The 57,671-nt window shown below is 60.0% G+C and carries 45 protein-coding genes (1 of these 45 running past the window's edge); 11 read left to right on the top strand and 34 right to left on the bottom strand.

Annotated elements, in window-relative coordinates:
* From HNP33_RS07510 to HNP33_RS07490, 5 genes are all read right to left on the bottom strand, one after another.
* Positions 1 to 199 carry the 5' end (the start) of a Zn-dependent hydrolase gene (locus tag HNP33_RS07510; RefSeq protein ID WP_184706922.1) on the bottom strand. The gene continues 1,058 nt to the left of window position 1, outside the view, so the window shows 199 of its 1,257 coding nt (coding positions 1-199); the start codon lies at positions 197 to 199; its stop codon lies off the left edge, out of view.
* A 16-nt stretch (positions 200 to 215) separates the two neighbouring features.
* Positions 216 to 1,682, bottom strand: coding sequence for a dihydropyrimidinase (gene hydA / locus HNP33_RS07505; RefSeq protein WP_184706919.1), 1,467 nt, complete (start codon positions 1,680 to 1,682; stop codon positions 216 to 218).
* Between the two features lie 49 nt (positions 1,683 to 1,731).
* Positions 1,732 to 3,237 carry an NCS1 family nucleobase:cation symporter-1 gene (locus HNP33_RS07500; RefSeq protein WP_184706917.1) on the bottom strand — a complete coding sequence of 502 codons (1,506 nt, stop codon included), beginning with the start codon at positions 3,235 to 3,237 and terminating at the stop codon, positions 1,732 to 1,734.
* 395 nt (positions 3,238 to 3,632) lie between these two features.
* Positions 3,633 to 4,955, bottom strand: coding sequence for an NAD-dependent dihydropyrimidine dehydrogenase subunit PreA (gene preA / locus HNP33_RS07495; RefSeq protein ID WP_184706915.1), 1,323 nt, complete (start codon positions 4,953 to 4,955; stop codon positions 3,633 to 3,635).
* A gap of 43 nt (positions 4,956 to 4,998) precedes the next feature.
* Positions 4,999 to 6,360 carry an NAD(P)-dependent oxidoreductase gene (locus tag HNP33_RS07490; protein WP_184706913.1) on the bottom strand — a complete coding sequence of 454 codons (1,362 nt, stop codon included), beginning with the start codon at positions 6,358 to 6,360 and terminating at the stop codon, positions 4,999 to 5,001.
* Between the two features lie 455 nt (positions 6,361 to 6,815).
* On the opposite strand from HNP33_RS07490, the gene HNP33_RS07485 reads away from it, so the two are divergent.
* From HNP33_RS07485 to HNP33_RS07470, 4 genes are all read left to right on the top strand, one after another.
* The gene (locus tag HNP33_RS07485) at positions 6,816 to 7,499 is read left to right on the top strand and encodes a TetR/AcrR family transcriptional regulator (protein WP_184706911.1); all 684 of its coding nucleotides are present in this window, start codon (positions 6,816 to 6,818) and stop codon (positions 7,497 to 7,499) included.
* Positions 7,500 to 7,916: 417 nt separating this feature from the next.
* Entirely contained in the window at positions 7,917 to 8,207 is a 291-nt protein-coding gene (groES, locus tag HNP33_RS07480) for a co-chaperone GroES (RefSeq protein ID WP_184706909.1), read from the top strand.
* Between the two features lie 90 nt (positions 8,208 to 8,297).
* A complete protein-coding gene (groL, locus tag HNP33_RS07475; protein WP_184706907.1) occupies positions 8,298 to 9,941 on the top strand; it encodes a chaperonin GroEL in 1,644 nt (547 codons plus the stop codon).
* A 246-nt stretch (positions 9,942 to 10,187) separates the two neighbouring features.
* Entirely contained in the window at positions 10,188 to 11,660 is a 1,473-nt protein-coding gene (locus HNP33_RS07470) for a hypothetical protein (RefSeq protein WP_184706905.1), read from the top strand.
* 110 nt (positions 11,661 to 11,770) lie between these two features.
* On the opposite strand, the gene HNP33_RS07465 is transcribed toward HNP33_RS07470, so the two are convergent.
* Positions 11,771 to 13,243 (bottom strand): N-acyl-D-amino-acid deacylase family protein, encoded by a 1,473-nt coding sequence (locus HNP33_RS07465; RefSeq protein WP_184706902.1) that lies wholly within the window; start codon positions 13,241 to 13,243, stop codon positions 11,771 to 11,773.
* A 99-nt stretch (positions 13,244 to 13,342) separates the two neighbouring features.
* Positions 13,343 to 14,314, bottom strand: coding sequence for a Bug family tripartite tricarboxylate transporter substrate binding protein (locus tag HNP33_RS07460; protein WP_184706900.1), 972 nt, complete (start codon positions 14,312 to 14,314; stop codon positions 13,343 to 13,345).
* A 201-nt stretch (positions 14,315 to 14,515) separates the two neighbouring features.
* Between HNP33_RS07460 and HNP33_RS07455 the strand changes: the two genes are divergently transcribed.
* On the top strand, positions 14,516 to 15,085 hold the full coding sequence (locus HNP33_RS07455; protein ID WP_184706898.1) for an HD domain-containing protein: 570 nt from the start codon (positions 14,516 to 14,518) through the stop codon (positions 15,083 to 15,085).
* A gap of 116 nt (positions 15,086 to 15,201) precedes the next feature.
* On the opposite strand, the gene HNP33_RS07450 is transcribed toward HNP33_RS07455, so the two are convergent.
* The 17 genes from HNP33_RS07450 to HNP33_RS07370 all read right to left on the bottom strand — a co-directional run bounded on the left by HNP33_RS07450 (position 15,202) and on the right by HNP33_RS07370 (position 37,812).
* Complete coding sequence (locus HNP33_RS07450) at positions 15,202 to 16,422, bottom strand: PLP-dependent aminotransferase family protein (RefSeq protein ID WP_184706896.1); 1,221 nt, start codon at positions 16,420 to 16,422, stop codon at positions 15,202 to 15,204.
* A gap of 208 nt (positions 16,423 to 16,630) precedes the next feature.
* Positions 16,631 to 18,067: an FAD-binding oxidoreductase gene (locus HNP33_RS07445; RefSeq protein WP_184706894.1), complete on the bottom strand. Its 1,437-nt coding sequence runs from the start codon at positions 18,065 to 18,067 to the stop codon at positions 16,631 to 16,633.
* Positions 18,068 to 18,082: 15 nt separating this feature from the next.
* The gene (locus tag HNP33_RS07440) at positions 18,083 to 19,474 is read right to left on the bottom strand and encodes a VOC family protein (RefSeq protein WP_184706892.1); all 1,392 of its coding nucleotides are present in this window, start codon (positions 19,472 to 19,474) and stop codon (positions 18,083 to 18,085) included.
* Positions 19,475 to 19,726: 252 nt separating this feature from the next.
* The gene (xylB, locus tag HNP33_RS07435; protein ID WP_184706890.1) at positions 19,727 to 21,220 is read right to left on the bottom strand and encodes a xylulokinase; all 1,494 of its coding nucleotides are present in this window, start codon (positions 21,218 to 21,220) and stop codon (positions 19,727 to 19,729) included.
* A 108-nt stretch (positions 21,221 to 21,328) separates the two neighbouring features.
* A complete protein-coding gene (locus HNP33_RS07430; RefSeq protein WP_184706888.1) occupies positions 21,329 to 22,270 on the bottom strand; it encodes an AraC family transcriptional regulator in 942 nt (313 codons plus the stop codon).
* 178 nt (positions 22,271 to 22,448) lie between these two features.
* Positions 22,449 to 23,393 carry a carbohydrate kinase family protein gene (locus tag HNP33_RS07425; protein ID WP_184707161.1) on the bottom strand — a complete coding sequence of 315 codons (945 nt, stop codon included), beginning with the start codon at positions 23,391 to 23,393 and terminating at the stop codon, positions 22,449 to 22,451.
* A 46-nt stretch (positions 23,394 to 23,439) separates the two neighbouring features.
* Positions 23,440 to 24,831, bottom strand: coding sequence for a D-arabinitol 4-dehydrogenase (dalD, locus tag HNP33_RS07420; protein ID WP_184707159.1), 1,392 nt, complete (start codon positions 24,829 to 24,831; stop codon positions 23,440 to 23,442).
* A gap of 63 nt (positions 24,832 to 24,894) precedes the next feature.
* Positions 24,895 to 25,929, bottom strand: a complete 1,035-nt coding sequence (locus tag HNP33_RS07415; RefSeq protein WP_184706886.1) for an ABC transporter ATP-binding protein — start codon at positions 25,927 to 25,929, stop codon at positions 24,895 to 24,897.
* A gap of 21 nt (positions 25,930 to 25,950) precedes the next feature.
* On the bottom strand, positions 25,951 to 26,790 hold the full coding sequence (locus HNP33_RS07410; RefSeq protein ID WP_184706884.1) for a carbohydrate ABC transporter permease: 840 nt from the start codon (positions 26,788 to 26,790) through the stop codon (positions 25,951 to 25,953).
* A gap of 11 nt (positions 26,791 to 26,801) precedes the next feature.
* On the bottom strand, positions 26,802 to 27,659 hold the full coding sequence (locus HNP33_RS07405) for a carbohydrate ABC transporter permease (RefSeq protein WP_184706882.1): 858 nt from the start codon (positions 27,657 to 27,659) through the stop codon (positions 26,802 to 26,804).
* A gap of 176 nt (positions 27,660 to 27,835) precedes the next feature.
* Complete coding sequence (locus tag HNP33_RS07400) at positions 27,836 to 29,152, bottom strand: ABC transporter substrate-binding protein (protein WP_184706880.1); 1,317 nt, start codon at positions 29,150 to 29,152, stop codon at positions 27,836 to 27,838.
* Positions 29,153 to 29,467: 315 nt separating this feature from the next.
* A complete protein-coding gene (locus tag HNP33_RS07395; RefSeq protein ID WP_184706878.1) occupies positions 29,468 to 30,358 on the bottom strand; it encodes a transporter substrate-binding domain-containing protein in 891 nt (296 codons plus the stop codon).
* A gap of 262 nt (positions 30,359 to 30,620) precedes the next feature.
* Entirely contained in the window at positions 30,621 to 32,228 is a 1,608-nt protein-coding gene (pgi, locus tag HNP33_RS07390) for a glucose-6-phosphate isomerase (protein ID WP_184706876.1), read from the bottom strand.
* A 134-nt stretch (positions 32,229 to 32,362) separates the two neighbouring features.
* The gene (gene tal / locus HNP33_RS07385) at positions 32,363 to 33,310 is read right to left on the bottom strand and encodes a transaldolase (RefSeq protein ID WP_184706874.1); all 948 of its coding nucleotides are present in this window, start codon (positions 33,308 to 33,310) and stop codon (positions 32,363 to 32,365) included.
* Between the two features lie 145 nt (positions 33,311 to 33,455).
* A complete protein-coding gene (locus HNP33_RS07380) occupies positions 33,456 to 34,499 on the bottom strand; it encodes an ABC transporter ATP-binding protein (protein WP_184706871.1) in 1,044 nt (347 codons plus the stop codon).
* A gap of 1 nt (position 34,500) precedes the next feature.
* On the bottom strand, positions 34,501 to 36,744 hold the full coding sequence (locus tag HNP33_RS07375; protein ID WP_184707157.1) for an ABC transporter permease: 2,244 nt from the start codon (positions 36,742 to 36,744) through the stop codon (positions 34,501 to 34,503).
* A 57-nt stretch (positions 36,745 to 36,801) separates the two neighbouring features.
* Positions 36,802 to 37,812 carry an ABC transporter substrate-binding protein gene (locus HNP33_RS07370; protein ID WP_184706869.1) on the bottom strand — a complete coding sequence of 337 codons (1,011 nt, stop codon included), beginning with the start codon at positions 37,810 to 37,812 and terminating at the stop codon, positions 36,802 to 36,804.
* 165 nt (positions 37,813 to 37,977) lie between these two features.
* Between HNP33_RS07370 and zwf the strand changes: the two genes are divergently transcribed.
* Together zwf and HNP33_RS07360 are read left to right on the top strand one after the other, a co-directional pair.
* The gene (zwf, locus tag HNP33_RS07365; RefSeq protein ID WP_184706867.1) at positions 37,978 to 39,447 is read left to right on the top strand and encodes a glucose-6-phosphate dehydrogenase; all 1,470 of its coding nucleotides are present in this window, start codon (positions 37,978 to 37,980) and stop codon (positions 39,445 to 39,447) included.
* Between the two features lie 2 nt (positions 39,448 to 39,449).
* Positions 39,450 to 40,295, top strand: a complete 846-nt coding sequence (locus HNP33_RS07360; protein ID WP_184706865.1) for a MurR/RpiR family transcriptional regulator — start codon at positions 39,450 to 39,452, stop codon at positions 40,293 to 40,295.
* A 99-nt stretch (positions 40,296 to 40,394) separates the two neighbouring features.
* Here HNP33_RS07360 and HNP33_RS07355 read toward each other — a convergent pair whose 3' ends face one another.
* The 4 genes from HNP33_RS07355 to HNP33_RS07340 all read right to left on the bottom strand — a co-directional run bounded on the left by HNP33_RS07355 (position 40,395) and on the right by HNP33_RS07340 (position 45,506).
* Complete coding sequence (locus HNP33_RS07355; protein ID WP_418903828.1) at positions 40,395 to 42,269, bottom strand: bifunctional metallophosphatase/5'-nucleotidase; 1,875 nt, start codon at positions 42,267 to 42,269, stop codon at positions 40,395 to 40,397.
* Between the two features lie 224 nt (positions 42,270 to 42,493).
* Positions 42,494 to 43,546: an ABC transporter ATP-binding protein gene (locus tag HNP33_RS07350; protein WP_233464436.1), complete on the bottom strand. Its 1,053-nt coding sequence runs from the start codon at positions 43,544 to 43,546 to the stop codon at positions 42,494 to 42,496.
* 14 nt (positions 43,547 to 43,560) lie between these two features.
* Complete coding sequence (locus HNP33_RS07345; protein ID WP_184706860.1) at positions 43,561 to 44,559, bottom strand: ABC transporter ATP-binding protein; 999 nt, start codon at positions 44,557 to 44,559, stop codon at positions 43,561 to 43,563.
* A gap of 35 nt (positions 44,560 to 44,594) precedes the next feature.
* The gene (locus tag HNP33_RS07340) at positions 44,595 to 45,506 is read right to left on the bottom strand and encodes an ABC transporter permease (protein WP_184707152.1); all 912 of its coding nucleotides are present in this window, start codon (positions 45,504 to 45,506) and stop codon (positions 44,595 to 44,597) included.
* Positions 45,507 to 45,514: 8 nt separating this feature from the next.
* Between HNP33_RS07340 and HNP33_RS07335 the strand changes: the two genes are divergently transcribed.
* On the top strand, positions 45,515 to 45,685 hold the full coding sequence (locus HNP33_RS07335; RefSeq protein ID WP_184706857.1) for a hypothetical protein: 171 nt from the start codon (positions 45,515 to 45,517) through the stop codon (positions 45,683 to 45,685).
* Between the two features lie 106 nt (positions 45,686 to 45,791).
* Here HNP33_RS07335 and HNP33_RS07330 read toward each other — a convergent pair whose 3' ends face one another.
* The 4 genes from HNP33_RS07330 to HNP33_RS07315 all read right to left on the bottom strand — a co-directional run bounded on the left by HNP33_RS07330 (position 45,792) and on the right by HNP33_RS07315 (position 51,233).
* On the bottom strand, positions 45,792 to 47,009 hold the full coding sequence (locus tag HNP33_RS07330; protein WP_184706855.1) for a M20 aminoacylase family protein: 1,218 nt from the start codon (positions 47,007 to 47,009) through the stop codon (positions 45,792 to 45,794).
* 1 nt (position 47,010) lies between these two features.
* On the bottom strand, positions 47,011 to 47,991 hold the full coding sequence (locus HNP33_RS07325; RefSeq protein ID WP_184706854.1) for an ABC transporter permease: 981 nt from the start codon (positions 47,989 to 47,991) through the stop codon (positions 47,011 to 47,013).
* A 122-nt stretch (positions 47,992 to 48,113) separates the two neighbouring features.
* Positions 48,114 to 49,646, bottom strand: coding sequence for an ABC transporter substrate-binding protein (locus HNP33_RS07320; RefSeq protein ID WP_233464435.1), 1,533 nt, complete (start codon positions 49,644 to 49,646; stop codon positions 48,114 to 48,116).
* Between the two features lie 543 nt (positions 49,647 to 50,189).
* Positions 50,190 to 51,233, bottom strand: coding sequence for a porin (locus HNP33_RS07315; RefSeq protein ID WP_184706850.1), 1,044 nt, complete (start codon positions 51,231 to 51,233; stop codon positions 50,190 to 50,192).
* A 323-nt stretch (positions 51,234 to 51,556) separates the two neighbouring features.
* On the opposite strand from HNP33_RS07315, the gene coq7 reads away from it, so the two are divergent.
* A complete protein-coding gene (gene coq7 / locus HNP33_RS07310; RefSeq protein WP_184706848.1) occupies positions 51,557 to 52,180 on the top strand; it encodes a 2-polyprenyl-3-methyl-6-methoxy-1,4-benzoquinone monooxygenase in 624 nt (207 codons plus the stop codon).
* Positions 52,181 to 52,369: 189 nt separating this feature from the next.
* Here coq7 and HNP33_RS07305 read toward each other — a convergent pair whose 3' ends face one another.
* Positions 52,370 to 52,819 carry an OsmC family protein gene (locus HNP33_RS07305; protein ID WP_184706846.1) on the bottom strand — a complete coding sequence of 150 codons (450 nt, stop codon included), beginning with the start codon at positions 52,817 to 52,819 and terminating at the stop codon, positions 52,370 to 52,372.
* A gap of 554 nt (positions 52,820 to 53,373) precedes the next feature.
* On the opposite strand from HNP33_RS07305, the gene ilvA reads away from it, so the two are divergent.
* Both ilvA and HNP33_RS07295 read left to right on the top strand, forming a co-directional pair.
* On the top strand, positions 53,374 to 54,948 hold the full coding sequence (gene ilvA, locus HNP33_RS07300) for a threonine ammonia-lyase, biosynthetic (protein ID WP_184706844.1): 1,575 nt from the start codon (positions 53,374 to 53,376) through the stop codon (positions 54,946 to 54,948).
* A 60-nt stretch (positions 54,949 to 55,008) separates the two neighbouring features.
* The gene (locus HNP33_RS07295) at positions 55,009 to 55,821 is read left to right on the top strand and encodes an adenosylcobinamide-GDP ribazoletransferase (protein ID WP_184706842.1); all 813 of its coding nucleotides are present in this window, start codon (positions 55,009 to 55,011) and stop codon (positions 55,819 to 55,821) included.
* Positions 55,822 to 56,056: 235 nt separating this feature from the next.
* Here HNP33_RS07295 and HNP33_RS07290 read toward each other — a convergent pair.
* The coding region (locus tag HNP33_RS07290; RefSeq protein WP_267906708.1) for a pilus assembly protein at positions 56,057 to 57,671 on the bottom strand (1,615 nt) is incomplete at its 5' end.

Here is a 57,671-nt window from a genome sequence, read left to right as displayed (position 1 = left end):
CAATGGTGACGGTCATCCCCGCCTCCTTAGCCCAGCGCGTCACCAGATCACGCCCCTGCCGGTCGAGATCGGTCAGCGCCAGGCGGCACACGCCACCCTTGGCGGTAGCACCAATCTGGGCCAGTTCCATCAGCGAGTTCCAGAGCCGCTCTCCGTTGACGCGCAACTGGCTGGTATCAGTCTTCACTTTCGTGTCCATGTTCGATCTCCTTGTTTCATTGCGCGCGAGCAACGGCAGTGGGCGCCATCTCCTGCGCGCGCTTTTGCACCGCCTGGAAGTTGGGGCCAAACGCCGGCCGCTTGAAATACTGGCCAGCATTTTTTTCGGCCCGCAGATCGCCATTGGCATACACGATCTTGCCGCGGCTGATGGTGTGGCTGGGCAGGCCGGTCACTTGTCGGCCTTCAAAGATGTTGAAGTCGCCCTTGGAGTGCTGGGTCTTCACCGACAGCGTCTTGGTGGCCTTCGGATCCCACAGCACCACATCGGCATCCGCGCCCGCGCCGATGAAACCCTTGCGCGGATAGACATTGAACAATTTGGCCGTATTGGCAGAAGTAATGGCGACGAACTCGCTGGGCGTGAGGCGCCCTGTATTCACACCGGCATCCCACACCACGGCCATGCGCTCTTCAACGCCGCCGGTGCCGTTGGGCGTTTTGGCGAAGTTATCTTTACCCGCCGCTTTCTGCGCAGCGCAGAAGGTGCAGTGGTCCGTTGCCGTCGTGTGCAGGTGGCCGGCTTGCAGGCCACGCCACAGCGCTTCCTGGTGCTCCTTGGGGCGGAACGGTGGGCTCATCACATAGGCGGCGGCGGTGGCGTAGTCGGGATGGCGGTACACGCTGTCGTCAATCGTCAGATGGCCTGCGAGCACTTCTCCGTAGACACGCTGGCCGCGCGCGCGGGCGCGCGCAATGGCGTCCGCCGCCTCGATGCAGCTGACATGCACCACGTAGATGGGCACACCCAGAACGTCGGCAATCGCAATGGCGCGGTTGGCTGCCTCGGCCTCGACCATGGGCGGACGCGACAGCGGATGGCCTTCAGGGCCGGTGATGCCCATGCGCGCCACCTCCTGCTGCAGCAGATAGACCAGCTCGCCGTTCTCGGCGTGCACGGTGGGCATGGCGCCCAGTTCCAGCGCGCGCCGGAAGCTGTTGACCAGCGTTTCATCGTCACACATGATGGCGTTCTTGTAGGCCATGAAGTGCTTGAAGCTGTTGATGCCCTCATCGCGCACCAGCACCCCCATGTCCTCGCGCACCTGATCGCTCCACCAGGTCACAGCTACATGGAAGGAATAATCGGATGCCGCTTTTTCCGCCCAGCCGCGCCACTTGCGGTAGGCATCCATCAGCGGCTCCTGCGGATCAGGAATCACGAAGTCGATGATGCTCGTGGTGCCACCGGCCAGGCCTGCGGCGGTACCAGTGAAGAAATCGTCGGCGGTGACCGTGCCCATGAAGGGCAACTGCATGTGCGTGTGCGGATCGATGCCGCCGGGCATCACATACTGGCCGCTGGCGTCCAGGGTTTCGGCACCGGCAGGCGCCTGCGCCGCAGCCCCCTCGCCCACTGCCACGATCTTGCCGTCTGCCAGCAGCACATCGGCACGCTCCTCACGGTCTGCGTTCACTACGGTGCCACCACGGATCAGAAGGGGGCGGCTGGCTGTGCTCATCATGTCTCTCCTTTGGGTTCAGGTCACAAAAATTCGTGCAGGGCTCCGCTCACGCCCGCCGCAGTGCGGCCTGAGAAGCCACCACATGGCTTGCCATGCCGATGCGGTACACCACGCCTGCAATGAAGAGGCCAATGAACCATGCATACGCATACAAATCCTTGAAGATAGCCCCCACATTCGGGAAACTCGCAGGAAACGCTGCATTCAGAAAGCCTGGAATATTGGGCGCCACGCCACAGGCGAATGCGGCAACCGCCACCCAGTTCCAGCCGCCGGAATAGCTGTACTTGCCGCCTTCACGGTAGAGCTCGGGCACATCGAGCTGCGTGCGGCGGATGAGGAAGTAATCCACCATCAAGATCCCGGCAATGGGGCCCAGCAGTGCGGAATACCCGATCAGCCAGGTAAAGATGTAGCCCTGGGTCGACTCCAGAATCTTCCAGGGCATCATCAAGATGGCAATCGCTACCGTGATGTAGCCACCCGTGCGGTAGCTGATGCGCTTGGGGTCAAGTGCGGAGAAGTCGTAGGCCGGCCCCACCAGGTTGGCTGCGAGGTTGACGCTTACCGTATCCACCAGCAGCACGATGAGTGCAATAAGAACGGCAGCACCAGTCATGCGCGCGGCCACGTCCACCGGATCCCACAGGGCCTTGCCGTAAATGACGACCGTGGCCGAGGTAACGATCACCGCCAGCGCCGCCAACAGGCCCATGGGCACGGGCAGGCCAATGGCCTGGCCCACCACCTGGTCACGCTGCGATCTGGCAAAACGGGTGAAATCAGGAATATTCAGCGCCAGCGTGGCCCAAAAACCGATCATGGCCGTGAGTGACGGCCAGAAAGTACCCCAGAACTGACCCACCTTGGCTTCGCCCGGGGCAAATGCGGACGGTTTGTCCAGAATCGGGCCAAAACCACCGGCCTTTTCATACACCCACCACAGCAGCACAAAGCAGATCAATATCTTGGCCGGCGCCGTATAGGTTTCAAGCTTGCGGATGGATTCGATGCCATGCACTACAAAATAGAACTGTATGGCCCAGAAGACCAGGAAGCAGATAAGTTGCGCGATATTGATGCCAAGGCCAGCAATCTTGTCGCTCTCCAGCGGATGGCCAATGATCACTCCCAGCAGCGTATAGATCATCAGGCCGCCAAACCAGGTCTGGATGCCATACCAGCCGCAGGCCACCAGGGCGCGCAGAACCGCCGGGAGCTTGGCGCCTCGGGTGCCAAACGACGCACGCGCCAGCACTGCATAGGGAATACCGTATTTGGCACCTGCATGCCCGATGAGCAGCATTGGCACGAGCACGATCACATTGGCAATGAAAACGGTCATGACCGCCTGCATGGCCGACATGCCGCCTTCCACCAGGCTGGCTGCCAATGTGTAAGCTGGAATACACATCACCATGCCTATCCACAACGCCGTGAAGTGGTACCACGTCCACGTTCGCTGCGATGCTTGCGTGGGTGCGAGGTCGTGGTTCCAGAGCCCGCCGGCTTCACTGCCAGCCGCGTCTCCTGCTTGCGCGTCATGGGACATTGCTTCACTCCTTGAGAGGTGTTTTCAATAGGTTTGAGAACGTGTTTACGATCTCCTCGCGCCGCGACAGTGGCTTTGCGGGATGGGCTGCTAGGCGCAGCGCGCAGCCAATAGCCAGCTATTGGCAAGCGCTGCAACGACGCAGACCGCCCGCAGGGCCACTGTCCCTCCGGGTTGGAGTGAAATCGGGCGATTTCTGTGCGCTCGCCCTTGCTTGCACCACGGTGCAAGCTGCGGCCCATCGCTTCGAACTCATCCCGATTGCACTCCAACGCGGCTGCGTAGAGATCGTAAATACGTTCTCATCATCCAAATCCAAAATCTTGCGGTCAATCCTGTAGACACTTATGACAAAGCAAAAAGCGCGCCACCAAAGGTGATAGCGCGCTATCCATTCAGGGCCCAACCTGCGCCGCTACCCGCGCCGGGTTGTTGGGGTGTGTCGTCCAGTTGGCATACTCGCCCGTCACGGTTTTGCCAGTACGCACGTCCACCTCGCCGGGCTGGAGGCTGCGCATGGCAATCGTGTCGGGCACCGGGCAGATCGATACGCACAGGTTGCAGCCTACGCATTCGGCCTCGTTCACTTCAAAGCGGCGCTCGCCCGCTTCGCCCTTGGTATAGAAGATGGCCTGGTGTGAGGTGTCTTCGCACACCACATGACAACGGCCGCATTGGATGCAGCTGTCCTGGTTGATCACCGCCTTGTCGATGTGGTTGAGGTTCAGATCCTTCCAGTCCTTGACCGTGGGCACGGCACGGCCGCGGAAGTCGTCAATCGACTTGAAGCCGTGCGAATCCATGTAATTGGACAGGCCATCGCACATGTCCTGCACAATCTTGAAGCCATACACCATCGCCGCGGTGCAGACCTGCACCGTGCCGCAGCCCAGCGCAATGTACTCCGCCGCGTCCTTCCATGTGGTGATACCGCCAATGCCCGAAATGGGCAGGCCTGCAGTCTGCGGGTCACGGGCGATCTCGGCCACCATGTTCTGTGCAATCGGTTTGACGGCCGGTCCGCAATAGCCACCGTGCGAACCCTGCCCATCGGTGCTGGGGTGCATCACCAGGGTATCCAGGTTCACGCCCATCACCGAGTTGATGGTGTTGATCAGCGACACCGCATCAGCGCCCCCCGCCTTCGCTGCCCGCGCCGGAAAGCGCACATCCGTGATGTTGGGCGTGAGCTTTACGATCACTGGCAGGCGGCTGTAGTGCTTGCACCATTCGGTCACCATCTGGATGTACTCGGGCACCTGGCCAACGGCGGCGCCCATGCCGCGCTCACTCATGCCGTGCGGGCAGCCAAAATTCAGCTCAATGCCGTCGGCGCCGGTATCTTCAACCATTGGCAGGATGCGCTTCCAGCTCTCTTCCACGCAAGGCACCATCAAAGATGCAATCAGCGCGCGATCCGGCCAGGCCCGCTTCACCCGGGTCATCTCTTCCAGGTTGATCTTCAAAGGCCGGTCGGTGATCAACTCGATGTTATTGAGGCCCACCACGCGCCGGTCCTGCGACATCAGTGTGGAGTAGCGAGGCCCGTTGACATTGACCACATGCGGGTCTTCCCCCAGGGTCTTCCATACCACACCACCCCAACCGGCTTCGAAGGCACGGGTGACGTTGATTTCCTTGTCGGTGGGGGGCGCAGAGGCGAGCCAGAACGGATTGGGACTGCGGATGCCCAGGAAATTGCTGCGAATATCGGCCATGACGACTCCTTGATTCAGTGGGAACGGGGCGTGTTGCGTGCTGTCATGCGCTGATGCCGACTTCGCGCATCAGCATGCGGTGCATGGCAGCAGCGGCGCGTTTGCCATGCTCCACAGCCTCCACCGTCAGATCGCGGCCGCCCCAACGGCAGTCACCACCGGCCCACACCCGCTCCACGCTGGTCTGGCCATCATCGTCCGTCTCGATCCGCCCCCCTTTGAGGGCGACGCGCGAACCCGCAGGCTCTGCGATGTAGCTCTGCCCGATGGCCTTGAGCACCATGTCGGCAGCCAGCACCATGGTCTCGCCTGTGTTTTGCAGCTTGCCGTTTACCTGCTGCGTGCTTGCGAGGCGAATGCCGGTGACTGCACCGTTTTCCACCAGCACTTCCTGCGGCGTTGCCCATAGGCGGATCGTCACCCCGTGGGTCTGCGCCCATTGCTGCTCCACGGTCGACGCGGACATGGCGTCCTGTCCGCGCCGGTAGACGATGGTGACCTCTTCTGCCCCTAGCAGGCGCGCCTGCACGGCTGCGTCCACCGCCGTCATGCCGCCACCAATCACCACCACACGCCGACCCACCGATACCGTGGATTTGTCGCTCGCCTGGCGGATATCGGCAATGAAATCGACCGCATTGCGCAAGCCCTGGGCCGCTGGCTCGGCAATGCCCAGATCATTGACGCCGGCAAGGCCCAGGCCCAAGAAGACGGCGTCGTGGCTGGCCAGCAGACTGTCGAGGGTAAAGTCGCGGCCCAGCCGCTGGTTATTGCGCGGGGCAATGCCTCCCACCGACAGCAGCCAGTCAATTTCCTTCTGCGCAAAATCATCGGTGGTCTTGTAGCTGGCAAGTCCGTATTCATTCAAGCCGCCGAGCTTGGGCTTGGCGTCCAGCAGGCTCACATCGTGGCCTTGCAGGGCCAGCAGGTGTGCGCACGCAAGCCCGGCAGGGCCAGCGCCCACCACGGCCACTTTCTTGCCCGTAGAGTCGGCCCGCTTGAACAGCGGCGCGCCTCCTGCAGCCATGAACCGGTCGGTTGCGTAGCGCTGCAGTGCACCGATTTCGACCGGCTTGTCCTCGTTGGTGTTGCGCACGCAGGCCTGCTCACACAACACCTCAGTGGGACACACCCGGGCACACATGCCGCCCAGCGGATTCGATTCGAGAATGGTTTTGGCGGCGCCCCGGATGTTGTCCTGCGCGATACGGGCAATGAAGCTAGGCACATCGATGCTGGTGGGACAGGCCGTGGCGCAGGGCGCGTCGTAGCAGTAGTAGCAGCGCTCGGCTTCGATGGATGCCTGCGCCCACGTGAGCGGCGGGTGCGCATCAGAAAAATTGTCGGCGTATTGATCCGCGCCAAGCCGTCCTGCGCGCACGCCGCATCCCTTGGATCCGTCCATGACTCATCCTCCTCGACCGGGTTATCAGCACCAGTTCGAGCGGCGTCGTGACTCTGCCGCCTTCCCAGCGCCATCGCATCCACAACTCACCAGGCGGACCGGAATGCCATGCAATCCATCCGCCTCCAAAGCTGCACCAACCGGGGAGGGTTCATCAGGCCCTCATCGTGGGTGTTTTATCTTTCTGCACTGCTGTTGCCGCAGCGCTGTTGAATCCATTAAAAGCCCTGCCAAAATTTTACGCATTGGTAAAAACACTAGCGTTCAGAGCAACTCGTTACCAATTACATCCATATCCAGCGGTGAGGGCGCGAATGGTGGACACTTCGTACACCTGAAAGCCTGGGTTCAATTTGTTATGCATCAAAGTGCGCAATGAACGCGGCATCTGGCCGCACAATATGCAGGTAGGTTCCCGCCCTCATTTGCGGCGCCATCCGAGCTTGTGAGTTGCCATGTCCAGCGCGTCACCGTCCTCAGCCGCTTCTGCGGATTCTCCTTCTGGCTACAGCCTGCTGCGTGGCCCGTCTGCGGCACGCCTGCGCAAGCAGAACCACATCCTCGCCTGCGCCGAAGAAGTGTTTGCCCGCGATGGCTTCGAGGGCGCCTCGCTTGAGGCCATTGGTGCGGCCTCTGGTTTCAGCCGCCACAACCTGCTGTACTACTACCCCTGCAAAGAGGCGCTGTACCAGGCCGTGCTCGAATCGCTGCTGGACGATTGGCTTGTCCATATGACAAACCTGTCCAAAGACGGGGATCCGCGCCAGCAGATCCGCGAATACATCCGCGCCAAGTTTGCGTTTTCACGCAATCGTCCCTTTGCCAGCCAGCTGTTCACCAAGGAAATGATTGCAGGCGCCCCTTTTGCGGGTGGCGCCGTACGCGAGCGCATTGCCCCGCTGCTGGCGGCCAATGTCGCGGTGTTTGAATACTGGGCCGCGCAAGGCCTGATAGCGCGGGTCGACTTTACCCATCTGATGTTCACCATCTGGGCGCTGACCCAGGGCTATGTGGACCAGCGCACGCAGTTTGCCCTGCTGTTGGGTCAAAACCAGCTCGAAACCGCCGATTACCTGGCGGCTGAAACCCTGCTGGTGCAGATGATTGCTGCCACCTTGAGGATTGATCTCGCAGACTGATGGCTTCCTTCAAAAGATACGAAGGCCCCAATTTGCTCCTATTTTAATAGCTTCTTGCGCTTGTACTGCAAACGCTTATACCCATTTCCGCCTGAAACCCTGCCAGACTACGAGCGGCCAGCACCGATTTTTTAACCCCCCGCTCTTGAACTGTCATCAAACACCCTTATTATTAGCACTCGAAGGGGTGGAGTGCTAAGCGCCGCCAACACAACCTTTGATACGTCGTTGCTCAGCCTTGTCGTACGTCTGTACTGCCTGCTGCCTTGCGCTTCGTCTCAACCGTAAATCTACGATTTGCCGGGCTGTGTTATTGGCTCTAACTCCACATTCCTGACCGTTTTGCACTCAAGGCTTGGCCCTTTGCGCTGGGCCTTTTTCCATCAAAACCCGGTATTTGATATTGAAGGAGTTGTTATGAACCTGCGTCCTCTGCACGATCGCGTGATCGTTAAGCGCCTGGAAAACGAAACCAAGACGGCTTCGGGCATCTACATTCCTGACAACGCAGCCGAGAAGCCTGACCAGGGCGAAGTGCTGGCTGTCGGCCCAGGCAAGAAGAACGACAAGGGCGAAGCCATCGCCATGGGCGTTAAGGTCGGTGACCGCGTGCTGTTCGGCAAGTACTCCGGCCAGACCGTGAAGGTCGACGGCAACGAGCTGCTGGTCATGAAAGAAGAAGACCTGTTCGCAGTCGTCGAAAAGTAATCTTTTCGTTCATTCAATTTTCATAGCTACCAGCGCTTGACATACAAGCCCTGGAAGCATATTTGAACCCAATCTTTGTAGGAGCCAAAAATGGCAGCAAAAGACGTAGTATTCGGCGGTGAAGCACGTGCACGCATGGTTGAAGGCGTGAACATTCTGGCAAACGCCGTCAAGGTAACCCTGGGCCCCAAGGGCCGTAACGTGGTGCTGGAGCGCTCGTTCGGCGCCCCTACCGTGACCAAGGACGGTGTGTCCGTGGCCAAGGAAGTGGAACTCAAGGACAAGCTGCAGAACATGGGCGCCCAGCTCGTGAAGGAAGTGGCCTCCAAGACCAACGACATCGCCGGTGACGGCACCACCACCGCTACCGTGCTGGCCCAGGCCATCGTGCGCGAAGGCTCCAAGTACGTGGCCGCTGGCCTGAACCCGATGGACCTCAAGCGCGGCATCGACAAGGCTGTCGCAGCCCTGGTGGAAGAGCTCAAGAAGCAATCCAAGGCCACCACCACCTCCAAGGAAATCGCCCAGGTTGGCTCGATCTCCGCCAACTCCGACGAATCCGTGGGCAAGATCATTGCTGACGCGATGGACAAGGTCGGCAAGGAAGGCGTGATCACCGTCGAAGAAGGCAAGTCGCTGGACAACGAACTCGACGTCGTTGAAGGCATGCAGTTCGACCGCGGCTACCTGTCGCCCTACTTCATCAACAACCCAGAAAAGCAAGCCGCTGTTCTGGACAACCCCTTCGTGCTGCTGTTCGACAAGAAGATCAGCAACATCCGTGACCTGCTGCCTACGCTGGAAGCCGTGGCCAAGGCCGGCCGTCCTCTGCTGATCATTGCAGAAGACGTCGAAGGCGAAGCCCTGGCAACCCTGGTGGTCAACACCATCCGCGGCATCCTGAAGGTAGTGGCTGTGAAGGCTCCTGGCTTCGGCGACCGCCGCAAGGCCATGCTGGAAGACATCGCCATCCTGACCGGTGGCAAGGTCATCGCTGAAGAAGTCGGCCTGTCGCTGGAAAAGGTGACCCTGGAAGACCTGGGCCAAGCCCAGCGCGTCGAAATCGGCAAGGAAAACACCACCATCATCGACGGTGCTGGCCAAGCTGCTGAAATCGAAGCCCGCGTCAAGCAAATCCGTGCCCAGATCGAAGAAGCGACCAGCGACTACGACCGTGAAAAGCTGCAAGAGCGCGTGGCCAAGCTGGCCGGCGGTGTTGCCGTGATCAAGGTTGGCGCTGCCACCGAAGTCGAAATGAAGGAAAAGAAGGCCCGCGTGGAAGACGCGCTGCACGCTACCCGTGCTGCCGTGGAAGAAGGCATTGTGGCCGGCGGTGGCGTGGCCCTGCTGCGCGCCAAGCAAGCCGTTGGCAGCCTGGCTACCGGCAATGCCGAGCAAGACGCCGGTATCAAGCTGGTGCTCAAGGCCATCGAAGCGCCTCTGCGCGAAATCGTGGCCAACGCTGGTGGCGAGCCATCGGTGGTAGTGGATGCCGTGCTTAAGGGCAATGGCAACTTCGGCTTCAATGCTGCCAACGACACCTACGGCGACATGCTGGAAATGGGTATCCTGGACCCAACGAAGGTGACCCGTACCGCACTGCAGAACGCTGCGTCCGTCGCATCGCTGCTGTTGACCACCGAGTGCATGATCGCAGAAGCCCCCAAGGCTGAAGCAGCCCCTGCAATGCCTGACATGGGCGGCATGGGTGGCATGGGCGGCATGGGCATGTAATTGCCGCCGCTGTCATAGCGCACCATCGGGCCGTGGCGTTCTGCGCCAGAGCTCGATAAAGAAAACCCGGCACCTTTTGGCGGCCGGGTTTTTTCATACCTGCTTGCTGAGCGACGTTGCTGTCAATCGCGATTGTGTGGCACCCAACAGACGAGCGATCTTTGCAGATTTAGCGATAAAGATGCGTTTTAATTCTGCATGGTAGATTGGGCAAAAACCCCTATTTATGGCCCAAGCCCCTAACCCATGAAAATTCTGCGCTACTGCCTCAAAGCATTAGGCTATTTGCTGGTTTTTCTCGTGCTGCTGGCCTTCAGCCTATACGCATGGATGGTGATTGCCAACTGGAACGATGATCCGCTGAGCGAAGAAGCCAAGCAGGCCATGCAATACACGCCACCGACTAAAGCGCAATGGCAAGACAATGGATTACTCATCATCGCGGGCTTGGATGCGCCATGGGATGCCGCCGACAAAAATGCTGTAACGACCGCAGCGGAGCTCGGGCGCAAACGCCTAGCGCGCGAGATTGAGCGCCATGCCTGGGTGCAAGTGCATCCGGCCACTACACAAGGCATGCCCCCGACCATTGAAAGAGCAAAGGGTGAGTTCAATATCATGCCGACCAAACTGCGCTGCCCACAAGGCGAAGCAGATTGTTTTGCGTGGTACCAGAAGCACAAAGCAACCATTGAATCAACCTTTCGCGCTAACCAGGCGCTGATTTGGCGACTGGATGCTGCAGCAAATGCCAAGCAATTCAGCAACCCATGGCCTCACTATCTTTATTCCGACCTGCCCCCCTACTCACTACTGAAAAGCAGCCACGAATTGTGGCTCGCCATGGCCGCCTTGGAATGGCAGGATGGAAAGCAGGCAGATGCAATCGCGCATGTCGCGCAGGCCTCCGTATTGCGCATAAAACTGGCGGAAAGCTCCAATAGCCTGATCACCAGCGTGATTGCATTGGCCTTGCAGTATCGGGAGCTGCACTGGCTGAGCAATGCAATTGCCCATACCACACCCAACACCTCAGGTGCGGTATCTTCAGCCATCAACGCCCTGCTTCAATCCCCTGCCCCTAGCTTGAATTCAGCGTTCGCAGGCGAAAAGCAATTCATGGCGGGCGTATATGCATCCATCAAAGACGTCAACTACAACGCGCTGTTCTTTGAAAAACAGATTGGCTCGCCAGACCTGTGGGAGCGCATGGCGAACCATTTGATCAATATCGGCTTTTTACATGGTGAGACCCTGAACACGAGCATTCGAAACCTCGACCAAGTAAGGAGCATCAGCCAACTTCCTGCACATATCCAAGACTCCACCTATACCGGATACCAAGAACTGCTGGATTCAATAGGTGGCCCTTGTGGCCGCTCTTGGTTAGACATGCGCAATGCGGTAGGCAGATGCCTTATTGGCATTTCTAGTTCTTACTCGATCTATCTCAGCTATATGCACCGAGTCTCTGACATCGAGGGCTACCGCCGACTGGTTCGGCTTCAATACCAAGCGCTGAAGGAACGACAATCTCCCGCGAATATTCCCATGTGGCTCGAAAAATCCCAACAAGAACTTCGCAACCCCTACAACCTGCAGCCTATGCACTGGGATGTAGCCACCAATAGCTTGGTATTTGAAGGCAAAGAGAAACAAACCCAGAACCTGAATGCATCCAGTATCTATCGTGTGCGGCTATTCAAAATGCATCCCTGAAACAATGCATGCAGGTGTCGTCTATTTTTTTACATACAAATTTGCTATTAATTAACTAGCATGCAACGCCACTACATTTGCGCAAACAGACTGCCTCATCAGAAATATACCTACACAAGCACCCCAGGGCTCTTCTTGGCAGGTGCCGTGCGTTTGAGCACCGCGCCCGTGCGCGTTCCCAGGTAGGTGCCCGCTTTGTAGGCGAGAGCGCCGTTCACGATCACGCAGTCAATGCCTGCGGCGGCCTGCATCGGGTCGTCAAAGGTGGCGGTGTCGCGCACGGTGTGTGGGTCGAACACGGTCACGTCGGCAAAGTTGCCTTCGGCCAGCACACCACGGCGCTCGATGCCAAAGACCTGGGCGGTCAGGCCCGTCATCTTCCAGACGGCCGTCTCCAGCGGGAACAAGCCGACATCACGACTGTAGTGGCCCAGCACACGCGGGAAGGTGCCCCACAGTCGCGGATGCGGGCGCTCGTTTGACGGAATGCCGTCCGAGCCGATCATGGTGGGCTCGAACTGGAGGATGCGCTGCACATCGCGCTCATCCATGCTGAAGTAGATGGCGCTGGCTGGTTGCAGGCGGGCCGATGCTTCGGCGCGGGAGACTCCCCACTCCCTGGCAATCTCGCCCAGCTCCTTGCCTTGCAGCTCCGGGTGCGGCTCGCTGGTGGCGATCAGAATCTTGCCGGGTAGGCGCTCTTCCTGCAGGTGCAGCATGGTAGAGCTGGCGTGGTAGGGATAGCAGTCGAGCGATACGCACTGGCACTGCATGGCCGATTCGATCTGCGGCAGGGTCTTGGCTGAATTGCCCCAGTTGGCCTGACCTGCCAGCTTGTGGTGCGAGATGACAACGGCTGCCTGCGCACCTCGGCCAATCTGCAGGGTTTCGTCGATGGACTGCTGGCAGTGCGCGCCTTCGTCACGCATATGGGTCACATACAGCGCGTCGAACTCGGCCAGGGGCCTGGCTACCTCGCTCACCTCTTCGGTGGTGGCGGCGGCCGCCGGTGGGTAGTAGGTGCCGGTGGACAGGCCCACGGCGCCCGCCGACAGCGCCTCGCGCAGCAGCGCCTGCATGTGCGCAATCTCGTCCTGGCTGGCTGCGCGGTCCAGATCGCTCATCGCCAGCACGCGCAGGTTGGTGTGGCCCACCATGGGAATCACGTTGACGGCAGGCGGCGCTGCGGTGAGCGCTGCCAGGTATTCCCTGAAGGTGGAGAACCGGGTCTTCGCGTCGCTCAGCAGATTGAGCGGCGCGGGCATGGGTGATTGCGGCAACAGTGGCGCCACGCTGATACCGCAATTGCCAGTCACCACCGCCGTCACGCCTTGCGACACCTTGAACTCCATTTGAGGCTGCAGCAGCAATGCCTGGTCGTCGTGGGTGTGCGAATCGATGAAGCCGGGCGCGACGATCTTGCCTGCCGCATTGATGACCCGTTCGGCCGAGGCAGTCTGCAGATCGCCGATGGCCGCGATCTGGCCCGCGCGGATGCCCACATCGGCCTTGAAGCGCGGGCGCTTGCTGCCATCAATCACTTCGCCACCGCGAATCAATATCTCAAAATGCTGTTCTGCCATGGTGCAGCCCCGGGTTTCAACACGATAAAAATACTATAAAAACTGAAGCTGTCAGCGTAATCTGAGAAAGCGCTGACAGCCATTCTCAATCAGAAATCATCAATCCACCTTGGCGCCACTGGCCTTGACCACGGCGCCCCATTGCGCGCGCTCCGAATCTGCCAAGGCCTTGAAGGCTTCTGGCGGTCCGCCCAGAGGCTTGAAAGCCATCCGGTCGAGCTGCGCAATGATCTCGGGAGTTTTAAGCACATCGTTCAGTGCAGTGTTCAGCGTCATCACTACATCACGCGGTGTGCCCGGCGGTGCCACCAGGCCGCCCCAGGCGTTCATCACAAAACCGGGCACCCCGGCTTCCTGCATTGTCGGCAGATCGGGGAACTGGGGCGAGCGTTCCTTGCTCGTTACCGCCAGCGCGCGCACCTTGCCAGCCTGTACCTGCGGGGCAGCGGTCACGATGTTTTCAAAATAGAACTGCAAGCTGCCAGCCATCAGATCACCCATGGCTTGCGGCGAGCCCTTGTAAGGGATGTGCTCAGCCGATTGCAGGCCCATCTTCGTCTTGAACAGCTCCGCCCCCAGATGGCTGGTGGTGCCAATGCCTCCCGATCCATACTGCAAGGGCTTGTCTGCCTTCTTGCCATAGGCCACAAGCTCGGCCACCGTTTTGGCAGGCACGTTGTTGTTGACCAGCAGGAGGCTGCTGGTGGTGGCAATGCCGCCCACCAACACCAGGGTTTGCGGGTTGTAGGGCAGGCGGCTGAAAAGAAACTCATTGGTCGTCAGCGTGGCATTGTTGCCATAGGCCAGCGTGTAGCCGTCGGGCGCCGCGCTGACCAGGGCCTGGATGCCGATGTTGCCGCCCGCGCCGCCCTTGTTGTCGATCACCACAGGCTGGCCCAGTTTTTTGGACAGCTCGTTGCCAATGAGGCGCGTGAGCACATCGGGACTGCCACCCGCCACACCGGGAACGATGATCTTGATCGGCTTGTCCGGGTACGCGGCCTGCGCTGCAAAGGCCACCGTGCATGCAGCAGCCATTGCCCATCGGCGTGTCCAGTTTCCTGCGGCCATGCGGCACTCCTTGTCTGTGATTTGCTGGGCCCAATGCATGCCATGCTAGAGGTCGCCCTGTACAAGTGCTGTCGCGCATGTGTTCATAAGCCCACGCGATGTGATTTGTGCAGGATGGAAAACACACGAAGTCCCCACGCCACATGGATAGAGGCAGATCCGATAGGCTTGGTCTTGAAACACGTTCACCCCAAAGAATCCATGACAAACAAGAACCTCCTGGGCCAGCTGCAATTCCTGCGCGAGGCTGAGCGTCTCAAGAGCGTGCTCAGAAGTGCGCACACTTCCACCGGCAGACCGGAGAGCACCGCCGAACACAGCTGGCGGCTGTGTCTGATGGCCATGACATTCGAGCAGGAGCTCGGCCCGCTCGACATGTGCAAACTGCTCAAGATGTGCATCATTCACGACCTGGGCGAGGCCATTCACGGCGATATTCCCGCCATCGACAAGGGAGCACATCCCGACAAGAGCGCGCAGGAAAAAAGTGATCTGCTGCAACTGAGCCAAACGCTGGAGCCCGCACAGCAGGATGCCTTGCTGGCCCTGTGGCAGGAATACGAAGACGCGGCCAGCCCCGAGGCCCGGGCGGTCAAGGCGCTGGACAAGCTGGAAACCATCCTGCAGCACAACCAGGGGCAGAACCCTGCCGATTTCAACTACGGCTTCAACCTCTCCTATGGCCGTCAATACACCGATGCCACGCCGCTGTTTGCTGCGCTGCGCCAGGCGGTGGACGAGGACACGCGCCAAAGAATGCAAGGCAGCTGACTGGCGACGAACCAGAGGGTCATACCACTTTAGCGTAGCCCCGGTGTGAAAAAGCCCGCGATTCCATGAAACCGCGGGCCTGCATGCGCCAAAGCGCCGGAGCCTTGAACCTATCCTTATCGCGCCTGTGCAAATGCCTGTGCCAGCCGCTCCACCGCCTGCTCGATCTGCACCACATCCGGAGCAGCGAAAGACAGGCGCATGGAATGCAGATCGGCGTTGTCGGCATAAAAGGCCTTGCCGGGCACAAAGATCACATTGGCGGCAACCGCCGCGTCAAACAGCTTTTGCGGATCAATGCCTTTGTCGAATGTGAGCCAGACAAACATGCCGCCTGCAGGCTGCACAAACTGCACAAGATTCCCCAATTTCGCCTTCATGCCATTGGTCAGCGCCTGCATGCGGCGGCGGTACTCTGCACACGCCGCAGCCACCGCCTGGGCGTAACGGCCCGACTGCAGGTAGCTGGCTGCCACCGCTTGCGCCAGCGGCGATGTGCACAAGTCGTTGGTCTGCTTGGCTACGGTACAGCGGCGCAGCACGGCGGGGTCGGCCACCATCCAGCCTACGCGCAAGCCAGGAGCAACCGTTTTGGACAGGCTCGATAGGTAGACAACCGGGTTCTCGCCCTCACCGCCTTGCGCCTGCAACCAAGCCTGTGCAGCCGCGTAGACTGGTGCGGGACGCTGGTCTGTAAAAGCCAGTTCGCCGTAGGGATCGTCCTCCACCACGACAAAACCGTATTGCAGCGCCAGTTGCACCAGCTTGGTCCGCCGATCCTGCGTGAGCAAGGTACCGCAGGGGTTGGAGAAATTGGGTACGGTGTAGAGGAGACGCGGGCGCTCGTGCGCAGGCAATTCTTCCAGCAACACCTGCAGCGCATCCACGTTGAGGCCATCGCCATCTACCGGCGTGCTCAAAATACGGGCGCCGGCCTGGCGCAGCGCAGCGATGGTGGCCGGATAAGCGGGCGTTTCGACACACACCACATCACCAGGCTGCACCAACACGCGCAGCAGCAGATCAAAGCCCTGCTGGGAGCCGGTGGTCACCAGCACGTCGCTGGCAGCACAGCGGATGCCGCGCGCCTGGCACTGTGCGGCCAACTGCTCGCGCAGTGCGGGTGAGCCTTCGGTGGCGCCATACTGCAGCGCAGTTGCGCCCGTGGTCATGGCCTGGGCCGCCGCTGTTGCGAGCCCTTCCTGGTCAAACAGACTGGGCGACGGATAGCCGCCGGCCAGCGAGATCATGCCAGGGCGGCTGAGATAGGGAAACAGTTCGCGGATTGGCGAGCCCTGCGGATTGGCGAACGCCGGGGTGAATCGGAAAAATGACATGGTTGTGTGTCTCCTTGTTGTTCTTGAATAGGAAATCTGGTGGGACAGGCTGGTTGCACACCAGAGTTTGCGCCCTGTACGCATCACAAAAGAGCGCTTGCAGCGCCTGTCCCTATTGGCTTTTGATCGCTCTTCTACTGCAAGCTGCAGTAAGGCGCACGCTGCCAGCCATGCCTTTGAAAGCATCTGCCAGACCGCGCACGCACTGTCACTTGGCCACGCCCAGATCTACCGTGCCGCACAGGTGCTGCGGATCAAGCCGCTCGCGCCAGCCATCGGCCCATTGCTGCAGCAGCACAGGAGTGAATTGCCGGTAGTAGGCGATGTTGTGCGGACCCACACCGTGCTCGGCGCTGTAGCTGCCACCAAAATCCTGCACCACCATCGTATAGATCGCATCGCGCAGGCGCTGTACCACCGCTGCGTCATAGAGCTCGGCGGCATCCTTGCGCCAGATGACATTGAAATGCACGCCGCCATCGGCAATGTGACCGAAGTCCACCACTGTGAGGAACGGGTAGTCTCGCGCCACCAGTGCGCGGCCCTGGCGGCAGAATTCCATGATGCGCGAGCGCGGTACGGAAACGTCGAACGCAATCGGCTTGCCCAGCGCACGCGCTCCTTCACTGATGCTGTGGCGCAGGTGCCAGAGCTCCTGCGCATTGCCCAGTGCGGCGTTGACGATGGTCGATTCAAACTGGTCTTCCAGAAAGCCGTTCAGTGCCTCCTGCAGATCCAGATTGCTGTACTTGGTGGCCGCATTGGCTTCCAGCTCGATCAGGATTGCGAAATCGGGTGCGTCTTCGGGTGCAAACGGGTTGCGCAGATTGGGAACATGGTCAATGGCCGCCTGCATGGCGTTGCCGGAAATCCCTTCAAACGCGGCCAGCCAGTCGCCCAGATCACGCTCCATGGCTTGCAGCAACTCCATCACGGCTTCATCCGATGCAGGCACCACCAGTGCCGTGGCCCGCTGTGTGGGGCGCGCATGCACCTGTATGGTGGCCTGCGTGATAATGGCGCCAGCGCCCGAGCCTCCCACCAGCAGCTGCTTCCAGTCCACGCCGGTATTGTTCTTGCGCAGCGCGCGGCCCAGCTCCACCACTTCACCAGGAGGGTCCATCAGCACGGCCTGCACCGCCATCAGGTTGGCGCGCACATCGCCATAGCGGATCAGGCGCGTGCCGCCGGTGTTGGTGGCAATCATGCCGCCAATCGATGGATTGGCGCCCAGATCGATGGGAAACCACAGGCCATGCGGCTCCAGCTTTTCATTCAATTCCTGCAGAGTGACGCCGGCGTCCACCACCACGCTGCGGTTGGCTGCGTCCACCTCGCAGGTGGCGCGCAGGCGTGACAGGTTCAGCACGATCTGCGTGCCGCTCATGTCGGGCGTGCTGGCCCCCACCATGCCGGTGTTGGCCCCTTGCGGCAAGAGCGGAATCCGCTGCGCCGCGCACAGCTGCACCACCGCCTGCACCTGCTCCACACTGGCCGGGCGCACCACAAGGCGTGCGTGGCCCTGGCCGTAGCGCGCGCCTTCTTCGTAGGCGGCCATATCGGCTCCCTGCAGCACACCACTGGCGCCCACAATGGCCTGCAGCTCGGCCAGCAGCGCCGTGTTGTCTACTGTATTGCCTGCCATGCTCGCACCCATGGCTCAGGCCACGCTTTCAGTGGCACTGGCAGACAATGCAGCGCGCACGGCACGCAGCGACTCATCCTGCATCGACTGGTACAGCGCGATCTCGTCGTGCACCTTGGCCCCCAGGTCGGCTTCAAAAGCCTGTTGGGCCTGGTTGGCTGCGTAGTGCTTCTGCTCTTCGCCTCCCAGGTTGGACTGGAAGATGCCTGCCGCACTGACGGGCAGAAAATCTTCGTACACGATGGGCTCTGCGCGCACCATGCCGCCTGTAATCAGCTCCTCGATGTCGGCATCAGCCATGGCATCTGGCGCCACGTCCGCATCGGCGTTTTGCAGCACATAGCGGTAAAAGGCCAGGCCTTGCTTGCGCATGGCTTCATGTGTGTCGGGGAAAGCAGCAAATGCCATCTGCAGGCGATCCTGGTAATTGGCGCTGGCGCTACCGGCATTGCCCATGCTGCGCACATTGGCCAGCAGCTCGTCATACAGGGCGCGGCCCTTGCGGGTGAGCGCCACACCACGCTGCTCAATCTCGCCAAACCGCGCGGTGTGCGTGCCTTGGTCACTGCTGCCGCCGGGAAAGTTCACCTTTTCCTGCAGGGCCTTGAAGCTGGTCTGGCGCAGCAGGATCGGGCAATCACGGCGAGGCGGGCCCTCGACCACATCCTTGGCATCCATGCCATGCCGGGGCATGCCCGCCTGTGCAGCATCGATGTCCAGCGTACGCGGCGTGAGGTGGTTGATGTGCGGGCCCTTGAAGCAGACCACATCGGCGATCAGACGGTGCGCCTTGTGCAGCTTGTCGTAAGTGGCGGCGTCCACGGTGGCCTCGCTGTGCCAGCGGAAGGTTTCCAGCGCCTCGCTCACAAACTCGGTGGCTTCGGCGTCCGTCAGGCCGCCAGCGGCTTCATGCTGGGCTATCAGCGCCAACGCCCGTGCCGTGAAGATATTGCGCTTGGCCAGAATGGCGGCAGCCTCGTCGCGCAAGGCGGCATCGGCAATCAAATCCAGGCGCAGCAGCGAGGTAAACACCCGGAATGGATTGCGGTTGAGCGACTGTGTGGAAACCGGCCGGAACGCGGTGGAATGCACCGGAACGCCAGCCACCGACAGATCGTAGTAGCCCACGGCCTCCATGCCCATTACTGCAAACAGGCGACGCAGCGTGGACAACTCCTGCTGCGTGCCGACACGGATGGCGCCATGGCGTTCCACATCCAGGCGCGCCAATTCATCGGCCTGCTGCATGGCTGCCGCCAGCTGGGGCTGCGCCTGCAGCACCTGCGTGTTCACGTCGGCCACCAGGTCGATCAAGGAGCCGTATTGCGGCACTTCCTCGCGGTACATATCGGACATGGCGCGGGAAAAGCGCGCGCGGACTTCATCGGGGTGAACAAACGCAGTCATTGCAAATATAAATTTAATAGCATGAAAACCATACAGAAATAGGATTTAGTGGCGATTTTCTCGCCATCTGCCGGCCTATCCTTCGCTGCGCATGATGCTAGAAGCCGCCTTGCCCGCGGTCAAACGACAATAGCGCGCGACTTTGTTCCAAATACGCACAATATCGCGGGGGGGCAGAATACGCCCGAGGCACCCGCAACATGCGGCCGTAGCGCCCGGCGGCACTTCAGCCCGGGAATCAGCACGGAGACTTTATGGGCCTTTCATACCGCTCGCTGCTGGATCGAAGTGCGCTCGCAGCCGTGCATACAAGGCCTGGAACTGCGCATGCCGCCTCTGGTGGCCTTCTGCTTGCGTGGAATCGGGCTCAAAGCACCGCTGCACTGCTGGGGTCGCACACACAGCGCTCACCGTACCTCCAGCGGCCAGTTGCGCCAGACGGGCTGCTCCGAGCGCCCCGCCCACTTCGCCTCCCGCATGCAAGGTGAGAGGCACTTCGAGGATGTCCGCCAGTAGCTGTGACCACCAGGCGCTGCGCGCGCCTCCACCAACCAGCGCCAACGCGCCGGCAGGTTGCGCCAGCGTATCCAGGCCATCGCGCAGGCCCATGCTCACGCCTTCCACCACCGCATACGCCAGATCCGCCTGGCCATGTATCTGGCTCAAACCCAACAGAACGCCTTGCGCATGGGGATTGTTGTGGGGAGAGCGCTCCCCCGAGAGATACGGCAGAAACAGCGGCGCATGCACGCGCGCGCTCGCATCCAGCGAGGCGGCGGCAGCGAGCAAGGCAGCTTCGTCCCTGAAGCCCAGGCTGCCAACAGCCCAGCGCACTGCGCTTGCAGCCGATAGCATGACCGACATCTGGTGCCAGCGGCCCGGCAACGCATGGCAGAAGGCATGCACCGCCTGCTGCGGGTTCGGTGCAAAGTGCTCGCCTGCAACGAAGATCACCCCCGAGGTGCCGAGGGAAACAAACCCCTGGCCCGGGTTGATCAGGCCCATGCCAACGGCGCTGGCCGCATTGTCGCCACCGCCCCCTGCGATCACCACGCCGCCCCTGTGCGCTGTGCCGACACCCCAACGCCTTGCCAGCGCTGGTCGGAGCCAGCCCGAGGCTTCGCTGCCCTCCACCAGTCTCGGCATATGGGCCCTTGCAAGGCCAGTAGCGGCCAGTAGTTCATCAGACCAATCGCGCCGGGCAACATCCAGCCACAAGGTGCCGGATGCATCCGACATATCGCTCACCGCTTCACCACTGAGCAGCAGGCGCAGCCAATCTTTGGGCAGCAGGACGCGAGAGATGCGAGCGAACAGCGCAGGCTCCTGCTCACGCATCCACAAGAGCTTGGGAGCCGTAAAGCCTGGCATGGCCAGGTTGCCCGTAATGCGTGCCAGCTGCGGCACTGCCTGGCTAAGTTGCTGACACTGCCGGGCGCTGCGCCCATCGTTCCACAGTATCGCCGGGCGCAGCACTGTGTCTGCTGCATCCAGCGCTACCGCACCGTGCATCTGCCCCGACAGGCCGATACCGCGCACCGAGGCCAACGCACCAGCGTAGCGCCCCTGCAGCGCGGTCATCACGGCGTCAAGCGCCTGCTCCCATTGGCTGGGGTGCTGCTCTGCCCACAGCGGCTCGGGGTGATGGACTGAAAGCGGCGCATCCGCCATGCCGGCGATGTCGCCTTCATCCGTCAACAGCAATGCCTTCAGCGCAGATGTGCCCAAATCCAGCCCGAGATACATGAGTCAGTCTTTCAGAACGTTTTTACGATCTCAGAGGAAAGGGACTGGTATTGCCCCAACTGCGCTCGCAAGAGCATGCCAACCGGTTGCAATATCCAGCGTGCAGCATCACCGCTGGCCCCCAAACCGATGATCCGCCTGCCGCCGGAACTCGGTCGGTGTCATGCCCTTGATCTCCAGGAAGCGGCGATTGAAGTTGGCGACATTGTTGAAGCCGACCTGGTAGCAAATATCGGTCACGTAGTGGTCGGTCTGCATCAGCAAGTGACATGCACTGTTGATACGCACGCGGTTGACGAAATCGGTGAAGCTATTGCCGGTGGAGCGGCGAAAGAACCGCGAAAAACGGGATTCCGTCATTCCCAGCTCAGCCGCCAGATCGCTCATGCTGATCGGGTCTTCCACGTGGGTGGTGATGCGGTCAACAATCAGGCCGATCTGGTCTTGCTCCGCGCCACCGTCGCCTTGCATCTGCACGGTGGAGAGCAAGCGGTAGTCCGGGCACTGCGCCAAATCTGCCATCAGTTCACAGAAGTGGCCAAAGCGCCGGATGCCGCGCGATGCCTTGATCCGATCCCAGTGCTCGCGGGCGCGTTTGGACACACCAAAAAACTCCACGCCATAGCGCGCGCGGCTGAGCAGTTGCATCACATCGGATAGTTCGGGAATGCTCTCGCCTGCGCATTGCAAGGGTTCATGAAGAAACTGGATGACCAGATCGCGCTCGTCCACCCTGTTGTCGCCCGTGTCCAGCGATATCCAGTTGTGTGGCAGTCGCGGTCCGCACAGCACCAGATGGCCGGGCTCAAATGGACCGATCCAATCCCCGATGAATGCTTTACCCGATGTTGCAGTGATGAGGTGCAACTCGTATTCGTCGTGAAAATGCCAGCGTGCCAATGGCGTGGGAAAACCGTGCGCCAGGCAACGCACCAGGCCCGCTTCTTCCGGGGTTTCATAGCCGAGGGCAGGAGAACGCAGAAATTCACGCTCCAGCTCGGGTTGCTGCTGACGAGGACGTATCTGGACCGGACGGGGAGATGCACGCATGACGAAATCAAGCCTCAGACACTACGATGCAGTCTTCAATACCAAGGCTGAGCGCAGATGCCTCTTGCTTTGCTGCGGGCCGGAAAGACGATGGGTCATGAAACTTTCTCCCTTTGTATGTCTGCAAAACCGGGCCTGCAACGCATCAAGCTGCACCAGGAAGCCAAAGCCGTGCCATTCAGGCGTCGCCCCAGCGCGCCAGCAAGCCGTCCACCTCTGCACGATGCGGAGGGTTGGCGCCTTCACGCATGCAGTTGATGGCGGCGGCCGCAGTGGCAAACTTCAATACCTCTCGCCAGCGATCCGTCGGCAGTGCAGCCAACGCAGCGGCATTCTCAACCCCACGCTCCAGCAGGGCAACCGACAGACCCGCCGCAAAGGTATCGCCTGCACCAATGGTATCAGCCACCTCGATAGGGGGCGAAGCAACCTCCAGCGGCGCTGCACCCGGGCGGTACAGCGTTGCCCCGGCTCCGCCTCGCGTCATGACGACGGCACGCGGGCCAAGCCGCATGCAATCGGCCGCCACATCGGCGAGCGCTCGCCCCGGGGCCAGCAGTGCCGCATCTTCATCACTCATCTTGACCACATCGGCAGCCGCCAGCCAGTGCTTGCAACGCTCGCGCCAGCTGTCAGGATCGGCAATCAGGCTGGGCCGCGCATTCGGGTCGAACAGCACCATGCGCTGCCCGCGCTGTGCCTGAACCAATTCGGTAATACGTGTGGCCGCCGGTTCGTGAAGCAGCGCAATGGATCCGAAATGCAGCCAGCGGCAGCTGTCAGGCAGAACGGGCAGCTCCGCTGGCGACCAGAGCGTGTCTGCCGTCCCCTGCATGTAAAAGGCATAGCGATTGCTTGTGGGCGTTCGCTCCACAAAGGCCAGCGTGCTGGGTGCATCGCTGCGCAGCACGAAACGGGTGTCGATGCCGTTGCCTTGCAGATAAGCCAGCAGACGCTCGCCAAACAGATCTGTCGAGAGTTGGGTGACAAAGCCTGTCGGTTGCCCCAGCCGCGCGCAGGCCACCGCACTGTTGGTGAGCGCGCCACCCTCATGCCCCTGAAAAGCCAGCCCGCTGGCGGCAGTGAAGTCGATCAGCGATTCGCCAATGAATACGATGCGCACCGATGCCGTCATGCCCTCGCTCCGATCATGTGAGTCCGTGCGACCATCATGCAACAGCCTGCAACTGCGCAACCTGCCTGGCGGCGCGGCGTACTGCGCCGGTCAGACGCGCATCGCCAGCAATATCACCCCACAAAATCCTGTCAGCGCACAGCGCTTCCACAGGGTCGGCGGCAGCACAGATGGCATGTGCTACAACAGGGTTCATACTTTGATCCTGGTAGGTATAGCTCAATTGGCCTGCATGCCAGCGCTGTAAAACGGCCAGGAACAAGGCCGGCAGCATGGCGACGCTGTCGATGTTTGCATGCACCGCCAGGCGCTCGCGTATGGTCGGAGCAATGAAGCCCGGAATTTTGGAGAAACCGTCGGCCGCCACACGCTGGTTGGTGTCACGAATGGCTGGGTTGGAAAAACGCTCCAGCACTACATCGCGGTAGGCGGGCAGGTCGATGGGGCTGGCGTTGCCAGCCTGGCTCAGGCAAGGGATGGCGTCGTTGGTGACATAGTCGTAAGCCATCTGACGAATGACCGGCGTACGCACACCTTCGTGGATGTATTGCAGCCCGCAGAGCGTACCGGCCCAGGCAATACAGCTATGGCTGGCGTTGAGGATGCGAATTTTGGCTTCTTCGTACGGCTGCACGGATTGCACCAGCTCCACGCCCACACGCTCCCAGGCCGGGCGGCCTGCAATGAAGTCGTCCTCGATCACCCATTGGATGAAGCTTTCGGCGGTGACTGGCACAGTATCATCCCAGCCAGTGGCGTGGCGCACGCGGCCACGCAAGTCGGCAGGCGGGCGCGGTGTGATGCGGTCTACCATGGTGTTGGGGCTTACCGTGTTCGCTTTGGTCCACGCGAGCAGCGGCGCATCGCCAGCGTATTCGATGAATTCCAGTAGCCCGGCCCGAAAGCGCTCGCCATTGTGGCGCAGGTTGTCGCAATTGAGCAGCGTCACCGGCCCCGCCTTGGCCGCCATGCGCGCGCGCAAGATGGCAGTCATCGCACCATAGATCGTGCTGCCTTCTGCACGCAGTTGCCCACGTCGCGCGCACTCCAGATCCACCACCAGGTCGGGATAGCTCAGATCCAGCTGGTGTTCGTGGTTCAGGTAATAGCCAGCCTCGGTCACCGTGAACGAGATGATGCGCGTGGCCGGGTCGGCGCCACGCGCCACCGTTGCTGTCTGGCCCGGTACGTAAGAGAGGACTTCCTGGATGGCATCAATGCGCTCGTACCGATACTCCCCGGCGGGAGATACGGTTTCCAGCGTGTATGCCCCCTCTTGCGCACGCAGCGCAGTCAATACATCTGTCATGTCAGGCCGCAGATTGGCGCCCGCCAGCGACCATTGCACATCGCCCGCCCCGCGCAGTGCTTGCAAGTAAGCCGCCTGATGCGCACGGTGAAACGAACCCAATCCCAGATGGAGCACCACCAAGCCAGCCGGCGCAGGAATAGATGTCACAAAAGTCTCCCAAAAACTCGAACTACAAAATCACGCAGTGGCAAGGCTGCGGCCTTCCCGGTTGAACAGGTGCAGCATCGATGGGTCAACCTCTACGCCCACTTCATCGCCTGCATGCAGCGCGGTGCGATCGTTCTGGCGCGCAATCATCGTGATGCCGCCAATATTGACGTGAATCAGCGTATCTGCCCCCAAAGCTTCCACCAGCTCTACGCGCCCCGACATACCACGGGCCAGGCCTGGGTGAACGCGAACGCTTTCGGGCCGCACGCCGACAAATCCATCCGCCGGCAATCGGCCTTCGCTTAGCTGGGACACCGTAGGCAACGCATTGGCTGGCAGCATGTTCATCGATGGCATACCAATGAACTGAGCAACGAACTGGTTGGCCGGGCGGTCATATAACGCAAGCGGCGATCCCACCTGTTCGATCAGTCCGTCCTTGAACACCACCACCTTGTCTGCCAGGGTCATGGCTTCCACTTGGTCGTGCGTCACATAGATCGTCGTGGCGCCCAATGACTCGTGCAGCTTCTTGATCTCTACCCGCGTATTGCCGCGCAACGCCGCATCCAGGTTGGAGAGCGGCTCATCAAACAAAAAGACCTTGGGTGCGCGCACAATGGCACGCCCAATGGCCACGCGCTGGCGCTGGCCACCCGAAAGCTCTTTGGGCGTGCGCTGCAGATACTTGGAGAGATTGAGCTTGTCGGCCGCAGCTTCGACCTTCTGCCTGATCTCCTGCGCAGGAACTTTGGCAAGCTTGAGCGCAAAGGACATGTTGTCGAACACACTCATGTGCGGATAAAGCGCATAGCTCTGGAACACCATCGCCAGATCCCGCTTACCCGAGGGGAGGTGGGTGATGTCACGCCCATCCAGCAGCATCTGCCCACTGCTGACCGGCTCCAGACCTGCAATCAGGCGCAGCAAGGTCGATTTGCCGCAGCCTGACGGGCCGACAAAGACGATGAACTCGCCTTGTTCGATCGACAGATCCACTCCCTTGATGATGTGCGCATCGCCAAAGCTCTTCTGGATATTTTTGAGTTGGAGGAAAGCCATGATGTTGTCTCCATCTTGCGGTTACTTGACCGCTCCAAAGGTGAGGCCCTGAACCAGTTGTTTTTGCGAAAACCAGCCAAAAACCACAATAGGGGCGATGGCCATCAGCGACGCTGCCGACAACTTGGCCCAGAACAGGCCTTCTGGGCTGGAGTACGAAGCGATCAGCGTGGCCAGCGTGCCCGCCTTGGCCGAGGTGAGATTGAGCGCCCAGAAAGCCTCGTTCCAGCTCAGTACCAGGCACAGCAAGCCACAGGAGGCCATACCACCCACCATGAGTGGCATCACCACATGGCGGAATTCCGTCCACAGCGTGGCGCCGTCCATGCGTGCAGCCTCCAGAATTTCGTGCGGAATATCCTTGAGGCTGGTGTAGAGCATCCACACCATGATGGGCAGGTTGGAGAGCGTAAATACCACGATCAACGCAGGCAGACTGTCAAGCATGCCTGCGGTCTGCGCCATCACATAGACAGGCACCAGCGCGCCGACCGCAGGCATCATCTTGGTGGAGAGCATCCACATCAGGATGTCGCGCGTCTTTCTGGTACGGAAGAACGCCATCGAATAGGCCGCAGGCAGTGCAATTGCCAGACCAATGAGCGTGGACGCCACACTGGTGATAAGCGAGTTGCGTGCATACAGCAGGTAATCGCTGCGGCGCTGCACCTCGACAAAATTTTCCAGCGAAGGCTCAAATACAAAAAGCGGGGGCACGGCAATGGCTTGCAGTTCTGTCTTGAACGCCGTGAGAAACAGCCAACCAAGCGGAAAGAACAGCAGCAGCGAAACAGCCCATGCAGCGACTGTTCGCACCACGGTCGGAGCGAGGGTGCGCAGAGTGAAAGGGTGCGATGACATCGCGGGTCTCCTCAATCCAGGTTTTTTCCGATGACGCGGATCAGGAAGGCCGCGACGATATTGGCCAGCACCACTGCAAAAAACGCACCGGCAGAGGCCACGCCTACATCAAAATTGAGCAGCGACTGCTTGAAGATCATGTAGGTGATATTCGTGCTGGCATTGCCCGGCCCGCCGCCCGTGGTGATGGCGATCTCGGCAAAGACCGAGAGCAGAAAGATCATCTCGATCATGATGACCACCGCCATCGGCCGCCCCAGATGCGGGAGCATGAGGTAGAAGAAGCGCTGCGGACCGTTCGCACCGTCCATGCGCGCAGCTTCCATCTGGTCTCGATCCAATGACTGGAGAGAAGTGATAAAGATCAAGCAGGCGAAAGGCAGCCATTGCCAAGACACCATGATGATGATCGACAGCAAGGGCCAGTCGGTCAGCCAGTCGACCGGCTCGGCGCCAAAGCTGCGCCACAGATCGGCCAGAATGCCGTAGATCGGATTCATCATCATGTGCTTCCATAGCAGCGCATTGACCGCAGGCATGACGAAAAAGGGCGAGATCAGCAACACCCGCACGATACCTCGCCCCGGGAAAGGCTCGTTGACCAGTAGCGCCAGCAATACTCCCAGCACCACGGTGATGCCAATCACGCTGCCAATGAGCAGCAGCGTGTTCCACACGGCAGGCCAGAAATCGGGATCGGTGACAAAGTACTGAAAGTTATCAATACCCGAGAAACTGCGCTCGCCCGGTTGCATGAGGTTGTAGTTGACGAACGAAAAATACAGCGTCATCAACAGTGGAACGATCATCCAGAGAAAGAGCGCAATCACGGCAGGCGCCATCAGGGCGCGGGGCAGCAGACGTTGCATGGGGCACTCCGGCTAACAACAATGAACATGAACGCGAGAAATGGCGCAGCGCATGCATGGACCTGCAGGTGCCACCTCTTCTCACACGCCCCGCCCTCATCCCTGCAGCCAAGGGTGCAGAGATATGGCAGGGGCGTATTCCTCAGAGAGCTCACAAACAAGAAGCACGAATGCCCTTATTTGTAGTAGCCGCCCTTTTTCATTTCACGCTCCGCCATCGTCTGCGATGTCTTGAGCGCCTGCTCGACGGGCACCTTGCCTGCAAGCGCTGCGCTCATTTGCTGGCCCACTGCAAAGCCAATGGCCTGAAACTCGGGAATAGCCGCATACTGCACACCCGCATAAGGCGATGGTGGCAATGTGTTTTCTCCGGCATTGGGGTTGGCCGCATCGATGGAGCGCTTCTCTGCTGCTGCGAATCCAGCAACCTTTTGGAATTCCGGGTTCGCGTAGGTTGATTTGCGCGTGCCTGTAGGTACTGCCCTCCAGCCGTGCTCCTTGGCAACCAGGTTGACGTAATCCTTGGATGTGGCCCACCGGATGAACTTCTGCGCTGCCTCGCTCTTGGAAGAACTGGCTGGAATGGCCAGATTCCACGACCACAACCAGTTGGCACCCTTGGGAGTGACTGCCACCGGTGCCTGTGCATATGCCACCTTGTCAGCCACCTTTGATTGCTTGGAATCGGAGATGAAGGACGCCGCAATGGTCGCATCCACCCATTGAGCACACTTTCCTTCATTGAAGAGCGCCAGGTTTTCGTTGAAGCTGTTGGCCGATGCCCCTGGCGGGCCGTTCTTTTTTATCAGATCAACGTAGAAGCCGATTGCGTCTTTCCATGGTTGGGAATCGATCTGGGGTTTCCATGCCATGTCGAACCACTGGCCGCCGTAGGTATTGACCATGGTGGTCAGAAGCGCCATGTTGTCGCCCCAACCAGGCTTGCCGCGAAGGCAGATACCGTATACACCCGCCTTGGGATCGTTGACCTTGGCTGCAAAATCCTTGACCTCAGCCCATGTCGGTGGATCGCTGAACTTCACGCCGGCCTTGTCAGCCAGATCCTTGCGGTACATGAGCATGGAGCTTTCAGCGTAGAAGGGTGCTGCGTAGAGCTGGCCCTGGTAGCTCAGGCCACTGCGAATGGCGGGCAGCAGATCGTCCACGTCATAGGCGGCATCGGTCGCAATGGGCTTGAGCCAGCCTTTCTTCGACCAGATCGGCGCTTCGTACAGGCCGATGGTCATCACATCGAACTGCCCACCTTTGGTGGCGATGTCGGTCGTCACGCGCTGACGCAAGGTGCCCTCTTCCAGCGTCACCCACTTGAGCTTGATCCCCGGATTGGCCTTTTCGAAAAAGGGAGTGAGCTTCTGCATCTCGATCATGTGGCCGTTGTTCACGGTAGCAATGACGAGCTCGGTGTCCGCATGGGCATCAAATCCGGCAGTGGCAAGAGCAAGCACAAGACAAGCTGGGGCAAAACGCTTCATGTCATCTCCTAGGTGTTTTGTATGACCGAGGATTTTCCGCATGCCTGCTTGCGAGTCCGGTACCATTTATTCTTGAATCGATACTTTCTTGCACCATCGCAATAGGGTATTCCCTTTTTTTCGCGATACAAATACAGATCAAAGTTACGCAACTGCCCTCTATTGCGACGACATTTGCACGGCCTGCATGGTCTGAAAGCCTTTCACCGCCACATCCTTGGCATCCATACAAGCTCTGTGGATCGCGTGCTGACAGCGCCTGACAACAAAAAACCCAGCCAAGGCTGGGTTTGCACTCAGGGCAGAGAGAAGCGCTTATTGGTCAGCGTAGGCTTCCAACGGCTTGTCGTTGGGTTCCTGAATCAGCTTCTTCAGGGTATCGCTCATCGGCAGATTCAAGGACATGTTCTTGGGCGGGATCGGTTGCATAAACCACTTGTCATACACCTTGGCCAGCTCGCCGGATTTCATCAGCTTGGTCAGGCTGTCGTCCACTGCTTTCTTGAAAGCGGGGTCGTCCTTGCGGAACAGGATGGCAATGGGCTCGGAGCCCAGCACTTCTCCCACGATCTTGTAGCCCTTGGGGTTCGCAGAATTGGCAATCACGCCCGCCAGCAGATTGTCGTCCAGCACAAAGGCATCGGCACGGCCAGACTCAAGCAGCATGAAGCTCTCGAAATGGTCCTTGCCCAGCGTGGTGGGCAGGTTGACGTTGTTGTCCTTGCCAAACTTGCGCAGCAGCTGCACGGCTGTGGTGCCAGCCGAGGCCGCCACGTTCTTGCCATCAAGCTGCTTGAGACTGGTGATGGTGGAGTCTGCCTTGACCGCTGCGCGCACCTGGCTCACATACGTGGTCACCGCAAACGACACCTGCTTTTGACGGGTGAGGTTGTTGGTGGTGGGGCCGCAGCCGATATCGACCGTGCCGTTCTGCACCAGCGGCATGGTGTTCTGCGCGGTCAATGCCATGTACTCGATCTTGGCATTGGGCGCGATTTCCTTGAGCACGCGCTCGCACAGTTCCACATGGTAGCCACCAAAAGTCTGGTTGGAACCAATGGCATAGGCCATGGGTGCCGAGCTCTCACGCACGCCCATCACCACCTTGCCGGTGCTGTTGATCTTGTCGAACGTGCTTTGCGCCATGGCTGCGCCGCCTGCGGCTACGGCCATTGCCGCCACCGCCATCTTGATGCTGAATTTCATTATTGGTATCCCCTTGGAAATGACGAATGCAGCAGTCCGGTCGATCACCGGGCCGCTGCGCCAGCCTTGTCAGTGTGCTGTGGGCTCTGCGCGGTCGCCATCCAGAAAAGCCCCGAGTGAGGGCCGGCCCGAAAGTTTGCGCTCGCGCAATAACTGAACAAGTATTCCAGAGACCGAGAGGATTCCCAACCGCTGATTCGGAAGCATGTATTACCGAATTGGAAACAACATGCTGCAGCGCAGTGTCAAGCAGCCTCTGTCGTCAAGGCGCCAGTTTGCCCACCAGTGCCTGCGTGGAGGGGTCTACGCCTTGCCAGTCGTCGCGGTCGCGCCGGGCAAACAGGTCCTTGGCCAGTTGCTTGCCCAACTCCACGCCCCACTGGTCAAAGCTGTTGATGCCCCAAAGAGCGCCGCTGACAAATACACGGTGCTCGTACAGCGCAATCAGCGCGCCCAACGTGGTGGGCGAGAGCTTGTCCACCAGCAGAAAGGTGCTGGGACGATTGCCTGGGCAGTATCGGGGGCCGGTTTCCTCGGTGCGCCCCACCAGCAGTGCCTGGGCCTGGGCAATGGCATTGATGACCAGATTGTTCTGGTGGCTGGCCAGCGTCTTGCCGCCATCGCGGGCAGCGATGAATTCGACCGGAATCACATCCCGACCCTGGTGAATCATCTGGAAGAACGCGTGCTGGCCATTGGTGCCAGGCTCGCCCCAGACCACGGGCGAGGTGGAATACGGCAACACCTGATTGTGCACGTCCATGCCCTTGCCATTGCTCTCCATCTCCAGTTGCTGAAGGTAGGCCGAGAGGCGCCGCAGTCCATGGCTGTATGGGGCCACGCAGCGCGAACCAAAACCGAAGAAGTTGCGATACCAGATATCCAGCAGGCCCATGCGCACCGGCAGGTTCGACTCCAGCGGTGCGGTCTTGAAGTGCACGTCCATGTCATGGGCGCCGCCCAGCAGCGCACGAAAATGCGCCGCCCCCACAGCAATCGCAATGGGCAACCCGATAACCGACCACAGCGAATAGCGGCCACCCACCCAGTCCCAAAAACCCAAGGTGGTATCGATACCAAACCGGGCGGCAGCCTCGGTATTGGTTGTCAGCGCCCAGAAATGCTTGGAAATCGACAAGGCCGCAGCACGGTCGTCACTGCCACCCTGCGCCACAAACCACTCCCGCGCCGAATGCGCGTTGACCATGGTCTCCAGCGTAGTGAATGATTTGGACGCCACCAGAAACAAGGTGGACTCGGGCCTGATCTGCGCCAGCACATGGCCCAGCTCGTGGCCATCCACATTGGAGACAAAGTGAAAGCGCTTGCCTTCGATACGCCAGTCTTCCAGCGCATTGACGACCATGGCAGGCCCCAGGTCGGAGCCGCCAATGCCGATATTGACGATGTCGGTGATCTGCGGATTGGCACGAACCTGCTCGGCCAGCGCCAGCATCCGGTTCAGGCTGGCATGGACTTCCTGCAGCGCGCCGCGCACCGCGGCGTTGCTGCCCGGCAGCCAACCCGTCAGCCCCTCCTCGGGTTGACGCAGCAGCCAATGCATGACGGCACGGTCTTCCGACTGGTTGATGGCATCGCCTGCAAACATCGCATCGCGGTAGCGCTCCAGCTCGCATTCGCGCGCCAGTTGCAGCAGCAATTGCTGACTGGTTGCATCCACGCGGTTTTTGGACAGATCGGCAAACACGTGCGGCGCCTGCTGCGAGAAAGAGGCGTAGCGGGACGAATCCTGCACAAAGGCCTCGCGCACGTCCAGCTGCTGGCCGGTCGCCTCAAAATACTGCTGCAGTTGCTGCCAGGCAGGCGTCTGGTCGCAGCGCTTGCGCTGCATGGAGAAAGCTGAATTCATGGTGGTGGGCCCGCACACCGGGAGTGCAGGCGCTTGGAAACAATCACTGAAACGACCTGGCAAGCTGCAGCCCTTGCGGTCAGGTGCCGAGAAGCCAACCGCAGACAGCAACACTTGCCAAATGCAGTTCTCTATCAGGCCGCTTGCAGCAGCTTATCGAGCTTGATGGCATCGGCAACAAAGGCGCGAATACCCTCGGCCAACTTCTCGGTCGCCATCGCGTCTTCATTCAAGGCAAAGCGAAAACCCGCTTCGTCGTACTGCACCGGCTCCAGCTGCATGCGCTTGGCAGCATCGGCCGACAGCGCCTGCGCCACTGGCGCATTGGCAGCAGCCAACTGCGCCAGCAGGTCGGGCGATATGGTCAGCAGGTCGCAGCCCGCCAGCGCAATCACCTGGCCGATATTGCGAAAGCTCGCCCCCATCACCTCAGTGGCAATGCCAAAGTGCTTGTAGTAATTGAAGATGGCCCGCACCGATTGCACACCCGGATCGTTGGGGCCAGCCATGGCCGCCTCGTCCCAGTTGCTGCCCGCCTGCTTTTTGTACCAGTCATAGATGCGCCCGACAAAAGGCGAGATCAACTGCACCTTGGCCTGACCACAGGCAATGGCCTGGCATTGCGCGAACAGCAAGGTCAGGTTGGTGTGGATGCCCTGCTCCTCCAGGCGCTTGGCGGCCTGGATACCTTCCCAGGTCGATGCGACCTTGATCAGCACCCGGTCGATATGCACGCCTTCGGCTTGGTACAGCGCGATGATGCGCTGGGCACGCGCCACAGTGGCCTCGGTATCGAACGAGAGACGCGCATCGACTTCAGTCGACACCCGGCCAGGAATGATGGACAGGATCTCGGTGCCAAAGCGCACCAGCAGCCGATCCATGATTTCATCGATTGGCTTGCCGCGGAACTTCTGCACTGTTTCCGTCAGAAGCGGCGCATATTCGGGCTTTTGCACCGCCTTCAAGATCAGCGAAGGGTTCGTGGTGGCGTCCTGCGGCTGGAATTGCGCCAGTTGGTGAAAATCGCCGGTATCTGCCACCACCGTGGTCAGCGCTTTCAGTGCATCGAGTTGGTTCATGGTCGCTTGCTAAAAAAGAGAGCTGTCAGCGCCCATCCATATTGGATTTCAATGATTTTTATCAAAAAAATTCAATCAAGACGCGCGCCATCAGCTATGGTTTCTGCACTACTTCCGCTGCGGGCCAGAGGAATGCATGCATCGCTCACTTCGTTTGTACGACAGAAACGCCGTGCTGTCCCAAGCTTAACCCAACTTGCGCCCCGATCGGCAGCACCCGCCCCAGATCGGGTGAGACGACAAAAATCGCCCCCAGCGCCGTATCGAAAGTGTATTCGTAGCCGCTTCCGAGATAAGCGCGTTTGGCCAAGGTAGCGGCGATGCCTGTGCCCGCCGCTTCAATCTGCCATGCCTCGGGCCGCACGGCCACCTTTACATCGCCAGGCACCACCGGCTGGCGCGGCGCGAGCGCCAGAGGCCCCAGATGCACGCGGCCATCAGCCTGGGCCACGCCTGGAAACAGCATGGCTTCGCCCATGAACCCGGCTACAAACTCGGACTGCGGTGCCTCGTACAGATCCTGCGGCGTGCCGCGCTGCGCGATGCGGCCCACATCCATCACAATGATCTGGTCACTGACCGCCAGCGCCTCGCTCTGGTCATGCGTCACGTAGGCCACGGTCAGTTGCAGGCGTTGCTGCAGCGCGCGTATCTCCTCACGCATTTCGCGGCGCAGGCGCGCATCCAGATTGGACAGGGGCTCGTCAAACAGCAGCACCGCCGGCTCCAGCACCAAAGCCCGTGCCAGGGCTACGCGCTGCTGCTGGCCACCCGACAGTTCGCTGGGCAGCCTGTCATCGAACCGGTCCAGACCCACATTGCGCAGCGCTTCCACCGCGCGGCGCCTGCCCTCATCCTTGGCAACGCCAGACATGCGCAGGCCGTATTGCACGTTTTCCAGCACCGTCATGTGCGGAAAGAGCGCGTAGCTCTGGAACATCATGCTGACGTTGCGCTGTGCAGGGCCCAGCGTGGTCACATCCTGGCCGTCGATGAAGATGTGACCGCTGGTGGGCGATTCGAGCCCGGCGATCATCCGCAATGTCGTGGTCTTGCCGCAGCCCGAGGGGCCGAGGATGGTGGTCAGGCTCCCCCTGGGCACTTCAAAGCTGATGTCCTTCACTGCCAGCGGCGCATCGGCGCTGCTGCCATAACGTTTGGAGATATTTTCAAAAACAATACCGCTCATATCAATGCACTCCCTGCGTTCCTGCTGCAGCCTTGGCCTTGCGGCGGCCCAGCGAACGCTCTCCCACCAGCCACTGGATGGCCGCCGTTACCAACGACATCAGCACGATCAGCACCGTGCAGTAGGCCAACGCAATGCCATAGTCGCCATTGCCCACGCGGCCGATGATGTAGGTGGTTGCCAATTCGTTCTCAGCGGTGACCAGAAAGATCACCGCGCTCACCGTCGTGATCGCCCGCACAAAGCTGTAGACCAGCGCCGTCACCAGCGCGGGTTTGAGCAACGGCAGCACCACATGGCGCAAGGTCTGCACGCTGCCTGCGCGCAGCATCATCGAGGCTTCATCCAGCGATTTGTCCAATTGCTTGAACGCCGCAGTCCCCGCGCGCACGCCAACGGGCAGGTTGCGGAACATGAAGCACAGAATGATGATGAGCGAAGTGCCCGTCAGCTCAAACGGCGGCACATTGAAGGCCAGGATGTAGCTCACGCCCAGCACCGTGCCGGGGATGGCAAAGGCCAGCAGCGCCGAGAACTCGAACGCGCTCTGACCCTTGAACTCGGTGCGCGCCAGGAGCCACGCAATGAGCAGCCCAACCGTAGCGGTCATTGGCGCCGAAATGGCGGCCAGCTTGATGGTGGTGAAGAACGAGTTCCAGGCCGTGCCCGCCCACACAATGCCGAACTGCCCCCATTCCAGCGCAAAGGCCGAACGGAAATGGTTCAGGGTTGGCGTGTAATCGCGCCCCCAGGTCTGCACAAAGCCACCGGCAAATGCGAACACATACACCACCAGGGTAAACAGCATCCAGGGCACCGCAATGCCGTATACCGCACGGCGAACGCCAGTCGGCAGCGGCATGGGAATGCCCGCATCGCCCTTGCCCGATACCGTGGTGTAGCTCTTGCTGCCCAGCACCTTGCGCTGCAGCATGAAAACGCCCAGCGCAAACACCATCAAAATCCAGGCGAGCGACGCGGCACGCCCCTGGTCGTATTGCGCGCCGACAATGGAGAAGAAGATTTCGGTGGACAGCACCGCAAACTGCCCGCCCACCACAATGGGGTTGCCAAAATCAGCCATGCTTTCGATGAAGCCGACGAGGAACGCATTGGCAAGGCCCGGCTTAAGCAGCGGCAAGGTGATCGTCCAGAAAGTCTGCACCGGGCTGGCGCGCAGCGTTTGCGCAGCCTCTTCCATGCTGGGCGCCACGCCTTGCACCACGCTGCGCATGATCATGAAGGCAATCGGCGTGAACGCAAAGGTCTGCGACACCCACACACCAAACCAGCCATAGAACCAGCGCGTGGGCTCAACGCCGAACCAGGATTCAAGCGCCGCATTGACGATACCTGCACGGCCAAACAGCAGGATCAGGCCCAGACCCACGACAAACGGCGGCGTGATGATGGGCAGCAGCGCCAGCACATTCAGCGCCTTGCTGCCTTTGCGGCCCGAGCGTTCTGCCATCAGCGCCATCAAGGTACCCAGGAAGGTGGTGCTGGCAGCCGTCATCAGGCCGATGAACAAGGTGTTCCAGGCCACGCCGCAGCGCTTGCCATCGCTGATGCAGGCCAGGCCGAAATTGCGTTCATTGAAGACGCGGCCAATGATGGCAGTCCACTGCAATTGGTTGTCTTCGGTGAAGAACGCTCCTGCGAGCGCCTTGGTAACCGGGTAGACGATGAAAAGCGCCAGCAGACTTGCGCAGCCCACCACGGCTGCGGCCACGAACAGATCGCCCTTGAAGAACCCGCGCCGCGCCAGGCCAAAGGAAAACAACACCATCAGGCTGGTGAGCACCACAAACGCGCCCCAGCCAAAGCCGAACTGGCGCACATCCAGCTCGCCCCAGGCCTGGTTCATCCATTCGTACGACCAGCCACGCGCGCCAATGGAAAAGCCGCTGCCAAGCAGGACCAGCAAGCCCAGCGCACCGCCCAGCAGCAGAACCGCACCCTGGTTTTTGCCCGCAGGCATGCTGGCCGCCACTGCTGCCAGCACCAATCCGGCCACGCCACCCCACAGCCAACCCCTGCCCCATTGCAAGGCATGCATCAGACCATTGCCCGCCGATTCGTCGCTGAACACATCAGCGACCTTGGCAAGCCCGTTGGCGTCCTGAATGGCATACCACGGCAGCACCACATAGGCTGCCAGCCCTATCAACACCCAGGCCCAGAGCGCCTGATTGGCACCCTGGGCCTTGTGTGCAGGGCGTATTGCCGGTGATGGCACCGGCATTTTTGCTACTGCATTCATTGCTTTCTCCGCCCGGATGACGGGCGCTAAGACCTGTTTTTACTTGGAATCCTGAACTTCTTTTTCCCACTTCGAGATCAGGCGGCGGCGCTCGGCGCTGGCACCGTACTTGGCGTAGTCGTAGTTGATCAGCTTCATCTTGGCGGGATCCACGACACGCGGATCCTTGGGAACGTTCTTGTTGCTGGGCAGCTGGTACTGCTTGGCCGCCAGGCCGAATTGCTGGCCGCCCGGCGTCAGCGCCCATTCATAGAACGCCTTGGCGTTGGCGGTGCTGGGGCCATGTTTGACGATGCTCATCGACCCGATTTCCGCACCCGTTCCCTCGGCAGGCGTGTTGGCGTCAACTGGAAAACCATGTACGGCCTCGGTGGTCACATCGTGCACAAAGCTGATCGACACCATCGTCTCACCCCGCGCCACAGCCTTGACCGGAGCCGTGCCCGCCCGGGTGTAGGTGGAGATGTTCTTGTTGAGCGCGCGCAGGTAATCAAAGGCCTTGTCCTCGCCCATGATCTGCACCAAGGTGGCGATCACCGTATAGGCAGTGCCGCTGCTGGCGGGGTTGGCCATCTGCACCTCGCCCTTGTATTCGGGCTTGATCAGGTCGGCCCACGAGGCAGGCGCTGCCACCTTCTTCTTGGCCAACAGCTCTTTGTTGAAACCAAAGCCCAGGGGGCCCAGGTAAACGCCCACCGTACGGAACTTGGAATCCTCCGCCTGGCGAACTGCCCAGGGGTACAGCTCCTTGAGCAGCGGCGATTTGTATTCCAGTGTCAGCCCCATCTCGGCGGCCTGCAAATGTGTATCGCCCGTGCCGCCAAACCACAGATCGGTCTTGGGATTGGCCTTTTCGGCGTTGAGCTGCGCCAGCGCCTCGCCCGAACCCTTTTGCGTAATGTTGACCTTGACCCCTGTCGTCTTGGTGTAGACCGTGGCCATGGTATTGCACCATTCAGCCTGCACCGAGCAGATCACATTGACCTGCCCCTGGGCCTGCGCTCCCCATGCTGCGGCCACCAACGCGCCACCTACCAACCAACGATGCATAGTTTTCTCCTTGCCGGATAAATGTATTAATTGCTCGATTGTCGCCATCGATTATCGTCATCAAACTGACATATTTCAAAAAGCAACGCTTCATTCGCCTGAGGGCTTCCACGGATCAATGAAACTAAGTTACATTAATAACTGCCTTAATGTTCAGGAAGTTTCATGAGCTTTGATCTGGTTTTGTTTGGTGGCACCGGTGATCTGGCATGGCGGAAACTGCTGCCCGCACTGTTTCAATCCTTTCGACATGGCAGCTTGCCTGCAGGTGGCCGCATCATTGGCGTTGGCCGCAACGAGATGTCGGATGACGAGTACCGAGCGCTGATTGCCCAGCGCCTGGCCGAGGTGGAGGCCGACAAGCGCCCCAACAACGGTGAGTTTGCGCAGTTCGCACAGTTGCTGCATTACCAGCGCATGGACTTGTCGCACCCGGGCGACTACGCAGCGCTGCGCGACCTGCTGCTGCAGCGCAAGGCCGATACCGTAGTGATGTATCTGGCCACTGCGCCTTCACTGTTTTCCATCGTCGTCGAACAATTGGGAGCCTGCGGCCTGAACACGCCGCATACCCGTGTGGTACTGGAAAAGCCGCTGGGCCACGATCTGCCATCGAACATGGCCATCAACGCTGCCGTGCGGCAGGTGTTCGACGAGGCACAGATCTTTCGTATCGACCACTACCTGGGCAAGCCGTCGGTGCAGAACCTGCTGGCATTGCGCTTTGGCAACACGATTTTCGAGCCACTGTGGCGGCGCGAGAACATCGCCAGCATTGAGATCACCATGGCCGAACAACTGGGCGTGGAAAAGCGCGGCGAGTTCTACGACACCACCGGTGCATTGCGCGACATGGTGCAAAACCACGCGCTGCAACTGCTGTGCGCGATCGGCATGGAGCCGCCCATCAGCGCCGACGCCGATGCAATACGCAACGAAAAGCTCAAGGTACTGCAATCACTCAAGCGCTGGACGCCCGAGACGCTCAGCCGGGACGTGGTGCGCGGCCAATACGCGCCTGGCCAGATCAAGGGCCAGCCCGTACCCGGCTACCGCCAGGAAGCGGGCGTTGCCGCACAAAGCCAAACAGAAACCTTTGTGGCATTGCGCACCGAGATCAGCAACTGGCGCTGGGCAGGCGTGCCGTTCTTCATCCGTACCGGCAAGCGCCTGGCAGGCCGCGAGGCCTCCATCGTGGTGCATTTCCGCCAGGTTCCCCACGCCATCTACCGCACGCCCATGGGCGCGGCCAACCGCCTGGTCATCCATCTCCAGCCCAAAGATGGCCTGACCCTGCATCTGATGGCGGCAGCACAAAGCCAGGGCGATGCCGGCGGCGTGCAAACGCTCTCCCCCGCTGCACTCGACCTTGATTTTGACCAGCGCTTTGGCAGCGAGCGAGTCGGCGCCTACGAGCGCCTGCTGCTCGACGTGATCGCCGGGCGCCTGAACCTGTTTGTTCGCGCGGACGAGCAGGAAGCCGCCTGGCAATGGGTCGAGCCAATTCTGGAGAACTGGCAGCAGGCCAACGCCAACGGCGAGGGACCACGGCCTTACGCGGCGGGCAGTTGGGGCCCAGGCGCTGCCAGCGCATTGGTGGCACGTGATGGCCACAGCTGGATGGAGGAGCTTTAAAGATGCTGGATCGCATAACCGCCTCCCTGCCCTCGCTGGCCCCGGCCGAACAACGTGTGGCGCGCCTTGTGCTGGCAGACCCACGTGCCTTTGCATCGCTGCCGGTGCGCGAGCTGGCCGACCGCTCCCATGTCAGCAAGCCCACCGTGGTGCGCTTTTGCCGCAGCATGGGCTATGACGGGCTGGCAGACTTCAAGCTCAAGCTCGCGGGCAGCGTGAGCGAAGGCGTGCCTTTCATCCATCGCAGTGTGGATGCCGACGACAAGACCAGCGACGTGCTGGTGAAAGTGGTCGACAACTCGGTAGCCGCCTTTCTGGCCTACCGCAATGCCGCCAGCACCACAGCGCTGGAGGCTGCGGCCACGGCCATCATCGCAACCTGGCGGGCAGGCAAGCGCATCGAGTTCTATGGTGTGGGCAACTCCGGCATCGTGGCGCAGGACGGGCAGCACAAGTTCTTTCGCCTGGGCGTGACCAGCCTTGCCACCAGTGATGGCCATATGCAGGTGATGAGCGCCACCATGCTGGGCGCCGGAGACTGCGCCATCGTCATCTCCAACTCGGGCCGCACGCGCGATCTGATGGATGCCACGGACATTGCCAAGCGCAATGGCGCCACCACGATCGCCATTACCGCCAGTGGCTCGCCGCTGGCGCGTGCCGCAGACATTCACCTCGCCGCAGACCACCCTGAGGGCTATGACCGGTACAGCCCCATGGTTTCACGCCTGCTGCACCTGCTGATCATCGACGTGCTTGCCACCGGCGTGGCCTTGCGCATTGGTGAGCCACTGCAACCCGTGCTGCAGCAGATGAAGGACAACCTGCGTGCCAAGCGCTATACCTGATCCAGCACCTGGCTACAGCCAGCGCGACCCATCGCAAGGTCTGGCCGCAAGGAAAATGGGCAGCATCGGCTGCCCATTTTGCTGTGCGCTACCTGCGACTCAACGGCCACCGGAAAACGATTTGGTGCTGTACAGATCAGTGGGCAGACGCTTGAGCATCGGCAGGCCCGTCACGGCGTCCTTGGTCTGGGACTCGATGTAATTGAAGAACACGTCGGCATCGAGCACACCGATGTCCAGGCGACGCTCCACGGGCACCGATGCCAATGTCTTGTAGCCATCACCGCCATTGGCATTGAAGCTCAGTACAAAAAGCCGATAGGTCTTGCCCTGATCCAGCGCCCCCCACTGGCCGGTCGAGGCATCGCGCACCTCGATACCCGACACACGGCTGCCAAAGGCAGATGCGGCATTCACATCAAAACGCAGCCCACCCGTGTATGGATAAGGGCCGGTGGTGCCGCCTGCGCCATACACCGCGTCCAGCCCATCTTCCAGCATGTTCTTCACTTCTGCGCCGGTCACATTCAATCGGTACAGCATATTGCCAAAAGGCAGCACCTGGATGGCGTTGGCAGCGGTAACCTCCCCATTCAAGGGAATGCGCACCCCGCCGCCACTTTGCAGTGAGAGATCGGCACCGCCATAGTGGGCGTTGGCCACTTCCAGATACGCCTGGGCCACCAGTTGCTGGATATCTCCGCCACGCAGGCTAACACCGCCTTCGGCATTGCATGCTGCGCTGGAGCGGCTGTAGTCCATGGTGCCTTCACCACCGGGCACCCGGCGCGAGCACAGCTCCTGCGGGGCCACGGCTACCTTGGTGGTGTTGAAGCTGGCGACCTTGTCGGTGAAAGGTTGCAACACAGCCTGGGCCTTGGCAGACGGCACCGTCATCCGCAGAAAGCCCGCCGCATTGACACTGTTCACAATGGCACTGCGCTGCGCCTCCGTCACATCCTTGCCACCAATCTGGAACTTGTCGCCGATCAGCACATGGGGTGTTCCCTTGCACTCGCTCACTTCGCCATCTTTGTTGAAGCGTACCTTGAGCTCGCCCACCACCTGCGCGTATTCCCAGGCCTGCACGATGCACACGGGTTTGCCGTCCTTGTCGGTGGCACTGGTCGGGTAGGCGCCCGCGGGAGAGCCCACACCCATGGTCTTCATCGCCTCGGGCCCCAGCAGCGTGTGCGAATCACCGCCCACGATCACATCCACGCCACGCAGCTTGCGGGCCAGGTTCCGGTCATTGTCATAGCCGATGTGGCTGAGCAGGACGATGCGCTTGACCCCCTGGGCCTGCAGCTTGTCGATCTCGCGCTGCGCCGCCGTGGCCTCGTCTTCAAACATGGTGTCCTTGTCGGGGCTGGAGGAGGCCTTGGTCTTCTGGGCAATCGTCAGCCCCACGATGCCGATCTTGTTGCCGCCACGCTCCATCACGGTGGAGGGGCGCACCATGTTGGGCGCGCGGTTGGGATTCAATGCCGAATTGGCGCCGAACTGCACATTGGCGCTGAGCACGCTGGTGTTGCAGCTTCCGCTCCTGAGGCGGTCGAGAATGCCCTTGAGGCCGGTATCGCCCTTGTCGAATTCATGGTTACCCAGCGTGTAGGCATCAAAGCACACCGTATTGAGCATGGCCATGTCGGCCTCGCCATCCGCCCCCGCGCGGTTGAAGTACAGGGTGCCGGTGACCGCATCGCCTGCATGCAGCTTGAGTACGTTGCCCGATTGGGCAGCCAGCGCTTCGATGGCCGCCGTCACGCGCGGAAAACCCGCCGCGTTGACGGTGACTGCCGTCGTCTTGCCGTCGACTGGCAACTGCAAGGTGGCTGTCTTGCTGGCCAGCGTGGAATGGTGATCGTTGACATGCAGAATGGTCAGTGCATCGCCCTTCGCCTCATCGTCCGAGCCACCGCCTCCGCAAGCTACCAGCACGGCAGCAGACACGCCGCACGCCGCCCAAAACATCGCCCGACGCTTACCCTCTCGCACCCACACTGCTGCCATGCCCATCTCCGTTTCAAGAAAGGACTCCATGGTTTGGCAGTTTGATGACGCGCGTGTGAACCCCGCAAAGCGCAGGGAGTTCAAGCCGCCTCGCCATCCATTGCGCGGAACATCTTTACCCTTGGCAAGGCCTGGTCATAAAAAAACCGGCATGCAAGCTGCCGGCTTTTCAGGAGTGCGCCTGCTCAGGCAGCAATGACGGGAATGCGCTTTTCTTCAACCGCGTGGCACGCCACCTTCACCCCGTCGTCATCCAGCAGCTGGGGGCGCTCGTTGCGGCAGCGGTCATTGGCCAAAGGGCAACGTGGGTTGAAGGCGCAGCCGGTCGGAGGATTCAACGGATTGGGCACCTCGCCTTGCACAGGAGTACGCGCCTTTCCGGTATCGTGCATCTTGGGGATGGCATCGAGCAGCATGCGCGTGTAGGGGTGGCGCGGCTTGGCAAACAGGGTTTGCTTGTCGGCCAGCTCCACCAGACGGCCCAGATACATCACGCCAACCTGGTCACTCACATGCCGCACCACCGCCAGGTTGTGCGAGATGAACAGGTACGTGAGGCTGCGCTTTTTCTGCAGGTCCTTCATGATGTTGAGCACCTGCGCCTGCACCGATACGTCCAGTGCCGAGGTCGGCTCGTCGCAGACCAGGAACTCCGGCTCGGTTGCCAGGGCACGCGCAATCGAAATACGCTGGCGCTGCCCGCCCGAGAACTGGTGGGGGTACTTGAGCATGTCCATGGGGGCCAGACCCACCTGCACCAGCAACTCCGCCACGCGGGCCTTGAGCTGCTCGGTATTGGTGATCAGGCCATGTTCCTTGAGCGGCTCACCGATGATCTGCTCGACCGACCAGCGGGGGTTCAGACTGGCATACGGGTCTTGAAAGATCATCTGCACGCGCCGGCGCATGGCTCTCGCGTTCGGGTCCTTGAACGCTGCGTGCGCATCCTGTCCGTCAAAGGTGAAGGTGCCGCGTGTGGGGCCATACAGGCCGACCAGCAGGCGGGCCACCGTGCTTTTGCCGCAGCCCGATTCGCCCACCAAGGCGAGCGTCTTGCCTTTTTCGATATCGAAGCTCACCCCGTCCACCGCACGCAGCAGGCTGCGCGGCTTGCGCTCCAGCACACGATTGAGCCAAGGGGCCGACACATCAAAAGTCTTTGCCAGATCACGTGCCTGCACCAAGGGGCCACGCCCGGCCGAGCCTGCCGTCGTACCGGTTGCAGTGTTTTTTTCCATCGTCACCACCTCGCTCATACCGTTTCCTCAGTCACTGCCACGCCCGACCGATAGTCGGCTGCATGCAACCAGCACGCAGCCTGTGTCGCACCCGCCGCCATCAGGTCGGGGCGTTGTTCCATGCAACGGTCAAACACCTTGGTGCAGCGCGGGTTGAATGCACAGCCCTTGGGAATGGCGTTGAGGCGCGGCATGGCGCCATCGATCTGGTTCAGTCGCTCACGATCTGCCTCCATATCCGGGATCGAAGCCATCAGACCCCGCGTGTAGGGATGCGCCGGATGGTTGATGACCTCATGCACCGGGCCGATTTCTGCAACGCGGCCCGCATACATCACGGCCACGCGGTCACAGGTCTCGGCAATCACTCCCATGTCGTGGGTGATGAGCATGACGGCAGCACCGCGCGTGCGGCAGATGTTCTTGAGCAAAGTAATGATCTGCGCCTGGATCGATACATCGAGCGCTGTGGTGGGCTCGTCGGCCACAATCAGCTTGGGCTCGGCGGCCAGCGCGAGCGCAATCACCACGCGCTGGCGCATGCCGCCGGAGAACTGGTGCGGGTAGTGATCCACACGCTCCTCCGCCGCGGGAATGCCGGTGTCCTTGAGCAGCTGGATCGCACGCTCGCGCGCGTCCCGGTCCGACAGCTTGAGGTGGGTCTGGATGGTCTCGATCAACTGGCGACCCACTGTATAGAGCGGGTTTAGCGAGGTCAGCGGATCCTGAAAAATCGCGCCAATGCGGCGGCCACGGATATGGCGCATCTTCTCGGGCGGCAGATGGTCGATACGCTCACCCTCCAGCACAATCTCGCCCGAAGCCACATGGCCCGGCGGCTCCAGCAAGCCAATGATCGAGGCGCCCGTGAGCGACTTGCCTGCACCCGACTCGCCCACCACGCCCAGGATTTCTCCAGGAGCGATGGAGAACGAAATATTGTCCAGAGCCCGCAATACACCATGGCGATTGGGAAACTCGACCACCAGATTTTTAACTTCCAACAACGACATCGTGGTTCGTCCTTCTTCGTCTTGTGATTGCACCATTAGCGCAGGCGCGGGTTGAGCGCATCGCGCAGCCAGTCGCCCAGCAGGTTGACCGACAGAGCGATCAGCACCAGCATCAGGCCCGGGAAGATGGTGATCCACCATTCGCCAGAGAACAGGTAATCATTGCCCACACGGATCAGGGTGCCGAGCGACGGCGATGTAGGAGGCGCGCCCACGCCCAGGAACGAGAGCGTCGCTTCGGTGATGATGGCCGTAGCCACCTGGATCGTGGCCAGCACCATCACAGGGCCCAGCACGTTGGGCAGCACATGTTTGATCATGATGCGCAGGGGCGCCACGCCGGTCACCCTGGCAGCCTGCACGTATTCCTTGTTGCGCTCCACCATCGTGGAGCCGCGTACCGTGCGCGCATACTGCACCCAGCCCGTGAGCGAGATCGAGATAATCAGCACGCCGAAGGCCAGCGACTCATTGGCATTGGGAAACAGTGCACGGCCCACACCCGCAATCAGCAGGGCCACCAGAATGGCAGGGAATGACAGCATCACATCGCACAGGCGCATCAGCACCGAGTCGATCCAGCCCCCCTTGAAGCCAGCCAGCAGGCCCAGGGCCACACCGACGACAACCGACAGCGCCACCGATGCGAGGCCCACGATCAGCGAGATGCGCGCGCCATACATCAATGCGGAGAGGATGTCCCGCCCCTGGTCGTCGGTGCCCAGGATGTACTTCCAGCTTCCGTCCTCACTCCACACCGGTGGAATGCGGGCATCGCTAAGCTCCAGGGTCGTCAGGTCAAAAGGATTGTGCGGAGCCACCCAATTGGCAAAAATCGCACAGAACACGCAGATGGCAGCAATGATGGCTGCCACGATCGCCGTGGGCGATGTGCGAAAGCTGTAGCCCACATCGCTATCCAGCCAGCGTTTGATTCGGTTTTTCATCGTCATCAATGTCTCTCTCGTCTCTGGAGGTGCCGCCTGCCATGGCCCGACTGCACCGCACCACCACGGTTTATTTCTTTACCACCATCCACTTGAAAGGCATGAAGCCATCGGTCATCTCCAGCTCCATGTTCGTGCTCACTCCCCAGTGCATGAGCTGCTGGTACAGCGGCTGGTAACCAACGTCGCAGGCAACCGTCTTGTCGCCAAGGTCTTGTGCATTGCATCTTTCATCATCTACCCCTTGTGAATCCCGACTCGTGGCCGGCTCTCGTTGGACAAGTGTCAGACCGTAGCAAGCGGCATGCCGCGTTCCACAATGCCGGCATGCAGCGCGGCCCCAAGGGGCAGCACGTCGTCATTGAAGTCATAGCGGTTGTTATGCAATGGGATGATGTCGTCGCCAACTGCCTGGCCCAGGCGCAGATATGCACCAGGTTTGTGCTGCAGCATGAAGGAGAAATCCTCCGCGCCCATGCTGGGGTCCATGTTGCGCACGACCTGTGCCTCTCCAACCAGTTCGGCAGCCACATCGCCGGCAAACAAGGCTTCGTCAGGCGTATTGATGGTGGCGGGGTACGAACGTTCATACTGGAGCTGCGCCGTCACGCCAAAAGCCAGACCCACGGCCTGGCACAGCTCACCCAGACGGCGCTCTACCAGGCCCTGCACATCAGGATTGAAGGTGCGAACCGTCCCCACCAGGGTGGCAGAGCCTGGCGTAACGCTGAACGCCCCCAGGTCGCCCGATTGCACTGCGCAGATACTGACAACCGCCGCATCAATGGCACGCACGTTGCGCGACACGATGGACTGGATGGCGGTGATCAAGTGCGCAGAAGCCAGCACCACATCGTTGGTCTGGTAGGGGTGCGCGCCATGGCCCCCTTTGCCAGTCACATTGATCTGGATGCGGTCGGCCGCCGCCATCATTGCGCCGGGATTGATGCCAATCGTGCCCTGGCGCATGGCTGGCCAGTTGTGCATGGCATAGACCGATTCCACCGGGAATTGCTCAAACAGCCCATCCTGAATCATTTCGCGCGCACCAGCGTAGCCCTCTTCTCCTGGCTGAAAAATGAGTACAGCACTTCCATCGAAGTTGCGGGTTTCAGCCAGATAGCGCGCCGCGCCCACCAGCATGGCGGTGTGGCCGTCATGGCCGCAGGCATGCATCAGGCCTTGTTTGCCTGATTTCCAGCTGCAGTTGCCTTGCTCGGCAATGGGCAACGCGTCCATATCGGCACGCAGGCCGATCATGCGGCGGCTCGTGTGCTTCTTGCCGTGGATGACTCCCACCACGCCGGTCTTGCCGATCCCTTGGTGGATTTCGTCAACGCCGCACAGGCGCAGCGCCTCTGCCACGCGGGCTGCTGTGTATTTCTCTTCAAAGCCAAGTTCGGGGTTGGCGTGCAGATCACGGCGAAAGGCCGTGAGCTCCGGGTGGATCTGGGCGAGGTGCGAAAACGCACGCGAACTGGCACTGTATGGAAGACGCTGCATGTCAGTGTCCTCCCGATTTTTCGACGCGCAGGCGCGGATCCACCACGAAATACAGCAAATCAACAATCAGATTGATGACCACGAAGATCAGCGCGATCAGGCACAGGTACGCCGCCATCACCGGAATATCGGCAAACGTCACCGCCTGGATGAACAGCAATCCCATGCCTGGCCACTGGAACACGGTCTCCGTGATGATGGCAAACGCAATCAGGCCACCCAGTTGCAGGCCGGTAATGGTCATGACCGGCACCAGCGTGTTCTTGAGCGCATGGCCAAAGTAGATGGTGCGATTGGTCAGGCCGCGCGCCTTGGCAAACTTAATGTAATCGGTGCGCAGCACCTCCAGCATCTCGGCGCGCACCAGGCGCATGATCAAGGTGAGCTGGAAAATCGCCAGCGTAATGGCCGGCAGAACGATGTGGTGCCAACCCTTGGCGCTGAGCAGGCCCGTGCTCCAGAAGCCCAGCTGTGTGGTCGTGCCGCGGCCAAAGCTTGGAAACCAGCCCAGATGCACGGAAAAAATCAGGATCAGGAGAATACCGATCAGGAAGGTCGGCAGCGAGACGCCCAGCAAAGACAGCGTCATGAACATCTGGCTCATGAACGTGCCGCGCTTGAGCGCGGCGTACACCCCCATGGGCACACCAATGACCAACGCCAGCACGGCGGCGACCATGGCGAGCTCAAAGGTCGCCGGAAAGCGCTCCGCAATGAGCGATGACACCTTTGCACCCTGGCGGAGGCTGATGCCAAACTCCCCCTGGGCGGCATTGACCAGAAAATGCCAGAACTGCACGAAAAACGGCTGGTCCAAGCCAAGAGCCTTGCGCAATTCGGCAATCTGATCGGGAGTTGCGTCCTGCCCCAGCAGGAAGGTGACCGGATCACCCACATACTGGAACAGCATGAAAGAAATGAACGCCACGGCAACCATCACGATCACCGCCTGTATCAATCGGCGCAATATGAATGCAAACATAGCTGACTCTCTTCAATGGCAAATCAACGGTTTGCGCCCGTCCTGTTTGCCTAACCCGCTATCTCTTTGGGCTCTAATGGCCCGGTACCGCAAAGGATACCGGGCAAAGCCAAAGCTCTCTATCAGTTGATGGTCACCAGCTTGATGTCCACGCGGTTGTCCGCGCGGTGCACCATGTCGATGTTCTTCTTCATCGCCCACGGAATCACCTGGTCATACAGAGGCAGGTGCGATACCGTGTCGTTCGACAGCTGCAAGCCCTCGGTCAACATGCGCGTGCGCACCGGCTGGTCGGTTTCCGTCTTCACGCGGTCCACCAGATAGTCCATCCGCTCGTTGCTGTAACGGCCCACGTTGTAATTGCCATCCCCTCCCTTGCCAACGGTGCGTACCAGCGATTGCAGGCTGTAGAGCGAATCGAACGTCGGCACGCCCCAGCCCAGCATGTAGATGCTGGCTTCGTTACGCTGGATCATGGGGAAATAGGTAGCCATCGGCAAGGTACGCAGCTTGGCTTTAACGCCAACCTTGGCCCACATGGCCGTCACCGACTGGCAGATCGCCTCGTCGCTGATATAGCGGTTGTTGGGACAGGCAAAATCCACCTCGAAACCATTCGGATAGCCTGCCTCGGCCAGCAGCTTCCTGGAAACCTCCTGGTCATAGGGCAAGCGCTTTCCGACCGCTTCAGTCCAACCATTGACCTGGGGGGCCACCAAGGTGCCGGTAGGCTTGCCCAGCCCGCGCAGAATCGTCTTGGTGATGGCATTGATATCAATGGCCTGGTAAAGCGCCTGGCGAACTTTCTGGTCCTTGAGCGGGTTCTTGCCTTTGACGCTGGAGCCCGGCAGCTCATCACGGAACTGGTCCATGCCAAAGAAAATGGTGCGGTTTTCCAGGCCTTCGAGAATCTTCAGATCCGGGCTGGCGCGCAGGCGGTTCAGATCCTGTGGCGTAGGATCCAGCACCATGTCCACTTCACCAGAAAGCAACGCCGCCATGCGGGTGGCTGCCGATTTGATCGGGGTGTAGGTGATCGCCGTTACGTTGCCCGGCATATTGCCCCACCAGTTGGGGTTCTTCTTGAGCACCATCTTCACATCAGGTTGCCAGGACTCCAGGATGAAGGGGCCTGTCCCCATGGCATTTCGATGCGCAAAGTTCTCATCGGCCTTCTTGATATCCATCGGCTCAGCAGACTTGTTCTTTTCAGCCCAGGCCTTGCTCATCATCCGCAATTCGGTCAATTGACGCAGCAAAACCGGATTGGGATCGACCATGTAGATGTCAATGGTCGAATCATCGACCTTGACGACCTTCTCGATACCCTGCACAAAAGGGCCATAGTTGGACGTCTTGGCCATCGCGCGGGTGATGGAGAACACAGCATCATCGGCCGTAAAAGCCGATCCATCCTGGAATTTCACGCCCGTGCGCAGGTTGAACCGCATCTGCTTGGGGTTCACCTCTTTCCACGAAGTGGCCAACAGTGGCTCGGTCTGGAAGTTTTTACTGTTATAGGTAACCAGAGTTTCGTAGACGTAAGGGTGAATGGCGTTGTGCAGACCATTGTTTTGCGCGTGGATATCCCAACTGGCCACATCGGCCTGGCTGGCCCATTTGAAAGACTTGGCCTGGGCAACACCAGTTGCCATGGCGGCGGCGACCGCTATTGCAGCTAGAGCAAGAGAAGGCTGTTTCATAAGGTCTCGCAGAAAAAAGAGTTCCACTATGCCGCAAGGAACTCGCCTGCCCCATGGTGCTTCCCCCAAGGCTGAGATTCGTCAAATCTGTGAGTTTTCTGTTAAACGCCGCACAAGCCATCTCCACCTGACAGCACAAAGCCGCACACTCAACGAAACAGCTTATTTCATCAGGAAAAATACGATAGCAATTACTCACAAATAGAGTACATCGCAGCCTTTGTCATTCGGTATCGCAAGCCATGACGAATCCAAGCCCCAGATATTCCTCAATATCCTGCGAACACCCGCACAAAAGTCGACTATTTGTAGGACAAATTTCTACAGATTGACAACAAAATCAGACCGCCATCGTAGCCAAGCAGATGGGAACCAATCGCGCATCCGAGTGCGTACGTTCCCCAACCGGTAGCACAGTTGCGAGCCAAATAAAAAAGCCCGTCTTTCGACGGGCTTTTGACTTTTCAGATTGAAGCTGGGAAACCCAGCGTTCAATTAGAAAGCGTGACGGATACCAACGGTCAGAGCGTTTTGGTTCTTGCCGCCAGCTGGGGTAGCGATACCCAGGCCGTTAGCGCTAACGCTGAAGGTTTCAGACTTTTGGTTCTTCAGGAAAGCGTAGGTGCCGTACAGAGCGGTGCGCTTGGACAGGTTGTGCACATAGCCCAGCGACAGTTGGTGAGCCTTGCCGTCCACCGACTTCACGTCGTAGTAGTTGTAAGCAGCACGAACTTCGCCAGCAGCGCCCACAGGAGCGGTCACGCCCAGGGAAGCGGAGTTCATCTTCCACTTGTCGCCACCACCAACTGGGGTGTTACGTTGTTGACGAACCAGACCAGCCAGCTTCACAACGCCGAAGTTGTACGAAGCGCCCAGACCCAGGGATTGTTCCTTGTCGAAAGCAGCAGATGGGTCGTTTTGTTGTTCCAGACCCAGGCCAACGCTCAGAGGACCGTTGTCATAGCCAACGGAACCACCGATGTAACGGCCGAACGAGCTGTCGCCAGCGGTTTCACCGAAACCGTAGTTGATGCCAGCCTTGAAGCCAGACATGCCAGGGGTGTAGTACGAAACCATGTTCGACACGCGGAAAGGCGAACCGTTCACGCCGAAGCCGAAGTGTTGGCCGATACCAACTTGACCGAACACGTCGTATGCGCTCACGGTGTTGTAAGCAGCGGTCAGTTCACGACCCAGACGCACTTCACCGAAGTTGCCCATCAGGGACACGGTCGAACGACGCTTGAATTCGAAGCCAGGACCTGCAGCGCCGCCGCCAGCACCAGTGCCGGAATCATTCTGAATAGCGCCTTCCAGCCAGAAACCAGCCTTCAGACCACCACCCAGGTCTTCCACGCCGCGGAAGCCCAGACGGCTGGTAGCGTTACCAGAGTTGGTCAGACCGTACACGGAGTCGCCACCGCTGGTCTTAGCGTAGGTCACGCCAGCGTCAACGATACCGAACAGGGTCACGGAAGATTGAGCCATTGCGGCGCCGGAAGCGGCCAGCACTGCCAAGGCAACAAGAGATTTTTTCATTGCGAGTTACTCCAAGGTTTAACAGACGGCGCTGGTACGGGGGGGTTGATGTCAGCCTCACGGATCTGCACAACTTCTACCTGCTCCCGCGCCAACCTCCTAGTGTGGAAGTTATCTCTATTTCAACAGACCACAGTCGGTTGCGCAAACAAATTCCCCCACTTGGTCGACGAATCCGTGTAAATCGTTGCTTGTGTGCAACGTTTAACGAATGTCAGCAGCCGTTGCTTTTCTCAAAAAAATTTGCCGCAAAACAAGACCTTGCGTGTGCAATATGTCTACCGTTTGCAGCACCTCCATTGTAGTGGGTACCATTGGCACTTATGCAGCAAGACCGACTTCTTTGCGCCGCCGATACAGCGCTCCGTACCCTGTTTGCCACACCTCGCGCCAATCAGCCCTCCCCCGCCGCCGGCATAGAGGAAGCTGATCTGAGTGCCGCAGAGAAAAAACTCTCTGGCGCCTATATGCGTGTCAATCATGTGGGGGAGGTCTGCGCGCAGGCTCTCTATACCGCCCAGGCCATGGTGACCAAGGACGAGCGCCTGCGTGAACACCTGCTGGAGGCTGCGCAAGAAGAAATGGACCACTTGGCCTGGACCCACCAACGCCTGCAGGCCCTGGGGGAGCGCCCCAGCCTGCTGAATCCGTTGTGGTTCGCAGGAGCCTTTCTGATTGGAACCGTCGCTGCCAAAGTGAGTGACCGCGCCAGCCTCGGTTTTGTGGAAGAGACCGAAAACCAGGTGTCCGCTCACTTACAGTCTCACCTGGATCGCCTTCCGCCCCAGGATGCTGCATCGCTGGCCGTGGTGGCACAGATGAAAGATGACGAAGAGCGCCACGCGGCGGCGGCCGTGGATGCTGGAGCGATACCTGTGCCCCCACCCGCCAAGGCCCTGATGCGTGTAGCCGCCAAGGTGATGACAACCACCGCGCACTATATTTAGTAGTGTCTATGTATCCAACGCGGCGTTGCCAGTGGCATGGAGGGGTGCTCCTGTAGCGATGCTCTGATCAATAGGCAGGCTGGACCGAGAATGAAATGGAGTTGCCAGGCGGCACACCCGGCAACTCTGTAATTTTTGATAGCAGTCTGCGCTTTCCAGTCAAGCGCCGGAGGCCTTTTCCCAGTCTGATCAGGCTTCCACCAGATCAAAGCCGGTGGTGATCTGGGCTGTCTTGCCGAGCATGATACTGGCCGAGCAGTATTTTTCGTGGCTCATCGCAATGGCGCGCTCGACAGCGGCCGGGGGGATTCCCTTGCCCGTCACAGTGAATTGCATGTGGATCTTGGTAAACACCTTGGGCTCGGTGTCTGCGCGCTCTGCCTTGAGAGCCACGGTGCAGTTTTTCACATCGTGTCGGCCCCGCTTCAAAATAAGGACCACATCGTAGGCAGTGCAACCGCCAGTGCCAGCAAGCAACAGTTCCATGGGCCGCGCCGCCAGATTTTGGCCGCCATTGGCAGGATTGCTTGGATCTGGCGCGCCATCCATCGCCACCACATGGCCGCTACCGGTTTCAGCGACAAAACCCATTCCCGATCGCGCACCGCTTGCGCCTGTCCAGGTCACCGTGCATTCCATTGCATCTCTCCAAAATTCAATACCTGCCAGTTTGGCAGAAGTAGCGTTGGCCGCGCCATCCGTAGATGGCTATAGCCATGATTGTGAAAAAACATGAGCGCCGCACAGATTTTTGCTGCATTGCAGCAGAATCATCGCTATACTTGGCTCATTTGCTCTTCGCAGCTCTCGCCTGCAAGGGCTGACGAATGTAGCACGCTGGTTGTCTCCTCCACCTCTCAATGGTGGTTTCAAGCCCCTGATTCACATCAGGGGCTTTTTTTATTCCGAGGGCTTGGGTGCTTTGCACAGCCAACTCGTCGCAACCAGCTACTGTTCCGCCGCAGGGCAACCGAACAACGCGAGCGGCAGCAAATCCGCAGTCATACCGCGGTGCAACGCGCCAGCGGTTATAGTGCAGCGATCCCTATTGGTTCACCGACGCCCGCCGGCACTCTTCAGGCAGCCACAAGCAATGCCTCAGACCGGCGCATCGGCAGGCGCCATTTGTCTGCGCCCATCCAATCTGTGTGCCTGTCTACCCTGTTGCCCATTTTCCCAAGCGTGCATTTCCTATGCCCACCAAGACTGCTGCCGCGCTGACACCGGCCGATTACCTGAAGAAAATCCTGACCGCGCGCGTCTATGACGTCGCAGTGGAATCCGATCTCGACCCCGCCAAGAACCTGAGCCGCCGATTGCACAACAAGGTGCTCTTGAAGCGAGAAGACCAACAGCCAGTGTTCAGCTTCAAGCTGCGCGGTGCCTATAACAAGATGGCTCAGCTCTCTGCCGAGCAGCTCAAGGCCGGAGTGATCTGCGCATCGGCAGGCAACCATGCCCAGGGCGTTGCGCTGTCTGCCAGTCGCCTGGGCGTACGCGCAGTGATCGTGATGCCTGCAACCACTCCTCAGATCAAGGTGGATGCCGTCAAGAGCATGGGCGGCGAGGCCGTACTGGCGGGCGAGAGCTTTTCCGACGCCTATGAACACGCCCTCAAGCTGCAAAAAGAGCAGGGTCTGACGTTCGTTCACCCGTTTGACGACCCCGATGTCATCGCCGGGCAAGGCACGATTGCGATGGAGATCATGCGCCAGGTGCAAAAAATTGGCTCTTCACAGCTCAATGCCGTGTTTGTTCCGATTGGCGGAGGCGGTCTCATTGCCGGCGTTGCCAATTACATCAAGGCCGTGCGCCCCGAGATCCGGGTCATCGGCGTGCAGATGAACGATTCCGACGCCATGGTGCAGTCAGCCCGTGAAGGCAAGCGTATCGCGCTGTCCGATGTGGGCCTGTTCGCCGACGGCACTGCTGTCAAGCTGGTGGGCGAAGAGACGTTCCGCGTTGCCTCAAGCCTGGTTGACGAATACATCACCGTGGACACCGACGCTGTCTGTGCCGCCATCAAGGACATTTTTGCCGACACCCGCTCGGTGGTGGAGCCTTCTGGCGCCATGGCGGTAGCGGCCATCAAACAGTATGTGGCCAAGCACAAGACCAAGGGCGAAACCTATGCCGCGATCCTGAGCGGCGCCAACATGAATTTTGACCGCCTGCGCTTCGTGGCCGAGCGCGCCGATGTGGGCGAGGAAAAGGAGGCGCTGCTGGCCGTCACCATTCCCGAGGAGCGCGGCAGCTTCAAGCATTTCTGCGAAGTGGTGGGTAACCTGCCCGGCGGCGCGCGCAGCGTCACCGAATTCAACTACCGAATCAGCGATGATCGCCGCGCCCATGTGTTCGTCGGCATATCGACCAACAGCAAGGGAGAATCGGAAAAGATCACCCGTAATTTTCAGAAAAATGGCTTCGAAGCGCTGGATCTGACTTTTGACGAGCTGGCCAAGGAGCATGTGCGCCATATGGTGGGAGGGCATTCGGCGCTCGCCAAGGACGAGCGCCTGCTGCGCTTCATCTTTCCTGAGCGGCCTGGCGCGTTGTTCAAGTTTCTGAGTCTGATGGCACCCAACTGGAATATCTCCCTGTTCCACTATCGCAACCAGGGTGCAGACTATGGCCGCATTCTGGTGGGTATGCAGGTGCCGAAGGGTGACTCCAAAGCATTCGAGAAGTTCTTGAACAACCTGGGCTACCCCTGGGTGGAAGAGACGAACAACCCGGCCTACCAGCTGTTCCTGAGGGCTTCGTCATAAAAATAGACCTCCAGCGTACAGCCATAGACCACTAGATGCTATTTTTTGCATAGCAGCACCATGCAAGCCCTTCGCCACTTTTTGCTGGCCGTACAGTTCTTCACCCGTATCCCCATCACGGGCCGCCTGGCGGACTGGGTGGGCTACAGCCCCGAGATGCTGCGCGCCAGTGCGGGGCACTTTCCTGGGGTAGGCTGGATCGTGGGCCTCGTTGCTGCAGGCACCTTGGCAGCATTTGACTGGCTGCTGCCCACCGGCAACACCTATGCCCCCCTCGGGTCCGCCATCTTCAGCACCCTGGCCTCCGTGCTGTTGACCGGTTGCTTTCATGAAGATGGTCTGACCGATGTGGTGGATGGCCTTGGCGGCAGCCACGACCGCGAGCGTGCCCTGGACATCATGAAAGACTCGCGTATCGGGGCCTATGGCGCCATGGCCATGCTGCTGGCCGTGCTGAGCAAAGTGGCACTGCTGGCCTTGCTGACCAGCCACAGCCTGGGCCTGGCACTGGCCGCGCTCATCGGCGCCCACGTCATTGCACGGTTGTGGCCCATGTTCGTGGTTCGCAGCCTGCCGCATGTCGGCGACACCGCCAAATCCAAAAGCAAGCCGCTGGCCGAATTCATCACCCGCAAGGGCCTGGTGAGCTGCATGCTGTGGGCTCTGCCTGCAACCGTGCTGGTTGCCTGGTGGCAAGGCCTGCCCGCCCTGGTGTGCGCTTTGGCCTTGAGCGCTGCGGCGGCACTATGGATGCGCCAATGGTTTTACCGCCGCCTGCAAGGCTTTACAGGCGACGGGCTGGGAGCCATCGAGCAGGTGAGCGAAATTGGTTTCTATCTTGGGGTAGCGTTCTCGATTCGTCTGTCTTTCTAGGGTGCATCTGCGAAAGCCTCACCAGTGGGATGGACGAGCGGCGGGATGCGCCACAAGGCCTCTGCAATAGCCATAGCTATTGACGAAGAAGACAACGCCGTAGATCGCGCCAGATCGCCTTGAGACCATGGCGGGGAGTTTTCCAGAGGCCCCCTGACACGAATCCCCGCGCTCATGACAAAGGCCAAGCGGCAATGCGCTTGGCCTTTCGTTTCATGGAGCAAATTGCTTACCGTCAATCTACCGGACTCACCTCACGCCAGTTGATCAGTTTTACCGCACTGACAGTAGCGGACTTGAGCTTGAGTTGAACCACATTGCCTGCAGCGTCTCCGGCCAGCCCGGTGGTCTCGCCATCTTTGCTGATGACCGTATTGTCCGTTGGAATGGCGCTGAGGCTCAAACTCTCCACCACGTTATTGGGATTGTTAGGATCTTGCAGTACCGAGCTGCCATTTGAAAAGTCCACCCCATATGCCCTGCCTGAGCCTGATGGGCTACAGCCGTCGCCACCATTGGTCAGGGTGGATGTAAACACCGCAATGCCATTGGCCGCAGCAGCAGTCAGCAGAGTACGCCAGGCAGTGCCGTCGGTGGTTCCCAGGTTGTAGAACCAGCCCCGCGCGGTGGTCGGCATGGTTGCAACAGGAGAGGTCAGCGAGGTGCGTTCAACCAGATCGCTGCGATGCAAGGTCGAGGTCACAGTGGTATTGAATTTTTTACCATCGCCATCGGTCACTGCATAGAAGCTTTGAACCTGCGACATTGCCATATCCGAACCATCGAGCAATTTTCCGGTACCGAACAACACCACGCGCTCCAGTGTCCTGGGGTGAACCTCTGGGATGGGAGCTACCGTGATGGGCTGAGCGCCACCGCTTGGCGAAGCGGTCTGAAACAGCAGTTGGGGCGCTGGATACGTGCTTGAGCCCGAAGCAGTCAAATCAAAGCGCCAGAGTTGGCCATTCAAATCACCGGCATAAACAGTATCCGCTGTTCCGTCCGTATAGGCACCGATGAACGCAGAAGCCTGGGCCATGCCAGGCGCCGCAGCACCTGTACTGATAGTGTCCAGCAGCGCACCAGTTGCCGGATTCACCAGAAACAGATAGCCGTTCCCGTCGTCATTGTTGTAGCCAGAGGTCAAGATCAACGTCCAGCCGTACTTTGCGGTCTTGACCATCACAGGCGCACCATAGCTATAGCCCATGTGTTCAAACCCCGGCGTGGTATTGCTGATTTCCCACAGCACCTTGCCGGCGGCGCTTGCCTCTGTGGTGAAATCTCCAGGGTTGGTGATATCAATCGCGTAAAAGCCTTTTCCACCTTTGCCAAGGCCACCCACTGCCAATGTTTTCCAGGTAGGTGCAATCAACGTGCTGCCTTGCGTCTTCTGAAAATCCACATCGAACACCTGGGGGGTTGCATCGACATAAAACCGGTGCTCATAGTTCGGATTACCGATAGCCGCCAGGCCATTGATATTGGCATCAGCTGCGCTCGTACCGCCTGGCCCATAAAAGGTCAGACCGGGAATATAGGCGAACACCTCTTTACCTGCATCTGCGCCAGTGGCACTGCCATTCAAGACATGCAGCATGCCGTCATTGGCACCAAACAATACCAAAGGCGTGCGCGATGCGTTGGCTGTCTTGAATGCCGCATAGCCTGGATTGCTTGCATCCAGATACTGCATTTTGGGTGCTGCGGACAAGGTAATTTTCGAATCCACGATATCGCCCAATGGCGCAGTACGGCTTTGTTGCACAAATCCGGGCCGCAGCGGTAGTAGGCTCGGATGATGAGTGAGACGAACTGGGGTCGGCGCAAGTACCGCACCACAAACTGGA

Source organism: Comamonas odontotermitis, from assembly GCF_014207855.1.
Classification (GTDB): Bacteria; Pseudomonadota; Gammaproteobacteria; order Burkholderiales; family Burkholderiaceae_C; genus Comamonas; species Comamonas odontotermitis_A.
This window is presented reverse-complemented; position numbering and strand designations above follow the sequence as displayed.

Bases quoted from the DNA above. Each gene is read 5' to 3' on its own strand.
- HNP33_RS07330 (WP_184706855.1), bottom strand. From the start codon at position 47,009: ATGCAGCGTCTTCCATACAGTGCCAGTTCGCGTGCGTTTTCGCACCTC.
- HNP33_RS07370 (WP_184706869.1), bottom strand. From the start codon at position 37,812: ATGCATCGTTGGTTGGTAGGTGGCGCGTTGGTGGCCGCAGCATGGGGA.
- HNP33_RS07325 (WP_184706854.1), bottom strand. From the start codon at position 47,991: ATGTTTGCATTCATATTGCGCCGATTGATACAGGCGGTGATCGTGATG.
- HNP33_RS07430 (WP_184706888.1), bottom strand. From the start codon at position 22,270: ATGCGTGCATCTCCCCGTCCGGTCCAGATACGTCCTCGTCAGCAGCAA.
- ilvA (WP_184706844.1), top strand. From the start codon at position 53,374: ATGCCCACCAAGACTGCTGCCGCGCTGACACCGGCCGATTACCTGAAG.
- HNP33_RS07450 (WP_184706896.1), bottom strand. From the start codon at position 16,422: ATGTCATTTTTCCGATTCACCCCGGCGTTCGCCAATCCGCAGGGCTCG.
- HNP33_RS07405 (WP_184706882.1), bottom strand. From the start codon at position 27,659: ATGCAACGTCTGCTGCCCCGCGCCCTGATGGCGCCTGCCGTGATTGCG.
- zwf (WP_184706867.1), top strand. From the start codon at position 37,978: ATGAGCTTTGATCTGGTTTTGTTTGGTGGCACCGGTGATCTGGCATGG.
- HNP33_RS07465 (WP_184706902.1), bottom strand. From the start codon at position 13,243: ATGGCAGAACAGCATTTTGAGATATTGATTCGCGGTGGCGAAGTGATT.
- HNP33_RS07355 (WP_418903828.1), bottom strand. From the start codon at position 42,269: ATGTTTTGGGCGGCGTGCGGCGTGTCTGCTGCCGTGCTGGTAGCTTGC.
- HNP33_RS07455 (WP_184706898.1), top strand. From the start codon at position 14,516: ATGACAAACAAGAACCTCCTGGGCCAGCTGCAATTCCTGCGCGAGGCT.
- HNP33_RS07410 (WP_184706884.1), bottom strand. From the start codon at position 26,790: ATGTCATCGCACCCTTTCACTCTGCGCACCCTCGCTCCGACCGTGGTG.
- HNP33_RS07295 (WP_184706842.1), top strand. From the start codon at position 55,009: ATGCAAGCCCTTCGCCACTTTTTGCTGGCCGTACAGTTCTTCACCCGT.
- HNP33_RS07395 (WP_184706878.1), bottom strand. From the start codon at position 30,358: ATGAAATTCAGCATCAAGATGGCGGTGGCGGCAATGGCCGTAGCCGCA.
- xylB (WP_184706890.1), bottom strand. From the start codon at position 21,220: ATGTATCTCGGGCTGGATTTGGGCACATCTGCGCTGAAGGCATTGCTG.
- HNP33_RS07305 (WP_184706846.1), bottom strand. From the start codon at position 52,819: ATGGAATGCACGGTGACCTGGACAGGCGCAAGCGGTGCGCGATCGGGA.
- preA (WP_184706915.1), bottom strand. From the start codon at position 4,955: ATGGCCGATATTCGCAGCAATTTCCTGGGCATCCGCAGTCCCAATCCG.
- HNP33_RS07340 (WP_184707152.1), bottom strand. From the start codon at position 45,506: ATGAAAAACCGAATCAAACGCTGGCTGGATAGCGATGTGGGCTACAGC.
- HNP33_RS07315 (WP_184706850.1), bottom strand. From the start codon at position 51,233: ATGAAAAAATCTCTTGTTGCCTTGGCAGTGCTGGCCGCTTCCGGCGCC.
- pgi (WP_184706876.1), bottom strand. From the start codon at position 32,228: ATGAATTCAGCTTTCTCCATGCAGCGCAAGCGCTGCGACCAGACGCCT.
- HNP33_RS07440 (WP_184706892.1), bottom strand. From the start codon at position 19,474: ATGACTGCGTTTGTTCACCCCGATGAAGTCCGCGCGCGCTTTTCCCGC.
- HNP33_RS07415 (WP_184706886.1), bottom strand. From the start codon at position 25,929: ATGGCTTTCCTCCAACTCAAAAATATCCAGAAGAGCTTTGGCGATGCG.
- hydA (WP_184706919.1), bottom strand. From the start codon at position 1,682: ATGAGCACAGCCAGCCGCCCCCTTCTGATCCGTGGTGGCACCGTAGTG.
- HNP33_RS07500 (WP_184706917.1), bottom strand. From the start codon at position 3,237: ATGTCCCATGACGCGCAAGCAGGAGACGCGGCTGGCAGTGAAGCCGGC.
- HNP33_RS07485 (WP_184706911.1), top strand. From the start codon at position 6,816: ATGTCCAGCGCGTCACCGTCCTCAGCCGCTTCTGCGGATTCTCCTTCT.
- HNP33_RS07490 (WP_184706913.1), bottom strand. From the start codon at position 6,360: ATGGACGGATCCAAGGGATGCGGCGTGCGCGCAGGACGGCTTGGCGCG.
- coq7 (WP_184706848.1), top strand. From the start codon at position 51,557: ATGCAGCAAGACCGACTTCTTTGCGCCGCCGATACAGCGCTCCGTACC.
- groES (WP_184706909.1), top strand. From the start codon at position 7,917: ATGAACCTGCGTCCTCTGCACGATCGCGTGATCGTTAAGCGCCTGGAA.
- HNP33_RS07335 (WP_184706857.1), top strand. From the start codon at position 45,515: ATGTCTCTCTCGTCTCTGGAGGTGCCGCCTGCCATGGCCCGACTGCAC.
- HNP33_RS07345 (WP_184706860.1), bottom strand. From the start codon at position 44,559: ATGTCGTTGTTGGAAGTTAAAAATCTGGTGGTCGAGTTTCCCAATCGC.
- HNP33_RS07350 (WP_233464436.1), bottom strand. From the start codon at position 43,546: ATGGAAAAAAACACTGCAACCGGTACGACGGCAGGCTCGGCCGGGCGT.
- groL (WP_184706907.1), top strand. From the start codon at position 8,298: ATGGCAGCAAAAGACGTAGTATTCGGCGGTGAAGCACGTGCACGCATG.
- HNP33_RS07400 (WP_184706880.1), bottom strand. From the start codon at position 29,152: ATGAAGCGTTTTGCCCCAGCTTGTCTTGTGCTTGCTCTTGCCACTGCC.
- HNP33_RS07380 (WP_184706871.1), bottom strand. From the start codon at position 34,499: ATGAGCGGTATTGTTTTTGAAAATATCTCCAAACGTTATGGCAGCAGC.
- HNP33_RS07470 (WP_184706905.1), top strand. From the start codon at position 10,188: ATGAAAATTCTGCGCTACTGCCTCAAAGCATTAGGCTATTTGCTGGTT.
- tal (WP_184706874.1), bottom strand. From the start codon at position 33,310: ATGAACCAACTCGATGCACTGAAAGCGCTGACCACGGTGGTGGCAGAT.
- HNP33_RS07445 (WP_184706894.1), bottom strand. From the start codon at position 18,067: ATGGCAGGCAATACAGTAGACAACACGGCGCTGCTGGCCGAGCTGCAG.
- HNP33_RS07360 (WP_184706865.1), top strand. From the start codon at position 39,450: ATGCTGGATCGCATAACCGCCTCCCTGCCCTCGCTGGCCCCGGCCGAA.
- HNP33_RS07375 (WP_184707157.1), bottom strand. From the start codon at position 36,744: ATGCCGGTGCCATCACCGGCAATACGCCCTGCACACAAGGCCCAGGGT.
- HNP33_RS07460 (WP_184706900.1), bottom strand. From the start codon at position 14,314: ATGGCCGCAGGAAACTGGACACGCCGATGGGCAATGGCTGCTGCATGC.
- HNP33_RS07320 (WP_233464435.1), bottom strand. From the start codon at position 49,646: ATGGCAACTGGTGTTGCCCAGGCCAAGTCTTTCAAATGGGCCAGCCAG.